General features: G+C 63.3%; 57 protein-coding genes and 1 riboswitch (2 of these 58 only partly in view). Of the genes, 39 read left to right on the plus strand and 18 right to left on the minus strand.

What is annotated here, in order from left to right; all coding sequences use genetic code 11:
• Both sppA and ihfB read left to right on the plus strand, forming a co-directional pair.
• Nucleotides 1-13: the end of a signal peptide peptidase SppA gene (gene sppA / locus FMA36_RS11740; protein ID WP_159262453.1), read on the plus strand. Its footprint begins 911 nt before the window's first position; only the last 13 of its 924 coding nucleotides appear in the window; its start codon lies beyond the left edge, outside the window; the stop codon is at nt 11-13.
• Between the two features lie 27 nt (nt 14-40).
• On the plus strand, nt 41-334 hold the full coding sequence (ihfB, locus tag FMA36_RS11745; protein WP_110569229.1) for an integration host factor subunit beta: 294 nt from the start codon (nt 41-43) through the stop codon (nt 332-334).
• Between the two features lie 219 nt (nt 335-553).
• Here ihfB and FMA36_RS11750 read toward each other — a convergent pair whose 3' ends face one another.
• Both FMA36_RS11750 and trxB read right to left on the minus strand, forming a co-directional pair.
• Complete coding sequence (locus FMA36_RS11750; protein ID WP_014104779.1) at nt 554-1,438, minus strand: LysR family transcriptional regulator; 885 nt, start codon at nt 1,436-1,438, stop codon at nt 554-556.
• A 104-nt stretch (nt 1,439-1,542) separates the two neighbouring features.
• The gene (trxB, locus tag FMA36_RS11755; RefSeq protein WP_159262454.1) at nt 1,543-2,499 is read right to left on the minus strand and encodes a thioredoxin-disulfide reductase; all 957 of its coding nucleotides are present in this window, start codon (nt 2,497-2,499) and stop codon (nt 1,543-1,545) included.
• A 144-nt stretch (nt 2,500-2,643) separates the two neighbouring features.
• Here trxB and FMA36_RS11760 point away from each other — a divergent pair, with 144 nt between their 5' ends.
• Together FMA36_RS11760 and FMA36_RS11765 are read left to right on the plus strand one after the other, a co-directional pair.
• The gene (locus tag FMA36_RS11760; protein WP_061275817.1) at nt 2,644-3,114 is read left to right on the plus strand and encodes an Lrp/AsnC family transcriptional regulator; all 471 of its coding nucleotides are present in this window, start codon (nt 2,644-2,646) and stop codon (nt 3,112-3,114) included.
• 16 nt (nt 3,115-3,130) lie between these two features.
• A complete protein-coding gene (locus FMA36_RS11765; protein WP_159262457.1) occupies nt 3,131-4,591 on the plus strand; it encodes an ArnT family glycosyltransferase in 1,461 nt (486 codons plus the stop codon).
• A gap of 360 nt (nt 4,592-4,951) precedes the next feature.
• Here the strand turns inward: FMA36_RS11765 and FMA36_RS11770 are convergent, their stop codons facing one another.
• From FMA36_RS11770 to FMA36_RS11780, 3 genes are all read right to left on the minus strand, one after another.
• Complete coding sequence (locus tag FMA36_RS11770; protein ID WP_159262459.1) at nt 4,952-5,302, minus strand: response regulator; 351 nt, start codon at nt 5,300-5,302, stop codon at nt 4,952-4,954.
• Nucleotides 5,299-5,808, minus strand: a complete 510-nt coding sequence (locus tag FMA36_RS11775; RefSeq protein WP_159262460.1) for an NUDIX hydrolase — start codon at nt 5,806-5,808, stop codon at nt 5,299-5,301. Before FMA36_RS11775 ends, FMA36_RS11770 begins: the two co-directional genes overlap by 4 nt.
• 99 nt (nt 5,809-5,907) lie before the next feature.
• Entirely contained in the window at nt 5,908-6,303 is a 396-nt protein-coding gene (locus FMA36_RS11780; protein ID WP_240906340.1) for a hypothetical protein, read from the minus strand.
• 168 nt (nt 6,304-6,471) lie between these two features.
• Here FMA36_RS11780 and guaA point away from each other — a divergent pair, with 168 nt between their 5' ends.
• Nucleotides 6,472-8,073, plus strand: a complete 1,602-nt coding sequence (gene guaA, locus FMA36_RS11785) for a glutamine-hydrolyzing GMP synthase (protein ID WP_167518058.1) — start codon at nt 6,472-6,474, stop codon at nt 8,071-8,073.
• Between the two features lie 350 nt (nt 8,074-8,423).
• On the opposite strand, the gene FMA36_RS11790 is transcribed toward guaA, so the two are convergent.
• Nucleotides 8,424-8,888 carry a hypothetical protein gene (locus FMA36_RS11790; RefSeq protein ID WP_159262464.1) on the minus strand — a complete coding sequence of 155 codons (465 nt, stop codon included), beginning with the start codon at nt 8,886-8,888 and terminating at the stop codon, nt 8,424-8,426.
• A gap of 472 nt (nt 8,889-9,360) precedes the next feature.
• On the opposite strand from FMA36_RS11790, the gene FMA36_RS11795 reads away from it, so the two are divergent.
• The 4 genes from FMA36_RS11795 (at nt 9,361) to shc (ending at nt 14,661) form a co-directional block, all read left to right on the plus strand.
• Nucleotides 9,361-10,425, plus strand: a complete 1,065-nt coding sequence (locus FMA36_RS11795; protein ID WP_159262465.1) for a hypothetical protein — start codon at nt 9,361-9,363, stop codon at nt 10,423-10,425.
• Nucleotides 10,426-10,763: 338 nt separating this feature from the next.
• Nucleotides 10,764-11,822, plus strand: a complete 1,059-nt coding sequence (locus FMA36_RS11800; protein ID WP_159262466.1) for an NAD(P)-dependent alcohol dehydrogenase — start codon at nt 10,764-10,766, stop codon at nt 11,820-11,822.
• Nucleotides 11,823-11,956: 134 nt separating this feature from the next.
• Nucleotides 11,957-12,514, plus strand: coding sequence for a TetR/AcrR family transcriptional regulator (locus tag FMA36_RS11805; RefSeq protein WP_159262467.1), 558 nt, complete (start codon nt 11,957-11,959; stop codon nt 12,512-12,514).
• Nucleotides 12,515-12,555: 41 nt separating this feature from the next.
• Nucleotides 12,556-14,661 carry a squalene--hopene cyclase gene (gene shc, locus FMA36_RS11810; RefSeq protein WP_159262470.1) on the plus strand — a complete coding sequence of 702 codons (2,106 nt, stop codon included), beginning with the start codon at nt 12,556-12,558 and terminating at the stop codon, nt 14,659-14,661.
• Between the two features lie 124 nt (nt 14,662-14,785).
• On the opposite strand, the gene FMA36_RS11815 is transcribed toward shc, so the two are convergent.
• On the minus strand, nt 14,786-15,352 hold the full coding sequence (locus FMA36_RS11815; protein WP_159262471.1) for a hypothetical protein: 567 nt from the start codon (nt 15,350-15,352) through the stop codon (nt 14,786-14,788).
• 154 nt (nt 15,353-15,506) lie between these two features.
• Here FMA36_RS11815 and FMA36_RS11820 point away from each other — a divergent pair, with 154 nt between their 5' ends.
• Entirely contained in the window at nt 15,507-15,857 is a 351-nt protein-coding gene (locus FMA36_RS11820; RefSeq protein WP_159262473.1) for a hypothetical protein, read from the plus strand.
• 76 nt (nt 15,858-15,933) lie between these two features.
• Here the strand turns inward: FMA36_RS11820 and FMA36_RS11825 are convergent, their stop codons facing one another.
• Together FMA36_RS11825 and FMA36_RS11830 are read right to left on the minus strand one after the other, a co-directional pair.
• A complete protein-coding gene (locus tag FMA36_RS11825) occupies nt 15,934-17,541 on the minus strand; it encodes a tannase/feruloyl esterase family alpha/beta hydrolase (RefSeq protein ID WP_240906341.1) in 1,608 nt (535 codons plus the stop codon).
• Nucleotides 17,542-17,693: 152 nt separating this feature from the next.
• A complete protein-coding gene (locus FMA36_RS11830; RefSeq protein WP_206065317.1) occupies nt 17,694-19,142 on the minus strand; it encodes a phosphomannomutase in 1,449 nt (482 codons plus the stop codon).
• Between the two features lie 517 nt (nt 19,143-19,659).
• Here FMA36_RS11830 and FMA36_RS11835 point away from each other — a divergent pair.
• From FMA36_RS11835 to FMA36_RS11850, 4 genes are all read left to right on the plus strand, one after another.
• Nucleotides 19,660-21,795 carry a putative bifunctional diguanylate cyclase/phosphodiesterase gene (locus FMA36_RS11835; RefSeq protein WP_240906342.1) on the plus strand — a complete coding sequence of 712 codons (2,136 nt, stop codon included), beginning with the start codon at nt 19,660-19,662 and terminating at the stop codon, nt 21,793-21,795.
• 100 nt (nt 21,796-21,895) lie between these two features.
• A riboswitch (SAM-I-IV-variant riboswitch) is annotated at nt 21,896-22,003 on the plus strand.
• Between the two features lie 45 nt (nt 22,004-22,048).
• The gene (locus tag FMA36_RS11840) at nt 22,049-22,996 is read left to right on the plus strand and encodes a homoserine O-succinyltransferase (protein ID WP_159262479.1); all 948 of its coding nucleotides are present in this window, start codon (nt 22,049-22,051) and stop codon (nt 22,994-22,996) included.
• A 167-nt stretch (nt 22,997-23,163) separates the two neighbouring features.
• Nucleotides 23,164-24,339, plus strand: a complete 1,176-nt coding sequence (locus tag FMA36_RS11845) for a hypothetical protein (RefSeq protein WP_159262480.1) — start codon at nt 23,164-23,166, stop codon at nt 24,337-24,339.
• 43 nt (nt 24,340-24,382) lie between these two features.
• Nucleotides 24,383-25,462 (plus strand): glycosyltransferase family 4 protein, encoded by a 1,080-nt coding sequence (locus FMA36_RS11850; protein ID WP_159262482.1) that lies wholly within the window; start codon nt 24,383-24,385, stop codon nt 25,460-25,462.
• 89 nt (nt 25,463-25,551) lie between these two features.
• On the opposite strand, the gene kdsA is transcribed toward FMA36_RS11850, so the two are convergent.
• The 4 genes from kdsA to tpiA form a co-directional block, all read right to left on the minus strand.
• Entirely contained in the window at nt 25,552-26,400 is an 849-nt protein-coding gene (kdsA, locus tag FMA36_RS11855; RefSeq protein ID WP_159262483.1) for a 3-deoxy-8-phosphooctulonate synthase, read from the minus strand.
• The gene (locus FMA36_RS11860; RefSeq protein WP_078524314.1) at nt 26,397-28,031 is read right to left on the minus strand and encodes a CTP synthase; all 1,635 of its coding nucleotides are present in this window, start codon (nt 28,029-28,031) and stop codon (nt 26,397-26,399) included. Before FMA36_RS11860 ends, kdsA begins: the two co-directional genes overlap by 4 nt.
• Nucleotides 28,032-28,160: 129 nt before the next feature.
• Nucleotides 28,161-28,454: a preprotein translocase subunit SecG gene (secG, locus tag FMA36_RS11865; protein ID WP_159262485.1), complete on the minus strand. Its 294-nt coding sequence runs from the start codon at nt 28,452-28,454 to the stop codon at nt 28,161-28,163.
• Between the two features lie 37 nt (nt 28,455-28,491).
• On the minus strand, nt 28,492-29,235 hold the full coding sequence (gene tpiA / locus FMA36_RS11870; protein WP_159262487.1) for a triose-phosphate isomerase: 744 nt from the start codon (nt 29,233-29,235) through the stop codon (nt 28,492-28,494).
• Here tpiA and FMA36_RS11875 point away from each other — a divergent pair.
• The 14 genes from FMA36_RS11875 to FMA36_RS11940 all read left to right on the plus strand — a co-directional run bounded on the left by FMA36_RS11875 (nt 29,234) and on the right by FMA36_RS11940 (nt 43,514).
• Entirely contained in the window at nt 29,234-29,374 is a 141-nt protein-coding gene (locus FMA36_RS11875) for a hypothetical protein (protein ID WP_159262488.1), read from the plus strand. The genes tpiA and FMA36_RS11875 overlap by 2 nt on opposite strands.
• Before the next feature lie 124 nt (nt 29,375-29,498).
• Nucleotides 29,499-31,433, plus strand: a complete 1,935-nt coding sequence (locus tag FMA36_RS11880; RefSeq protein ID WP_159262490.1) for a peptidylprolyl isomerase — start codon at nt 29,499-29,501, stop codon at nt 31,431-31,433.
• Nucleotides 31,430-32,995, plus strand: coding sequence for an anthranilate synthase component I (gene trpE / locus FMA36_RS11885; RefSeq protein WP_159262491.1), 1,566 nt, complete (start codon nt 31,430-31,432; stop codon nt 32,993-32,995). The genes FMA36_RS11880 and trpE overlap by 4 nt, the downstream gene beginning before the upstream one ends.
• Before the next feature lie 101 nt (nt 32,996-33,096).
• Entirely contained in the window at nt 33,097-33,693 is a 597-nt protein-coding gene (locus tag FMA36_RS11890; RefSeq protein ID WP_159263897.1) for an anthranilate synthase component II, read from the plus strand.
• A gap of 6 nt (nt 33,694-33,699) precedes the next feature.
• A complete protein-coding gene (trpD, locus tag FMA36_RS11895; RefSeq protein ID WP_159262492.1) occupies nt 33,700-35,034 on the plus strand; it encodes an anthranilate phosphoribosyltransferase in 1,335 nt (444 codons plus the stop codon).
• 18 nt (nt 35,035-35,052) lie between these two features.
• Nucleotides 35,053-35,952, plus strand: a complete 900-nt coding sequence (gene trpC, locus FMA36_RS11900; RefSeq protein WP_159263899.1) for an indole-3-glycerol phosphate synthase TrpC — start codon at nt 35,053-35,055, stop codon at nt 35,950-35,952.
• Nucleotides 35,949-36,443, plus strand: a complete 495-nt coding sequence (gene moaC, locus FMA36_RS11905) for a cyclic pyranopterin monophosphate synthase MoaC (RefSeq protein WP_159262494.1) — start codon at nt 35,949-35,951, stop codon at nt 36,441-36,443. The genes trpC and moaC overlap by 4 nt, the downstream gene beginning before the upstream one ends.
• A gap of 135 nt (nt 36,444-36,578) precedes the next feature.
• Nucleotides 36,579-37,538: a pyruvate dehydrogenase (acetyl-transferring) E1 component subunit alpha gene (gene pdhA / locus FMA36_RS11910; RefSeq protein ID WP_240906578.1), complete on the plus strand. Its 960-nt coding sequence runs from the start codon at nt 36,579-36,581 to the stop codon at nt 37,536-37,538.
• 7 nt (nt 37,539-37,545) lie between these two features.
• Nucleotides 37,546-38,901: a pyruvate dehydrogenase complex E1 component subunit beta gene (locus tag FMA36_RS11915; protein ID WP_159262498.1), complete on the plus strand. Its 1,356-nt coding sequence runs from the start codon at nt 37,546-37,548 to the stop codon at nt 38,899-38,901.
• Nucleotides 38,902-38,913: 12 nt separating this feature from the next.
• On the plus strand, nt 38,914-40,152 hold the full coding sequence (locus tag FMA36_RS11920; protein WP_159262500.1) for a pyruvate dehydrogenase complex dihydrolipoamide acetyltransferase: 1,239 nt from the start codon (nt 38,914-38,916) through the stop codon (nt 40,150-40,152).
• Nucleotides 40,153-40,165: 13 nt separating this feature from the next.
• The gene (gene lpdA, locus FMA36_RS11925; RefSeq protein WP_159262502.1) at nt 40,166-41,575 is read left to right on the plus strand and encodes a dihydrolipoyl dehydrogenase; all 1,410 of its coding nucleotides are present in this window, start codon (nt 40,166-40,168) and stop codon (nt 41,573-41,575) included.
• Nucleotides 41,576-41,726: 151 nt separating this feature from the next.
• Entirely contained in the window at nt 41,727-42,719 is a 993-nt protein-coding gene (lipA, locus tag FMA36_RS11930; RefSeq protein ID WP_159262504.1) for a lipoyl synthase, read from the plus strand.
• Nucleotides 42,720-43,202 carry a type II toxin-antitoxin system RatA family toxin gene (locus FMA36_RS11935; RefSeq protein ID WP_159262506.1) on the plus strand — a complete coding sequence of 161 codons (483 nt, stop codon included), beginning with the start codon at nt 42,720-42,722 and terminating at the stop codon, nt 43,200-43,202.
• 30 nt (nt 43,203-43,232) lie between these two features.
• Complete coding sequence (locus FMA36_RS11940; RefSeq protein WP_159262508.1) at nt 43,233-43,514, plus strand: hypothetical protein; 282 nt, start codon at nt 43,233-43,235, stop codon at nt 43,512-43,514.
• Between the two features lie 126 nt (nt 43,515-43,640).
• Here the strand turns inward: FMA36_RS11940 and FMA36_RS11945 are convergent, their stop codons facing one another.
• Genes FMA36_RS11945 through FMA36_RS11960 form a run of 4 tightly spaced genes read right to left on the minus strand, consistent with a single transcriptional unit; the run spans nt 43,641 to nt 47,240 of the window.
• Entirely contained in the window at nt 43,641-44,144 is a 504-nt protein-coding gene (locus FMA36_RS11945; protein WP_159262510.1) for a CinA family protein, read from the minus strand.
• A 35-nt stretch (nt 44,145-44,179) separates the two neighbouring features.
• Entirely contained in the window at nt 44,180-44,644 is a 465-nt protein-coding gene (locus tag FMA36_RS11950; protein WP_159262513.1) for a phosphatidylglycerophosphatase A family protein, read from the minus strand.
• A complete protein-coding gene (locus tag FMA36_RS11955) occupies nt 44,644-46,638 on the minus strand; it encodes a lytic transglycosylase domain-containing protein (RefSeq protein WP_159262515.1) in 1,995 nt (664 codons plus the stop codon). Before FMA36_RS11955 ends, FMA36_RS11950 begins: the two co-directional genes overlap by 1 nt.
• On the minus strand, nt 46,638-47,240 hold the full coding sequence (locus FMA36_RS11960; RefSeq protein WP_061274195.1) for a YjbE family putative metal transport protein: 603 nt from the start codon (nt 47,238-47,240) through the stop codon (nt 46,638-46,640). The genes FMA36_RS11955 and FMA36_RS11960 overlap by 1 nt, the downstream gene beginning before the upstream one ends.
• A 226-nt stretch (nt 47,241-47,466) precedes the next feature.
• Between FMA36_RS11960 and purB the strand changes: the two genes are divergently transcribed.
• The 10 genes from purB (at nt 47,467) to FMA36_RS12010 (ending at nt 55,138) form a co-directional block, all read left to right on the plus strand.
• Nucleotides 47,467-48,819 (plus strand): adenylosuccinate lyase, encoded by a 1,353-nt coding sequence (gene purB / locus FMA36_RS11965; RefSeq protein ID WP_159262517.1) that lies wholly within the window; start codon nt 47,467-47,469, stop codon nt 48,817-48,819.
• Nucleotides 48,820-48,861: 42 nt separating this feature from the next.
• Nucleotides 48,862-49,602 carry an NRDE family protein gene (locus tag FMA36_RS11970; protein WP_159262520.1) on the plus strand — a complete coding sequence of 247 codons (741 nt, stop codon included), beginning with the start codon at nt 48,862-48,864 and terminating at the stop codon, nt 49,600-49,602.
• A 136-nt stretch (nt 49,603-49,738) separates the two neighbouring features.
• On the plus strand, nt 49,739-50,503 hold the full coding sequence (purC, locus tag FMA36_RS11975; RefSeq protein ID WP_061274201.1) for a phosphoribosylaminoimidazolesuccinocarboxamide synthase: 765 nt from the start codon (nt 49,739-49,741) through the stop codon (nt 50,501-50,503).
• Nucleotides 50,500-50,742: a phosphoribosylformylglycinamidine synthase subunit PurS gene (gene purS / locus FMA36_RS11980; protein ID WP_061274203.1), complete on the plus strand. Its 243-nt coding sequence runs from the start codon at nt 50,500-50,502 to the stop codon at nt 50,740-50,742. The genes purC and purS overlap by 4 nt, the downstream gene beginning before the upstream one ends.
• Entirely contained in the window at nt 50,739-51,122 is a 384-nt protein-coding gene (locus tag FMA36_RS11985) for a Rap1a/Tai family immunity protein (RefSeq protein WP_159262522.1), read from the plus strand. Before purS ends, FMA36_RS11985 begins: the two co-directional genes overlap by 4 nt.
• Nucleotides 51,119-51,823: a phosphoribosylformylglycinamidine synthase subunit PurQ gene (purQ, locus tag FMA36_RS11990; RefSeq protein ID WP_159262525.1), complete on the plus strand. Its 705-nt coding sequence runs from the start codon at nt 51,119-51,121 to the stop codon at nt 51,821-51,823. Before FMA36_RS11985 ends, purQ begins: the two co-directional genes overlap by 4 nt.
• Nucleotides 51,820-54,030 (plus strand): phosphoribosylformylglycinamidine synthase subunit PurL, encoded by a 2,211-nt coding sequence (purL, locus tag FMA36_RS11995; protein ID WP_159262527.1) that lies wholly within the window; start codon nt 51,820-51,822, stop codon nt 54,028-54,030. The genes purQ and purL overlap by 4 nt, the downstream gene beginning before the upstream one ends.
• Before the next feature lie 19 nt (nt 54,031-54,049).
• Nucleotides 54,050-54,283 carry a BolA family protein gene (locus FMA36_RS12000; RefSeq protein WP_159262528.1) on the plus strand — a complete coding sequence of 78 codons (234 nt, stop codon included), beginning with the start codon at nt 54,050-54,052 and terminating at the stop codon, nt 54,281-54,283.
• A gap of 43 nt (nt 54,284-54,326) precedes the next feature.
• The gene (gene grxD / locus FMA36_RS12005; protein ID WP_159262530.1) at nt 54,327-54,662 is read left to right on the plus strand and encodes a Grx4 family monothiol glutaredoxin; all 336 of its coding nucleotides are present in this window, start codon (nt 54,327-54,329) and stop codon (nt 54,660-54,662) included.
• A gap of 143 nt (nt 54,663-54,805) precedes the next feature.
• Nucleotides 54,806-55,138 (plus strand): hypothetical protein, encoded by a 333-nt coding sequence (locus FMA36_RS12010; protein WP_206065091.1) that lies wholly within the window; start codon nt 54,806-54,808, stop codon nt 55,136-55,138.
• Nucleotides 55,139-55,240: 102 nt separating this feature from the next.
• On the opposite strand, the gene FMA36_RS12015 is transcribed toward FMA36_RS12010, so the two are convergent.
• Complete coding sequence (locus FMA36_RS12015) at nt 55,241-55,630, minus strand: YraN family protein (RefSeq protein WP_206065093.1); 390 nt, start codon at nt 55,628-55,630, stop codon at nt 55,241-55,243.
• Nucleotides 55,631-55,860: 230 nt separating this feature from the next.
• On the opposite strand from FMA36_RS12015, the gene cls reads away from it, so the two are divergent.
• Nucleotides 55,861-56,114 carry the 5' portion of a cardiolipin synthase gene (cls, locus tag FMA36_RS12020; RefSeq protein ID WP_159262532.1) on the plus strand. Its footprint extends 1,165 nt past the window's final position, so only the first 254 of its 1,419 coding nucleotides appear in the window; it begins with the start codon at nt 55,861-55,863; its stop codon lies beyond the right edge, outside the window.

Here is a 56,114-nt window from a genome sequence, read left to right on the forward strand (position 1 = left end):
CTGGAAACTATAATTTCTTGTTTAATTTGAGGGGAACAGGATGACCAGATCGGAATTGATCGCCGAGCTTGCCGCAGCCCGACCCCATATCCCCCTGCGGGATGTGGAACGTATCGTTCAGGTCATCTTTGCTGAAATCAGCAATGCCCTGATGCACGGTGACCGGGTGGAACTGCGTGGCTTTGGCGCATTTACCGTCAAGAAGCGCGATGCCCGCACCGGGCGAAACCCCCGCACGGGGGAGAGCGTATCGGTGGATGAGAAGGTCGTGCCCTTCTTCAAGGCGGGCAAGGAACTGCGCGAACGCGTCAATTCAGCCCCCGCTGCCGATTGAACGGGGCGGCGGGTCTGCCGTTTTTTTAATGCTGTCAGGCAGATAAGAAGAGAGGCTTGCGGGAGCCACCCTTTTTCAAAAAGGCGGCGTTCCTTCAGGTTTTCGGCAAAAGCCGCCCTGAGATGTCCAGCGTGATGGCACGTTATGGTGCCACACAGGATTGGCATGCATTGCGTCACCCCGGCCGGAATGAACCGGCGCGGGGGACGTTGCGCGCGCTTAGTGGCGGGCGTTGATTTCCGCGAGCAGGAAGTCACGGAAAACAGCCACGCGCTTGGAGGTGCGCAGTTCCTCGGGGTAGACGAAGTAGGCATCCACCGTGGGCAGCGGCACCTCGGGCAGGATCTTGACGAGGTTGGGGTACTGCGATGCCGCATAAAGCGGAATCGAGCCAATGCCGATGCCAGCCGCAATGGCGCCCGCCATGGCGGCAAGGCTGTTGACCTCAAGGCGGGCCTGACGGCGCTCATCGGACGGCACGCCGGTCTCGGCCAGCCAGTTGATGTGCGGCACGGGCGGGTGATACCCCCCGAACAGGATCAGCTTGTGGGCGTTGAGCTCTTCCAGCGTGCGCGGCGTGCCGTAGTCATTGAGATAGGACTGCGAGGCATAGATCGGCAGCGGGAAGTCGGCCAGGTGCCGCTGGATCAGGTCCGGCTGGCGGGGCGGGTGCATGCGCACGGCCACGTCGGCCTCGCGCATGCCCAGATCGAGGTCGTTATCTTCCAGGATCAGGGTGATCGAAATATCAGGGTTGGTTTCCATGAACCGGTGCAGCCGCGGCGTGAGCCAGCAGGTGCCAAAGCCGGTTGTTGTCGTAACCCGTAGCCGACCGGCTGCCTTTTCCTTGCTTTCCGTCAGCAGGGACTGGGTCATGGCGAGCTTGGAGAAGACTTCCCGAACCGTCTGGTTCAGCGTCTCGCCCTGCTCGGTCAGGATCAGCCCCCGGGCATGCCGGTGGAAAAGGGGAACCTGCAGCGCTTCTTCCAGGGCTGAAATCTGCCGCGATACCGCAGACTGGCTCAGGTTAAGCACGTCGCCGGCATGGGTGAAGGACCCTGCCTCGGCTACAGCATGAAATATCCGGAGTTTATCCCAGTCCACGCGTTGACTCCGCTTTCTATCTTATAAAGGGCGCGCCAAATGTTATGACACTAGGGGTTGTGGTGAAGGAAATGCTGGAGCAGGTCAAGGACTCATGCAGTCCTTTACTGACCTGTGGCAAGAAAGCGCTCGGCCTCGAGCGCTGCCATGCAGCCGGTGCCCGCAGCAGTTACGGCCTGCCTATATATCTTGTCCTGCACGTCACCTGCGGCAAATATGCCTGGCACCGAGGTGCGTGTGCTACCCGGTGTCGTGGTGATGTAGCCATCCGTATCGATGGCCACGACATCACGAAAAATTGTGGTGTTCGGGGCGTGGCCGATGGCAACGAACACGCCATCCACGTCGATATGAGTGGTTTCACCCGTGACCGTGTCGCGCAGGTCCGCCCCCGTGACCACGGCGGGCGTGCCGCTGCCGGTAATGCGTTCGACCGCCTTGTTCCACAGCACCGATATCTTGGGGTTGGCATGCAGCCGGTCCTGCAGGATCTTTTCCGCCCGCAGGGTGTCGCGGCGGTGGATGAGGGTGACGTGGCTGGCATGATGGGTGAGGTAGAGGGCTTCTTCCACCGCCGTGTTGCCGCCGCCAATCACGGCCACGCGCCTGCCGCGATAGAAAAAGCCATCACACGTGGCGCAGGCCGAAACACCCCCGCCCTGGAATTCCTTCTCGCCCGGCACCCCGAGCCACTTAGCCTGGGCGCCGGTGGCGATGATGACGCTGCGCGCCTCGTACACCGTGCCGGAATCGCCGGTGGCGTAAAAACGGCCACTGCCATCAGCGCGGCTGAAATCGCATGAGACGATGATGTCATCCATCATCCGGGTGCCGACATTGCGGGCCTGCTCGGCCATCTGCTCCATCAGTTCCGGCCCCTGTATGCCTTTGGCAAAACCGGGATAGTTCTCGACATCGGTGGTGATCATGAGCTGGCCGCCGGGCTGTAGCCCCGCCACGAGAACGGGCGAGAGACTGGCGCGCGCAGCATAGATGGCGGCGGTATAACCGGCGGGACCCGCGCCGATGACAAGCAGGTCGGTAGAAACGGTCTGGGGCATGAGATCGGGAAAACCTATCGTATCGTCATAATTTCCTTTGGTATGGTCGTCCACTGGCGTCCGTGCAAGGGTTGGAGTAGAAAGTGCTTCATTATCGTGGCACCCGGTCCGGCGGTTGCCCCTTTGTCGAGAGATGGAATGTGCATGGCGGAACGGATGGCTGATCTGGATGCGATTGATCGTCGGATTGTGGCCGAACTTCAGCTCGACGGACGCATGACGAACGTGGAACTGGCGCGGCGGGTCGGCATTTCCGCACCGCCCTGCCTGCGGCGCATGCGCAGGCTCGAAGAGGACCACGTGATCCGTGGCTATCATGCCGACACTGATGGCGCGCGGCTGGGCTGGTCGATCACGCTTTTTGCCCTGATCGGGCTGGATAGCCAGAAAGAAACCGTGCTCGCCGCCTTTGAGGCACAGGTCTCGGCCTGGCCGGAGGTGCGTGAGTGCCACATGATTCGTGGCGGCGGCGACTTTCTGGTACGGCTCGTAGCGCGTGACGCAACGCATGAAAACCTGCTGACCCGCCAGTTGACCGAAGCCACCCATGTGGTGCGCGTGCAGACACTTCAGACCATCCGCACCAGCCTCAACCGCCCCGGCGTGCCTGTGTGAAGGTATTGGCGTGAGCATGAAGGACAGCCCGCGCCCGTGGCTGTGCCTGCTTGGCCTGATCGCCTGCCTGCGGCTGGTGGTGGCGGCCTTCCTGCCACTTTCGCCTGATGAGGCCTATTACCGCATATGGGCGCTGGCACCTGCGGCAAGCTACCTGGACCACCCGCCCATGGTGGCGATGTGGATCAGGCTGGGCATGGCGCTTGGGGGCGATGATCCATTTGGCGTAAGGCTGGTGGGCGTGCTGGCAGGGGCGGGGGCTTCCTTTTTCCTGTTCCGGGCTGTGCGTGACCTGCTGCCGGATGCTGCGCCCGCGCTGGCCTGGCGGGCCTGTGCGCTGTTGCAGGCCACACTTGCGCTGGCCATTCAGTCCGTTGTCATGACGCCGGACATGCCGGTGCTTTTCTTCCTGTCCGTACTGCTCTGGGTCATGGGGCGCATCGTGGCGGGAGGCGGGGCGCGCTGGTGGCTGGTCGTGGGTCTTGTGGCCGGGCTGGCCTTTGACAGCAAATACACCGCCGTGCTGCCCGTGGCGGGCATTGGCCTGTGGTGGTTGGGCCAGAGCCTGTGGCAGCGCGTGCCAGGGCAGGGCAGGCACTGGGCCGCGATTGCAGGTGGCCTGATGCTGGCCGTGCTGTGCGTCGCACCCGTGCTGTGGTGGAACGCAACGCATGGCTGGGCCAGCTTTGCCCGTCAGGGTGGCCGCACGGCAGACTGGCATCCGGCAAGGGCCTTCCAGTTTTTGACCGAACTGCTGGCCGGGCAGGTGGGGTTGATGACACCGGGTATTGCCGCGTTTTTCGTGTGGGGGCAGGTCCGTGCGTGGCGGCAGGCCTGGCGGGTGCCCGGTGCGGCCCTGCTGGCCTGTCTGGTAGTCGTGCCGGTGTGCGTGTTTGTGCAGCATGGCATAGGCGACCGGGTGCAGGCGAACTGGCCGGTGGTGATCTACCCGGCGCTGGCCGTGGCCACGGGGCTGGTGGGCTGGCGCTGGGGGCGTTGGGCAGTTGGCAGCGGGCTACTGATTGGTGCGCTGGTGTACGGGCAGGCGCTGTTTGCGCCGCTACCCCTGTCTTCCCATACCGATGTGGCGCTGCGGCAGATGGCGGGCTGGCGCGGGCTGGCGGTGGATATTGCAGCCGTGGCCAGACCCGGCGAATTCGTGGCCGCGTGTGATTATGGCACGGCGGCGGAACTGGCCACGGTACTGCCCGGCCGCACCGTGGTGGGCATGGAGCCGCGCTGGGCGCTGTTCAACCTGCCGCATGACGTGACGGGCGGGGGCATTATGGTCTGCAATCCGCGCCGCACGTTCGATACGGATATGTTCGCCTCCGTAGACAGGCTGGGCACGGTGATGCGCGGGCGCAAGGGGCGCGTGGCCGAGCCGGTTGGCCTGTATCGCGTGCAGTTGCGTCCTGACCTGTCAGCCGCCGAGCGCCAGACAATGGTGCGCCTGCCGGTGGCCGGTGGCAGATGAGCATCATGAATTCCTGTTTCGAATAAAATCGGCCGTTTTCTTGTCGTTTCTCTATGCTTCTTTTTACTGATATGGAGGTGCCTTTTGCTTTCCGGATGTAGTCTGGTCGGGCTTCGGAAGCAGGGAAATACCATTTTCTAATAGTGTCCCACTCTTTTGGAGCAGTATTCTGACAGAGAGTAGGCACTTTTTTTGTGCTTCAGGATAATATTTTCCAGTCTCTGCTTTAATTTTAAATATTTCTCAATAAAAAATAATAAAAGTTTTCGGGTGCCGCCTTTTTCCAAAAAGACGGCATTCTTCAAAGTATCTGAAAGAAGCCCTGCCAAAACGACCGGCCTGCGTCGCACGGCATCAGCCTCAGTCAGCCACAGGCAACGCCTGGCGCACCTGTTCGAGCATGGCCTTCATGCGGAAGGGTTTTTCCAGCAGGGGCAGGGGCGCGTAGCCTGCCAGCCGGTCGGGGTCGCCGCTCATCACGATCACATGGCTGCCGCGCGCGCGGGCGGCGGCAATAAAGGCATCGGGCTCGCCATCGGGCAGGGTCAGGTCAACCAGCGCCACGGCGCAGGGGTGCGCTTCAAGCTGGCGCATGGCCTCGGCCACGCTGGGGCATATCGTGGTGGTTATGCCGTCGCTTTCCAGCATGGTGGCGACCAGTTCGGCAATCATGGCCTCGTCTTCAACAATCAGGGCGGTGCGGGCGGTCATGACAGGAGGCTTTCGGCCCGGTGGTGGGGGGCGGTATCGGTCTTGCGGGTTTGCGGGGCCAGTGGCCACGGTGCGATGCCCCGGGCTGACAGGGCCAGGGCGCCGAGTTCGGGCAGGCCGGGGCTGAAGGCGGCCGGGCGGGCATGCACCTGATCAAGATCGAACCAGTCGACGGCATCCGCGTCGTCGCCCGCATGGATGTCGGTCCAGCCATTGTCGTGGCATTTTACGGCCACGATCAGATAGTGAAAGCGGATATGGCCCTGTTCGTCACGATCGATCAGGTCGAAGGCGGTCAGCGTGCCCTCGGCATGGGTGATGAAGCCGGTCTCTTCGCGCAGTTCACGTGCGGCGGCATCAAAACAGGTTTCGCCATGTTCGATCCGCCCGCCGGGAAAGCCCCACAGCCCCTGATCGGGCGGGTTGCGGCGGCGCACGAGCAGCATGCGCCCCTTGCGGACGATGATGGAAAGAACGGCCCCGGCCAGTGTCATGTTATCGGACATGGATGGAATATATCGGATCGTGGCCCCGCATCCATGCCTGTACGGGACCAGGGTGTTCCCGATTGCGTGAACATGTCCGTGCGTGGCGGCATGGCAGGCCTATCGGCTGAGCACGATATGCGCGCGGCAGCGCGGCGTGCCATAGACGCCAACGATGGTCTTTCCTTCAGGATGGGCCTCGAACACCATGGGGAAGGCTGCGCCCGACGGCTGTTGCAGCAGGGCCTCGACATGATAGTGGGCGTATCCATTTTCGGGCTTGCCGCGCAGCGGTACGGAGCCATCGGCGGGGGTGAAAGTGAGCGTTTTCGAGCCCACCTGAAAGGTGGAGGTATCGCGTGTCTCTTCGGTGCAGTTGCCCTTGTCGGCCACGAGTTTGCCGGTCCACAATCCTTTCGGGTCATGCAGCGCATCGGCTGCGGCGGGGTGGGCAAAGGCGATGATGCCGGCCAGGCCAAGGGCCACCACCGCTGGCCGCACGAGGCATGCAATCATGAAAACGGACCTCTGGTTCGGGTTTCGGAACGTGGCAGGCGACATGGGCCTGCCTCATGCCTTATATTGTGCTATCTGCGCCCGAAAGACTATCCCACCCTTGCATCGGGTCGCCCGCTCATGCTGGAAGCCCTGTGTATCGATAATGCCGCGACCGAAAGACACATGATGAACGACACCGTGAATACAGCCCCCCCACCGGCAGGACTTGATGAATCCCTGCATGAAGACCGGATCCTGATCCTGGATTTCGGCAGCCAGGTCACGCAGCTGATTGCCCGCCGCGTGCGCGAGAGCGGGGTGTATTGCGAGATCTGGCCGTATTCCAGCACGGCCGAGCGGATTCGGGCCTTTGCGCCCAAAGGCATCATCCTTTCAGGCAGCCCGGCCAGCGTGCTTGACGAGAATGCGCCGACCATCCCGCCGGTGGTGTTTGAACTGAACGTGCCGGTGCTGGGCATCTGCTACGGGCAGCAGGCCATGTGCCGCATGCTGGGTGGCAGGGTCGAATCATCCGAACACCGTGAATTCGGCCGTGCGCATATCGATATCATCAAGGATTGCGCGCTGTTTCGTGGCACATGGGCGCGCGGTGGGCGCGAGCAGGTGTGGATGAGCCATGGTGACCGCGTGACCGCGCTGCCGCCCGGCTTCCAGGCCGTGGCCGTGAGCGAGGGCGCACCGTTCGCCATCATCGCTGATGAGGGCCGCAGGCTCTATGGCGTGCAGTTCCACCCCGAGGTGGTGCATACCCCGCATGGTGCGGCCCTGCTGCGCAACTTCACGCATGGCGTGGCGGGGTGCCGGGGCACCTGGACCATGGCCGGCTTCCGTGACATGGAGATCGCGCGCATCCGCCAGCAGGTGGGCAAGGGGCGGGTGATCTGCGGGCTTTCGGGCGGCGTTGATTCCTCGGTGGCCGCCGTGCTGATCCATCAGGCCATTGGCGACCAGCTGACCTGCATTTTCGTTGATCCGGGCATCCTGCGTGCTGGCGAGGCAGATGAGGTGATCCGCACCTTCCGCGATCGCTTCAACATTCACCTGATCCACCGTGATGCCTCCGACCTGTTCCTCAACGCGCTCGAAGGGGTGAGCGACCCCGAGATCAAGCGCAAGACCATTGGCCGCCTGTTCATCGAGGTGTTCGAGGAAGAAGCCGCCAAGCTTGGTGGTGCCGAGTTCCTCGCACAGGGCACGCTCTACCCCGACGTGATCGAGAGCGTGAGCTTTACCGGCGGCCCGTCCGTTACCATCAAGTCGCACCACAATGTGGGTGGCCTGCCCGAGCGGATGAAGATGCAGCTTGTCGAGCCGCTACGCGAACTGTTCAAGGATGAAGTGCGCGAACTCGGCCGCGAGATGGATATTCCCGAAGCGATCGTGGGCCGCCACCCGTTCCCTGGCCCCGGGCTTGCCATCCGCATTCCCGGCGCCATCACGCGCGAGAAGCTGGCCCTGCTGCGCCGTGTGGACTCCATTTTCCTTGAGGAAATCCGCGCGGCTGGGCTGTATGACGCCATCTGGCAGGCTTTTGCCGTGCTGCTGCCCGTGCGCACCGTGGGCGTCATGGGTGATGGCCGCACCTATGATTACGCCTGCGCCCTGCGCGCCGTGACCAGCACGGATGGCATGACGGCGGATATCTATCCGTTTGACATGTCTTTCCTCAACCGTGTGGCCGGACGTATTGTCAATGAAGTGCGGGGCGTGAACCGCGTGACGTATGACATCACGTCCAAGCCGCCGGGAACGATCGAGTGGGAATGATTTCCACAAAGGGCTGAAAGCTCCCGCCCTTTCTCGTAAATCCGGGCATGGCGTGCCATGCCCGGGCGTGCCGGTCGGGAGGTGGAGAGAATACCGTCAGAAGCAGAGGGGCTTTTGACGGTATTTCTGGGTCGAAATTATTGTATTTCCTATGGGTGTGCAGTAATTTTTACTTTGAAATATAAGTAAAAACAGGACAGCAGAGTGTCTGTTCTCGTTGCATGAAAAGCGGGATGCGCTCCCGGATCAGGAAGCATAGGGTCCGGCATGTTCGAATGGACATGCATTATGCGATGGCGCCTTTGGCACAGGCAGGGGCGGTAACAGGATGGACGCCACCCGCTGCTGTTTTACTGATCGACTGATCCCGGCTGTTCAATAATGATCCGCATGCCCCATGTCTTGCCGCCATCAGTTGTTGTAAGCACGACCTGATAGGTACCGTTATTGGGAATTATGATGTGGTCGAGAGGCGTATCTGTTGAGGGCCAGGTAATATTCTTGTCATCATAATGTTTTAACGACACCGTCATTGGCGCAACCGGTGCCGCCGTAATGCCGCTGATGATGGCTGCTTTCTGGATGTCTTTGGGCAGCAGGGTTTCGATTGCCCTGATGTCGATATCACCACCACGGTTGGAGGCCAGGCTGAGGATGGCGGAAATGCAGCTTTCGTATTCCTTGTAGCTCTCGCTTGTGCAGGGTGTCTGAACGGTCGCGCTTGCCGGGGTTCCATCGGGCAGCTTTACGTCCGTTGCATGCGCGTGGCCCGTCAGCAGGAGCGCCGGAACAAGGGCAAAAAAGCTTTTACGCATAATATCAAAACACCTTACGGGAGATTTGGATAACGCTCACAATCCTGATCATTACTCCAGATTGTTCCTTCTGCACAGGATATGATGCGACCGTATCAGCGGGTTGATACACTATTTCATAATAACGCATACCTCTTGAAAAATGCCTTCAGGCACAGGGCAGGCGGCCTGAAACAGACATTACGACGGGACCATGCCCGTGAGGGCAGTATAATTTACATGATTTTAATAATATCATACAGTCTGCCTGCCAGCACATCATGCCGGGAATGGACCTATATTATTGAAAAATATCCATGAAATGATTGTAGCATGTTTTTTTCATTCCTGGATAAAAATAGATAGAGTTACAATTCAAGAAAACAACATGTTATCATGACACAATGCAGTACGGTCGGGTGCCTTAGCAGCATTAAAAAATAATTAAAGTCCGTATAATATATCGTATTGAAAGATGCAGAGTTCTGTTGCCATGAAAAAAATTATTCTTGTGCCGCTTGTTTTATTACTGGGTGGATGTTATGGCGTTGGCTCACAGAGACTGGATCGCGATCAGCTTGACTATTCACAGGCACTGATTGGTTCTTCCAAACAGCAGACACTCCTTAACGTCGTCCGTTTGCGGTATGCCGACACGCCTGGCTTTCTCGATACGACCCAACTGATTTCCGGCTACCAGTTACAGCGCAATATTTCCATCGGGGTCGGCTCGGATTCCAACCCGATCAGACCCGCAGGGACAATCGGGGCGCAGATACAGGAAAGCCCGACGTTTACATTCCAGCCCGTTACGGGCGATGCCTATGCGCAGAGTTTCCTGCGCCCGCTTCCCCCCGGCAGCCTGCTGCCTCTCGCCATGGGGGGGTTGCCCATCGATATCCTGTTCCGCCTGTCGGTCCAGTCGGTCAATCTCATCAATAATGCGGGTGCCATAGGGGGTGACCTCGGACGGGGCTCGCCTGAATTCTTTGAACTGCTCTATGACCTGCGCCGGCTGCAGATCGCGGGCCTTCTTGGCATACAGCTTGAACATAGTGAGGAAATACCAGGAAAGACCCCGGCGTTTGATCGGGTGTTCCTGACGGTATCCTCAACGACAGACCCGATCCTGTCTGAAGTCGTGAAGGCAACGCGGCGGTTTTTTGCAATGGGCCCCAATGACGAGCGCGTGGAAGTCATCTATGGGGCAGGCAAGCCGCAACGTGGTCAGGTCAGGCTGCTCACGCGCACAATGCTCGGTGTTATGGGGCAGATTGCCTACCAGATCGACGTTCCGCAGGAAGATATTGATTCAGGACGCACCCTGCCCAAAATCATTTTGGTCGGGCGAAATACAAAGCCAACGGTTTTTGTTCATGTCAGCAATGAACGGCCGCGATCTTCTTTTGTATCAACAAAGTACAATAATAAGTTCTACTATATATCGGATACCGATTTTCCCAGCAAACTCGGGTTCACCATGCTGCAGATCCTGATGGAACTGTCCAAAACCACCAAAAATCCAGGCGCCGTGCTGACAATACCCGTAAATGGATGAAGCACATGGCACGCTCTCCCATCCATCCGCCTGTCGCGCCCATGCCTGACGTGGCGGCGGTAGCTGTGCACCGTGCTTATGCAGGGATAAACCGGAATGTCATTTCCACAAGACCTGCCGCAGGGGGGCGTACCGCCTGCCTTGCAGGCCTGAACCATCAGTGCAAGACTGCGTTCTTGCAAACTCCGGTGTGGCAGGGCTTCAAGGCTCCCTCAGCCTGAGGCGGGAAAGTCTGTTTCCGCCGCCATGTCTGGCGGATGATCTTCATGCCACCGAGCGGGCGAGAAAGGGCTTTGTGCCCGTGCCGTAGAGCAATAGTCTGAACAGGGTGGAACAACATGAAAACCATTGGTTATGCCGCGCGTGATGCAAAAACACCGCTGGCGCCCTATGCCTTCGAGCGCCGTGACCTGCGTGATAATGATGTGGCCCTCGAAATCCTGTACTGTGGCGTGTGTCATTCCGACCTGCACCAGAGCCGTGATGACTGGAAGGAGTGGGGGCCAACGCTCTACCCCTGCGTGCCGGGGCATGAAATCATTGGTCAGGTCGTGGCTGTCGGCCCCAGGGTGACACGCCACAAGGTGGGTGATGCCGTGGCCGTGGGCACCATTGTCGATAGCTGCCAGCAATGCGACCAGTGCCGCCGGGGCGAGCAGCAGATGTGTCGCGAAGTCCCGACCCTAACCTATAACGGCCGCGACCGGCTCACCTGCGAAACCACGCATGGTGGCTACTCCAAGCACATCGTGGTGCGCGATGAATTCGTGCTGCGCCTGCCTGCGGGGCTTGATCCCGCCCGCGCGGGGCCGCTGCTGTGCGCGGGCATTACCGTCTATTCCCCGCTGCGCACATGGAATGTGGGGCCGGGCAGCCGCGTGGGCGTAGTGGGCATTGGCGGGCTGGGGCATCTGGCCGTGCGGCTTGCCGCAGGGCTGGGCGCCACGGTCACGGTCATTACCCGTAGTGCCGCCAAGGCGGCGGAAGCGAAGGCGCTGGGGGCGGATCATGTCATCGTTTCCACCTCCGATGAGGCGATGAAGGCCGGGGCCTCCTCGCTCGATGTCATTATCGATACCGTGCCCGTTGCGCATGATGTCTCGCCCTATGTTGCCCTGCTTGATGTGGAAGGGGTGCTGGTGATTGTGGGCAATCTTGGCCCGGTGCCCGCGTTCAGTTCGCTACCGCTGGTGCTGGGGCGGCGGCGCATTACCGGCTCGCCCGTGGGTGGCCTGCCACAGACACAGGAACTGCTCGACTTCTGCGCGCGCAAGAACATCCTGCCCGATTGCGAGATCGTGCCCATGCAGCAGATTAACGAGGCCTTCGAGCGCATGGACCGGGGCGATGTACATTATCGCTTTGTGATCGACATGGCCTCGCTCACCGCGGCCTGATACCAAGACACGTTTGCGGGTGCCGCCTGTTTTCAAAGGCGGCATTTGGCTGGGCGCACGGCAATGACTTGCGGGGTGCGGACCGCCATGGTTTAATTCCATCCAGATGGAATGAAACTGCGGAGGCCCCGCGCATGGCGCGCCCGAGAACCATTGACCGCGACAGGGTGCTTGATTGCGTCGAACACCTTGTGCAGCGCGAAGGTGCTGCCGCGCTGACGCTCGATGCCGTGGCGCGCGAGGCTGGCATTACCAAAGGCGGCCTGCAATACTGCTTTGGCAGCAAGGATGACCTGATTACCGCGCTGATCGACCGCTGGATCGCGGTTTTTGATGCACAGGTGAGCCAGAACATGCCTGCCCGCCCCGATGCCACCGATCGGGCACACGCCTATGTGGTGGTGGCCAGCCAGATTGATGAGGCCACACAGACCCGTATGGCAGGCATGCTTGTCACCCTCATGCAGTCACCCAAACACCTGCACCGGCTGCGGGCGTGGTATGCACGCTGGTTCAAAGTGTGTAATCCGGCCTCTGCCGTGGCGCGTCGGGCCCGCACGGCGCTTTTTGCCGCCGAGGGGGCATTTTTTCTGCGCAGCACAGGGTTTATTGAAATGGATCAGGCGGAGTGGGAAACTGTCTTCGCTGATTTTGAGCAACTGGTCGCATCCCCGCAGGCCAGCACGGATTGACAAGGCCCCTGACTATTATATCGCCCACAGGTATGGATGAAATGAACAGCGAAAGTCGTCTTTCACGCAAGCAGGCCGGCACTCCCGGCCCCGACAAGACCGAATCCCGCCCCGATTCCGCTCCGGCGGCGGCTTTCAGGGGCATTGACAACAGCCTGACGCACACCATTTCCGCCGCCTGCAAATGGCTGATGGAACAGCAAAAGCCCGATGGCCACTGGGTCGGGTCGGTCGCGTCAAACGCCTCGATGGAGGCCGAATGGTGCCTGGCCCTGTGGTTCCTTGGCCTTGAGGACCACTCCCTGCGCCCCCGCCTGGGCAAGGCCCTGCTGGAAATGCAGCGCGAGGATGGCTCATGGGGCATCTATTACGGCGCGGGCAATGGCGATATCAACGCCACTGTCGAATCCTATGCTGCCCTGCGCTCGCTGGGTTATGCCGCCGATGACCCCGCCCTGAGCCGGGCGGCTACATGGATCGCGAGCAAGGGCGGCCTGCGCAACGTGCGCGTGTTCACCCGTTACTGGCTGGCCCTGATTGGGGAATGGCCGTGGGAAAAAACGCCCAACCTGCCGCCTGAAATTATCTGGTTTCCCAACAAATTCGTTTTCTCAATCTACAATTTCGCGCAGTGGGCGCGCGCGACACTGGTGCCGCTGGCCATCCTGTCCGCGCGGCGCTCCTCACGCCCCCTGCGCCCGCAGGACCGGCTTGATGCGCTGTTTCCCGCAGGGCGCGAGAATTTCGATTACGAACTGCCTCCGCGTGATGGGCAGGATCTGTGGGCCACCTTCTTCCGCAAGACCGATCGCGCGCTGCACTGGCTGCAGACGAAATTCCTCAAACGCAACACCATGCGCGAGGCCGCGATCCGGCACATGCTGGAATGGATCATCCGCCACCAGGATGCCGATGGCGGCTGGGGCGGCATCCAGCCGCCATGGGTCTATGGCCTGATGGCGCTGCATGGCGAGGACTACCAGTTCCATCACCCCGTCATGGCCAAGGGACTGGCTGCGCTGGATGATCCCGGCTGGCGCTATGACCGGGGCGATGCAAGCTGGGTGCAGGCCACCAACAGCCCGGTATGGGACACCATGCTTGCGCTGATGGCCCTGCATGATGCTGATGCCGAGACCAATTTCTCCCCCGAGATGGACAAGGCACTGGGCTGGCTGCTTGAGCGGCAGGTGCGGGTGAAGGGCGACTGGTCCGTCAAGCTGCCGGATCTGGAACCCGGTGGCTGGGCGTTTGAATACGCCAATGACCGTTACCCCGATACCGATGATACCGCCGTGGCCCTGATTGCACTGGCCGCCTGCCGCGACCGGGAGGAATGGAAGGGCAGGGGCGTCGAGGCCGCCATTACCCGCGGTGTGAACTGGCTTGTGGGCATGCAGAGCACCTGCGGCGGCTGGGGCGCGTTTGACAAGGATAACAACCGCGCCCTGCTGTCCAAGATCCCGTTCTGTGATTTTGGCGAGGCACTCGACCCGCCTTCCGTCGATGTAACGGCGCATGTGCTCGAGGCCTTTGGCGTGCTGGGCCTGCCGCGCGACATGCCTGCGCTCCAGCGCGGGCTGGCCTATATCCGCGCCGAGCAGGAAGCCGATGGCCCGTGGTTTGGCCGCTGGGGCGTCAATTACCTGTATGGCACGGGCGCGGTGCTGCCCGCCCTTGCCGCCATTGGCGAGGACATGACCCAGCCTTACATTGCCAAGGCGTGTGACTGGCTTGTGGCCCACCAGCAGGAAAATGGCGGCTGGGGCGAAAGCTGCGCATCCTACATGGAGATTGCCTCTATCGGGCGCGGGCCGACCACGCCATCACAGACTGCCTGGGCGCTGATGGGGCTGATCGCGGCCAACCGCAAGCAGGACCATGAGGCCATCGTGCGTGGCTGCCGCTACCTGATCGACCTGCAACAGCCTGATGGCCGCTGGGATGAAAAGGAGTTCACCGGCACCGGCTTCCCCGGTTACGGGGTGGGGCAGACCATCAAGCTCGATGACCCGGCCCTGACAAGCCGCCTGCAGCAGGGCGCGGAACTCTCGCGCGCGTTCATGCTGCGCTATGACCTGTACCGGCAGTTTTTCCCCATCATGGCGCTGAGCCGGGCGTCACGCCTGCTTAAAAGCAGCACCTGAAACACAGGCAGGCGCATTTAAAATGCGCCTGCCCATCTGACTTTTAAAAAACTGAAAGAAGTTTTTGGTGAAGCTGTTTTCAAAAAGCTTCAAAACAGCGCTGCCTTAAATAAAGCAGCGCTGTTTATTTTTCCGTCCCGTCTTTCCTTGTTGTGGCGGGGCTGGCTTCAATCCCGTTCGGCCGGGCTTTCATGGCATCAGCGGCGGGCACGCCATGCAGGCGCATGGCTACGATCCTGCGCAGGATCGGCTCCTTGGCGCGCGATAATGCTGCTATCAGCAGCCTGTCCATGCCGGTCTTGCGCAACACAAGCTGTACATGTGGCGGCAGGTGCGCAATGACCAGATTGGCAAATCGGGCAATGATCAGTTCATCGGCCAGAATATTGAACACACTGGAAGAGGCGACCTGCCGGATGGTCTGCTCGATCAGCGGGCCATATTTTTCCAGAAGTTCGGAATCCCTGATGGACAGGGTCCTGTTGCGCAGCCACTGGATTTTCTCCTGCGAGGCGTCGCTTCTGTAATAGTCTTTTACTCCTTTCCTGACCCGGCCCGTTCTTTCGCCTACCGCAGCGATCCTTGATTTCAGCCATCCCTTTTTGCCACCATTTTCAGGGGGCAGGGGGGTATCATCGCCTTCCGGGCTGCCCTGCGCGGCTTCGGTGTGTTCGTGGTCTGCTGTCATCATGTTCTCCGGCCGGGCGTGGCTAATGGGGGCATGGGTGTTGATAAAGGATGGCCAATGCCTGTCGGTTAATCAGGCATAAAGCCTAGTTTATTGACATCTATGGGTACCTTTATCATAAGCACGGCCTCAATTCCTGCCCGTGAAAGAACTCACCATGCGTTTTTCAGTTAAATCCCTGCGTTCCGGCCTGGTGCTGCTTCCCGTGCTGGCGCTGACGGCCTGTGGCGGCCCCTCGACGAGCGACATACAGACGGCGCTGGACAAGAGCATGAAGCAGGAGCTTGACCAGGCAAACCACCTCAGCATGGAGTTGATCGGGCGGCCCAACCCGCTCGTGTCACAGAACCCGCAGGTCAAGGTTGTTGATAGCGACTGCCACACGAAGGAAGGCGAGGACTCCATCTACACCTGCAAGATCACGCTGAAAAACGCGCAAGGCGACGTGCGCGAGGCTACCGTGCCGGTAAAAAAGGTCGAGGGTGAATGGGTTATTCTGAAAAACTGAAAAGGTTTTTGGAGAATAACTGAAGTTTTGGAATGCCGCCTTTTTTTAAGACGGCATTCCCTGTAGTTTTTAAAAATTATTTCGTGCCTGGCGTAACGCAGGCAAAGCTTCGGGCATCATCCATGTCGCCCTGCCCATCATAGCGCGCAACAGCGGGCCAGGCGCAGAGCGGGCGGGTGCGGACAATCCTGCCCTCGTCAACGCGGGCCGCAACGATCATGTCAGGCGCCTGCCCGTGGCTGACCCAGTTATCGATTGCACCGAGCTTGCTGAAGGTGTCACACCCGGCACCACCGTGGCAGTGCTCCATGCCGGGAATGGTGATGAGCCTGACCCCGTCATGCCCGGCAGCCCCCGCGTGGCGCTGCACGGCCTGATAGTAGGTGGCAAGCTGCTGGGGATTATGGCCGTCATTCCAGCCGATATAGAGCAGCAGCCTGCCCCCGCGGGCGAGGAAGGGCGCAAGGTTGTCATCCACATGCAGGAGCGGGCCGACCTTGCGGGTGGCTTCCTGCACGTCGGTATCCCATTTCAGGGTGGTCCAGTCCCAGTCCGGGTTCTGGAAGGCTGCGTATCTGAACAGGTCGAGCGCTACGGGGAAGGCCTTGCCATCCGCTGAAAAACCATCCTCGCTGCCCTTGGCCGGGCCGGGGAAGATGACCGTGTGCGTCAGCGGGTCAACGGGGCCCTGATAGATGTTGCGCGCGGCACGTACTTCGTCGGCGGTCAGGCAATTGGTCGTGTTGCTGCCCGTTGCGCACAGAAGCTGTTCGGGCCTGAAGGCGCAGCGGTCCGGTTCATCCACAAAGCCCTGTTTTTTGCCTACCGGTCCCGCGCAGGCATTCATGACCGCCGTATTGAGCAGCCGGAACTTGTCGCGTGATACGCGCAGCGCCGGATCATGATAGCTCATCCACCCCGCCCAGAGCTGTTCGGCATTGAAGTTGACAATCGGGTTGGGCGGCGCGCCCGCTACAATGCCGTCATAATCCTCAGGGTAGCGTTTTGCTTCGATCAGCCCTTCCAGACCGCCGAGCGAGCAGCCGATCCAGTAGGCATGCGTGGCCTCGTGGCCATAGAATGTCCTGACCAGCGCCTTGGCCGCGACCGTCATCAGGTGGTCGGCGCGGTAGGCGTAGTCGATCATTTTCTCGGGGTGGCCCAGCGTAAAGCGCCCGCCCTGGCCCTCCGGGGTGGCGCTGTCATGCCCGGTATCGGTGCTGGCTACCGCATAGCCTTCGCTCAGGCCGGTGGCCATGCCATCATACATGAGCGAGCCTGCCCAGCCAAAATTGCCCACCCCCAGCAACCTGCCGTTCCACCCCTTGAGCGGCAGCCAGATTTCGGTGCGGATATGGGAATCCGCCGTTGGGTGGAGCGTGATGGCCACGCGGCAGAAGGCGGGGTTCGCGGCCTCGGTCGGGTGCCCGGCCAGGTTCATGCCCGGTGTGGACATGATGTGGCTGAGCTGGTCCTGCGGTGCGTGCCAGCTTCCGGCTTTTACGGTTTCAACGGTGGTAAAGGTGGCATCAGGCAGGGCGTGGCGGGCAAGGTCGCTACACCCTGTAGCCCGTGCCGTGCAGACCCCGGCCATCATGAACGGGGCGGCAAGCAGGGCACCTGCCACGGCGCGCCGGTAAGCACGCCATGAAGGGCGCGCGGGCAGGGGATCGGGGTGAGGCATGCGAAGGTCCTGGCGGCTCATTGCAGGGAAAACAGGTGTCATGCGCCGGATCGGGTCATGACGGCTGCCCCCATTGTGGTCCCGAATGCCCAAGGGTGGAAGCCCCCGGGCCACGGGCAGGCGGGGGCCTCAGTCCAGCGCGGGCCGCAGCCTCAGCGCCATGCGCTCACGGCCTCCAGTCCCGTCTGCAACAGTTGCGCCGCCCGTTCGGGGCTTTCGGCCTCCACATACACGCGCAGTTCCGGCGCGTTGCCTGAAGGGCGGAGGTGAATGACCTCGCTGCCCGCAAAGGTCATGCGCAGGCCATCGGTTTCATCCACATAGGCCAGCGTGCCGCAGGCATCGGTCAGGCCCAGCGCGTCCGCCCCCTGTGCCGGGTTGCTACGCAGGGCGGCGATATGGGCGGTGCTCTGGTCGGTGGGCATGTCTTTGAGCCGGTCGCTCAGCGTAAAGCGGCGGGGCAGCGTGGCGACAAGTCCGGCAAGGTCGGTGCCGGCCTCGCGCGCGGCCACGAGCGCGCAGATCATGGGCAGAACGGAATCCCGCGTAGGCAGTGCTGCCAGCACGCGCCCGCCGCGCGTGACCGGACTTGCCAGCAGAAAACCGCCATTGGCTTCATACCCGACCGAGGGTTCATGCCCGTCAACCGCCGCCTGCGTCATGGCCGCGACCACGTAGGGCGAGCCGATGCGCGTGCGCTGCACCTTATGGGCAAAGCCTGCCTGCTCCAGCGCCGTGTTGCTGCTGACCGGGGTTGCCACGGCGCGGGCGGCCAGGAAACGGGCGGCCAGAATGCCCAGCACGTCGCCGCGCAGCCATGCGCCATGGCGGTCGGCCAGCAGCGGGCGGTCGGAATCGCCATCGGTGGTCAGGATGGCATCAAGCGTGCCATCGGCGGCCCATTCGCGGGCGAGGGCGGCATCCTCGGGGCGGACGGCTTCGGTATCAACGGGGATGAAACTGTCCATGCGGCCCAGTGGTACGGCAGTGGCGCCAAGGGCCTCGACAATCTGCACCAGCACGTCGCGCCCCACGGCGGAATGCTGGTAGATGCCCAGTTTCAGTCCCGCCAGCGCATCGGCACCAAAAAAGTCACGGTACCGGGCCACAAAGCCGGGCACCACATCGGTTACGGGCGGCAGGTCGGGTGGTGCCGTCAGCGTGCCTTCGGCATCGAACCAGCCTTCGGGCAGGTTGACGTCAAGCCCGCGCATCGCGGCTTCATCGGGTTTGAGGAACTCGCCGCGCGCGCGGTTGAACTTGATGCCGTTGCGATCGGCCGGAATATGGCTGCCCGTGACCATGAGCGAGGGCATGCCATGCGCAAACGCATGCAGGCACAAAGCGGGCGTTGGCACATAACCGCAAAAGACCGGCACGCCGCGCATGTAACGGATCGCGGCCGCACAGGCGCGCAGGATGCGGGGCGTGCTCGGGCGCAGATCCCCCGCCACGGCCACTGATGCGCCGGGCGCGAACTCGCCAAGGCTGGCCAGGTGCCGCAGGTAGCCCACGGTGTAGGCGAAGCAGACCGAATCCTTCATCGCGCTGACAAGGCCGCGCGCGCCGCTCGTTCCAAACGCGACACCGGAATGCTGCATCCACTGGGCTATCTTCATGGGTTCTTTCTCGCTCCTGACCAATCCTGCGCGGGCTTTCGCGCCTGCCTGCACACAACGCAGGCGCGCGGGCAGGCGTTTATACAAACAATCGTGCCCGGTTGTTGCGACACGGGTCGTGCTTCCTGCCGCCTGCCCCCGCCGCGCGGGCCAGCGTGGGGCAGGGGCATGGCGCAAATAAGGCGGGCGGGAAGGGGGCGAAGAGTGCGATATTGTATGAATGGCTGATCTATACTGTGTTTTTGGTTTTTGTTCATAAAAACATAATAAAAATGTATCGAAAACATAACACATGCGGGCAGGCGCGGCGGCTAGATGAAGAGGCCGTGGTTAAGGAATGATGAATATGGCCTGCCGGTTCGTTGCGACATCATGATGTGCCCGTACGTCGATTGCGCACGGCCCCGTTCTTCGGGCCGGTAGGGCAGGCAGTCATGCGCTTTTTGAACGCAGGCGCAGGCATGGCGCCCTCCGATTTGAAATGGTTGTGGAACATTGCATGATGAACGATATCGCCGCCCCGCCAGCCCGGCAGGCCTTCACGACCATGGGCGATATCGCCTGCCAGGGGCCGGTCATCGGGCCGGATGCGCTGGGCGAGCGGCTGTTCGAACTGTTTCACAATGACCCCGCCCTGATGCTGGTGGCGGTGGTGGATGAACACGGCACACCAGTGGGCCTGGTGGAACGGCAGGCCTTCTTTCTCAAGGTATCGGGCCGGTTTGGCCATGCGCTGTTCAACCGCCGCCCCGTGGCGCTGCTGATGGATGATGCCCCGGTCATGATCGATGCCGACATTCCCTCCGCCGAGTTTACGGCACGCGCGCTCATGACCCAGCCCTCCGACCTCATGCGCGGCTATATCGTGACAAAGGCGGGGCGCTATCATGGTACGGGCTCGGCGCTGGACCTGATCAATGCCTCGCATTCCCACGCCGTGGCCTCTGCCTCGGGGCTGAAGGCGGCGGCGGAAGACCTGCGGCGGGCCAATAAACGCATCCTGCGTGACAAGCTGTTCATCGACACCATTGTCGAGAACATTCCCTCCGCCCTGATCGTGCGTTCCATGCGTGATGACCATCCCGTGCTGGTCAACCGCGCAGCAGAAGAAATGATGGGCTGCACGCGCGACCTTCTGCTCGAGCGCAATGTCGATGCCGTATTCGATGCCGACGAGATCGGCCACCTGCTGCTCAGCCGCGCGGCAGGGCGCGCACAGGCGGCGGAGCAGGTTCTGTGCGACCACCATGGCACGGCGCGCGCCATCGCCACCCGTCATGTCACCATTACCGATGAGCGTGGCGGCGCGCGGTGGGAAATGTGCGTGGCCGATGACGTGACCGAGCAGCGTAACGCCCAGCACCGCGTCGAGCAGCTTGCCCATTACGACCCGCTGACCGGGCTTGCCAACCGCGCCCTGTTCTCCGCCCGGCTCGAGGCCAGTTGCGCCCCCGGCCTGAGTGCGACGCTGCTGTGCATCGACCTTGATTACTTCAAGACCGTCAATGACGTGTATGGTCACGCGGCGGGTGATACGCTGCTGCGGCTGGTCTCCGCCCGGCTGCTGGCCTGCAGCCGGCCCGAAGACCTTGTGGCACGGCTGGGTGGCGACGAGTTTGCCATCATCTGGCCCGATGTGCCCGACCCCGCCGAACTGACCGGCCGCGCGCGCGAGATTGTCGAGACCGTAAGCAGGCCCTACATCATCGACGGGCACCATATCGTCATTGGCGCCAGCATTGGTGCGGCACTGTACCCGCAGGATGGCGACAGCGCCGAAATCCTTCTGCAACATGCCGATATTGCGCTGTACCGCGCCAAGTCGCTCGGGCGCAACGGCTTCCAGTTCTTTGATGCCGACCTGCGCGATGAAATCCAGACCCGCGCGCGCCTTGGCAACGACCTGCGCGCGGCCATTGCGGGCAATGCGCTGACGCTGCATTTCCAGCCGCTCTATTCCATGCCGGGCAACCGCATCAGCGCGTGCGAGGCGCTGGTGCGCTGGCACCACCCCGAGCGCGGCATGATCCCGCCTGACCAGTTCGTGGGCTTGGCCGAGGAGAACGGCCTGATCCACGACCTCGGGGAATGGGTGCTGCGCGCCGCCTGCATTGAGGCGGCGGGCTGGCCCGAGCAGGTGCGCATTGCGGTCAATGTCTCGCCCATCCAGCTGCGCAACCCGCGCTTCCTGAGCATTGTGGAAGGGGCTCTGGCAGCCTCCGGCCTTGCCCCCGCGCGGCTCGAGGTCGAGATCACCGAGAACATCTTCGTGCAGAACAGCGCCACCAACCGCGACATCCTGCACAGGCTGGGCCAGATCGGGTGCAGCATCGTGCTTGATGATTTCGGCACCGGCTATTCCTCGCTGGGCTACCTGCGCTCGTTTCGCTTCCAGAAGATCAAGATCGACCGCTCCTTCGTGCAGGAACTGCCCGAGCGCGGGGCAGCAGGCATCATCCGCGCCATCATCAGCCTGGCGCAGAGCATGGACATTCCCATCACGGCGGAAGGCGTGGAAACACACGACCAGTGGACGCATCTCAACGCGCTTGGCTGCAACCAGGTGCAGGGTTTCCTGCTTGGCCGCCCGCAGCCATCGGAGATGATCCGCCAGAGCATCCTCACCCACGCCTGAACGCAGGCGCCCCAGTGTGACTGACGAATATGTGTGCCTGCCCGCATGGCGCCTGTGCGCGCATGGTCTTGCCATCGTAACAGAAAACACTTAAAAGCGCGGCCAGCATCAGGAGTTGGGGCGACGCCCAACGCCAACCTGCCGTTCCGGGCAAGGTGGCGCTCCCGCAAGGGAGGATGTGGCCAGGCCGGCAACAAAACGGATCATGCCACGTAGCGCGTCATGCCCCTCACAATTGAGGACGGACGCGGCAATGCCCATAAGAATACCCGATGATCTGCCCGCACGCGGCACGCTTGAAGCCGAGGGCGTGATGGTGATGGGCGAGACCGACGCCATACGGCAGGATATCCGCCCGCTGCGCATCGGCCTGCTCAACCTCATGCCCAACAAGATCCGCACCGAGACCCAGATCGCCCGCCTCATCGGGGCGACACCGCTGCAGGTCGAACTCACGCTGGTGCGCATGAGCGGCCATGTGCCGCGCAATGCTTCCGCCAGTCACATGACCTCGTTCTACCGGGCGTGGGAGGATGTGCGCGGCGCGCGCTTCGATGGCTTCATCATCACCGGAGCCCCCGTCGAGCGCCTGCCATTTGCCGAGGTGACATACTGGGATGAACTGCGCCGCGTGTTCGACTGGACCCGGACCAACGTGCACCGATGTTTCAACATCTGCTGGGCCGCGCAGGCCGCGGTGCACCACTTTCATGGCGTGCCCAAGCACATGCTCGCCCGCAAGGCGTTCGGGGTATATGACCACCGCATTATGGCACCCACCTCGCCCTACCTGCAGGGCTTTGCCGATGATCTGTCCATTCCCGTCTCGCGCTGGACGGAGGTGCGGCGCGCGGACCTGCCGCGCGGCACTGACATGACCGTTCTGGCCGAGAGCCCCGAGACCGGCCTGTGCCTGCTTGATGACCCGCGCCACCATGCACTGCACATGTTCAACCATCTTGAATATGATTCCACCTCGCTGGCCGATGAATATTTCCGCGACCGCGAGAAGGGCCTCGATATTGCGGTGCCGTACAACTATTTCCCGCATGATGACCCGACCCTGCGCCCCATCAACCGCTGGCGTGCGCATGCGCACCTGCTGGCGGGCAACTGGATCAACCAGATCTACCAGACCACGCCGTTCGATATGGCGCGGATCGGGCATGAAAGCCGCAGCCCGGCCCTGGCCTGCGCCTGAGGGCACACAGATATGTGAAAGGACCATGGCTGTTCGCGCAAACGTCAGGCAATAAAAAGAACGGGGCGGGAATGGGGTATTCTCCCCCGTTGGCGGAGATGCTAGAAGTGATCAAGGCCATGATCCGCGGCTATTTATTGCGGTAAAAAACCGACATAGTTACAGGCATGACATTGCATGGCATGAAGATCGGCTTTCTATTCAATCACGACTGCATCCACCAGGTTTCGCATACGGCACCCATCATCTGCCAGCTTGTCGCGTTGGGGCAGGATGTTACGGTCATTACCTCATCGGTGGAGCAGGAGGCGCATGTACGCCGCACGGTAGCCGCCTGCGCACAGAACGTGACCTTCGTGCGCATCGACATCAGCCTTCTTGCGCGTGCCGTCAACGTGGTGGCCCGTTCCTTCCTGCCATTCCGCCGCATTGCCAACCTGCGCGAGAATATACGCCTGTTCGCCCGCTTTGACGCGCTGGTGGTGCCCGAGACCACATCCGCCCTGCTCAAAAGCCATTTCCAGCTCGACATCAAGCTGATCTACTTCCCCCACGGCGCGGGCGACCGCTCCATCGGGTTTCGGGACGTGACGCGGTTTTTCGACCTGGTGCTGCTGCCCGGTGAGAAGACGCGCGAGCGCATGCAGGCCAAGGATCTCATCCGCCCTGATGCGTATTCCGTTGTCGGCTACCCCAAATTCGATATCGTTGACCTGTCCAGACGCCGCCGGTTCTTTGATAACGACCGCCCGACCGTGCTGTACAACCCGCATTTCGATCCCGTCCTGTCCTCATGGTGGGATATGGGGCTTGAAGTGCTGGACTGGTTTGCGCGGCAGGATGACTACAACCTGATCTTCGCGCCCCATGTCATGCTGTTCCGGCGCAACCTGCATACATCGGTCGAGCACCGCAGGCTGCGCCTGCGCCGGATGATACCGCAGAAAATCCGCAACCTGTCGCATATCCTGATCGATACCGGCAGCGCCAACTCGGTCGACATGTCCTATGTACGCGGGGCTGATATTTACCTCGGTGATGTCAGCAGTCAGATCTACGAATGGATCTACCAGCCGCGGCCGTGCATCTTCCTCAATTCGCACAGGGCGCAGTGGCGCGACAATCCAAGCTATGCCCACTGGAACATGGGGCAGGTGATCGACCGGGTGGATGAACTTCCCCATGCGCTTGCCGTGGCGCAGGCGCAGCAGGCCCTCTATGGGCCACGCCAGCAGGAGGCCTTTGCCGCCACCTTCCACACCGTGCCCAATGAGAGTGCAGCCAGCCGCGCCGCCCGGGACATTGTGTATTTCCTCTCGCATGGTAAAACAGCCGCCGCCTGAAAGCTGAGAGAACCCATGACCATCGGTGTGGGAGGAGAGGGTCATGCGGATCGCCTATATCATCAACACGTTCGAGGGTGGTGGCGCTGCCCTGCCCATACCCGATATCGTGGAGGTATGCCGTGCTAACGGGCACAGTGTTGATGTTGCGGCTCTCTCCCCACGCAATGGCCGCGCCATGCCTGCCCTGCGTAATGCCGGGCTGACGCCGGTCGTACTGGCCGAGGATACATCATCTCCCGCGCTGATGCTGCACAGGCTGGATGCCTGGGTGCGGCAGGTGCAGCCCACCCATATCTGGACATCGCTCACCCGCGCGACCCTGCTCGGGCAGCTTGTGGGTTTGCGCCATGGTATTCCGGTGGTGAGCTGGCAGCACAACGCCTTTCTCAAGCCAGCCAATCTGGCGCTGCTACGGCTGATGAGAAACCGCAGCCGGTTATGGGTGGGCGATTCAGGCTACGTGACCGAACTGACCCGCCAGCGCCTTGGTCTGCCGGCAGATTGGGTGATGTCATGGCCCATCTTCCGCATTGATCCTGATCTGACGCCCGCCGTGCCGTGGCAGCCGGGCGAGGTGGTGCGGATCGGCTCGCTGGGACGGCTTGATCCATCCAAGGGGTATGACATCCTGTTCCGCGCGCTGCTGGCCCTGCGTGATGTGCCGGGCCTGCCGCCCTACAGCATCACCATAGGCGGGGAGGGGGCTGAGCATGCGCGGCTGCAAGGCTTCTGCCAGCGCCACGGGCTGGATCAGGTGCATTTCGCGGGTTATGTCGAGGATACGGCGGCCTTCCTGCGGGGGTGCCACCTCTATGTTCAGCCATCGCGGCAGGAAGGCTTCTGCATTGCCGCCCATGAGGCCATGAACATGGGCCTGCCGGTGCTGGGCAGCACCGTGGGCGAGATGACGCATTCCATTACCGAAGGGGTCAGCGGCTGGCACGTTCGCCCCCGCCGCCCGCATGAACTGGCTGGTAAGCTTGAACTGGCCCTGCGCCAGCCCGAACGGCTTGCCTCCATGGGGCAGGCGGCACGGGCTTATGTGGCGCAGCATTTCAGCCCGGCGGCCTTCATGCAGGCAGGCAGCGCGGTGTTGCAGCGCATGGCGGCGCTGGCGTAGCGCCACCATCTATTCCGACGTTAAAGAGTAAAAGTTTCCGGGTGCCGCCTTTTTTCAAAAAGGCGGCATTCTTCTGACGCTTTTTGTGGTCAGAGGATCTCGTCCGGCGGGGTCTGCTTGGTCAGCTGGTCATAGCGCAGCAGGGTGCCCAGCAGATCTTCCATGGCCGAGAGCGGCAGCATGGTCGCGCCATCGCTCGGGGCCGTGTCGGGGTCGGGATGGGTCTCGATAAACAGGCCCGCCACGCCAATGGCAAGGGCCGCACGCGCCAGAATGGGCGCAAACACGCGCTGCCCGCCCGAGGCCGAACCCAGGCCGCCGGGCTGCTGCACCGAATGCGTGGCATCATAGATGACGGGATAGCCCGTGCCTGCCATGATGGGCAGGGCGCGCATGTCATTGACCAGCGTGTTGTAGCCAAACGACGTGCCACGCTCGCACAGCATGATGCGCGCGTTACCGGTCGAGGCGACCTTGGCCGCCACGTTCGCCATGTCCCACGGGGCAAGGAACTGCCCCTTTTTGATGTTGATGGCCGCCCCCGTCTGGCCTGCTGCCAGCAACAGGTCGGTCTGGCGGCACAGGAAGGCCGGGATCTGGAGCACATCGGCCACTTCCGCCACCGGCGCGCACTGGTCTGGCTGGTGCACATCGGTCAGCACCGGCATGCCAAAACGCGCACGCACCTGCGAGAGGATATCAAGCCCCTGCGCCATGCCCACGCCCCGCGCCCCGTTGATGGAGGTGCGGTTGGCCTTGTCGAACGAGCTTTTATAGATCAGCCCGATGCCAAGGCGTTTCGCCATGCCCTGCAGGGCATCGGCCACCTCGGTTGCATGCTGGGCGGACTCGATCTGGCATGGCCCCGCAATCAGTACGAACGGGTGTTCGTTGCCAACCGTAAGCGAGCCGATATCGATCGTGGCATGCGCCGTCATCGCTTGCTCGCCGCGTGTGCTACCGCCGCCTTGATGAAGCCGGAGAACAGCGGATGCGGATCAAACGGCTTGGACAGCAGTTCGGGGTGGTACTGTACAGCGATGAACCACGGGTGGTCGGGGTATTCCACCACCTCGGGCAGGATATCGTCAGGTGACATGCCCGAAAAGCGCAGGCCGGTCTTTTCCAGCTGCTCGCGGTAATGCACGTTGACCTCGTAGCGGTGGCGATGGCGCTCGCGGATGTCGGTGCGGCCATAGGTCTCGGCAGCACGTGAGCCTTCGGCCAGTTTGGCGGGGTAGGCGCCAAGGCGCATGGTGCCACCCATCTCGCCGCCTTCGCGCCGGCGCAGCAGTTCGTTGCCGCGTGCCCATTCGGTCATCAGGCCCACCACCGGCTGGTCGGTCGGCCCGAATTCGGTCGAGGATGCATCTGGAATGCCCGCAAGGTTGCGCGCACATTCCACTACCGCCATCTGCATGCCAAAGCATATGCCCATGAAGGGAATGTTGTTCTCACGCGCATAGCGCACGGCGCGGATCTTACCTTCCGAGCCGCGCTCGCCAAACCCGCCGGGCACCAGAATGGCGTCGCTGCGGGCCAGCATGTTCACCGCATCATCCGATTTCTCGAAGCTTTCGGCCTCGACCCAGTTCAGCCGCACGCGGGCACGGTTGGCAATGCCGCCATGCTGCAGCGCCTCGATCAGCGATTTGTAGCTGTCAAGCAGGGCGGTGTATTTGCCCACCACCGTCACCACCACCTCGCGGTCGGGGTGGCGCACGGCATCGACGATCTTCTCCCACCGCGACAGGTCGGGGGCCGTATCGGTCGGCAGGCCGAAATGGTGCAGCACCTCGGTGTCCATGCCCTCGGCATGGTACGAGATGGGGCAGGCATAGATCGTGTCCACATCGCGCGCGGCGATGACCGCCTGCGGGCGCACGTTACAGAAATTGGCGATCTTGCGGCGCTCGTTTTCAGGTATTTCCCGGTCCGAGCGGCAGACGAGCATCTGCGGCTGGATGCCCACATTCTGCAGTTCCTTGACGGAATGCTGCGTGGGCTTGGTTTTCAGTTCACCCGCAGCCGCGATCCAGGGCAGCAGGGTGAGGTGGATGAACATCGTCTGGTCAGGGGCAAGGTCATTGCGCAACTGCCGGATGGATTCGAGGAAGGGAAGGCTCTCGATATCGCCCACCGTGCCGCCGATCTCGACCAGCACGAAATCGAGGTCCTCGGTATCCGCCACGATCGTTTCCTTGATCGAGTCGGTAATGTGGGGAATGACCTGCACGGTGGCGCCAAGATAGTCGCCACGCCGCTCGCGTGCGATCACGCCGGAATAGATCTGCCCCGTGGTGGCATTGTCCGCCTTGGTGGCGGGCACGCCGGTAAAGCGCTCATAATGCCCGAGGTCGAGATCCGTCTCGGCACCGTCGTCGGTCACGAAGACCTCGCCGTGCTGGTAGGGACTCATCGTCCCCGGATCGACATTCAGGTAGGGGTCAAGCTTGCGCAAACGGACCCGATAGCCACGGGTCTGGAGCAGGGCAGCAAGGGCAGCCGAAGCGATGCCTTTGCCAAGGGAGGACACCACGCCGCCGGTGATGAATACAAACCGCGTCATGGATGGCCTTCCTACACTGCTTGCAGCCCGCGCGCAAAGCCTACCTGCGGGCTGAGTGAAAAAATAAAAAGGCCCCCGCCCCACACATGCGGGGCGGGGGCCGCAACCCTTGCCCGAAAGGGGCCGGGCTTACTTGCCTGCGGGGGCCGAGGGAGCAGAGGGCTGGGCCAGGATATCGTGGCCGACCCCGCTCGAGGCGCCGCGGTTCATGACCGCGAGCGTGAGCGACAGCACCATGAACGCCGTGCCGAGCACCGCGGTCGAGCGGGTGAGCAGCGTTGCCGTGCCGCGGCCGGACATGAAGGAGCCCATGCCCTGCGAGCCGCCGATTCCAAGCCCGCCACCCTCGCTGCGCTGGATCAGGATGGTGCCGATCAGCGCGATGGTGACGAACAGGTGCAGTAGAAGAAGAACTGTAATCATGCGTCTTTCCAGTAGATCCCCGCAGGCCGCGCGGCAATCACGAGGCGCGGGCGGCGCGGACAAGCGGCACGAAGGACTCGGCCTTCAGGCTGGCATTGCCCACCAGCGCCCCGTCAACGTGTTCGACAGGCAGGATATCGGTGACATTGCGTGCGTTAACGGACCCACCATAAAGGATTCGGATCGTTTTGCCAGCTTCACCGAACTGCCGCACCAGTTCGGCGCGGATAAAGGCGGACATATCGGCAATATCCTGCTGTGATGCAGCCTGCCCCGTGCCAATGGCCCAGATCGGCTCATACGCCACGATGCCGGTAAAGCCCTGCGGCAGCGAACCTTCGAGCTGCCAGCCCACGGTTGCCTGCGAATCCCCCGATGAGCGCTGGTCGTCGTTCTCGCCCACGCACACGATGGGCGTGAGGCCAGCCGCCATGGCGGCAACCGTCTTCTCGCGCACCGTCTCGTCAAGTTCATGGTGCTCGGCGCGGCGCTCGGAATGACCAAGAATGACATACTGCACCCCGAGGTCGACCAGCATGGGGGCGGAAATATCGCCGGTATGGGCGCCGGAGGCATCCTTGTGGCAGTCCTGCGCGCCAAGGGCGATGCCTGCCGCCCTGAGCTTGGGCGCAAGGCGGGCAAGCTGCGTAAAGGGCGGGCAGACCACCACGTCGGCGCGGGTGGGCAGGGCGGCCAGTTCCGTGGCCAGGCTCTCTACCAGCGCATCCGCATCCGCGCTCAGGCCGTTCATCTTCCAGTTGCCAACAATGATCTGTTTCATGTTTCCCCTCCTGACCATGGCCCGGTCGTGCAGCCTGCGGGCGGCACGGGGCATGGCGATGATGGCGGCAAGCCTACACCACGGCTATCGCGGCGTTGCAACCCGCGCGTACCGCGCAACCGGCCCGCATGCATGCTAGCGCTGGTCAAACCGCCCCCGTGACCGTATGGTGCCCGACCGGAAAACAGGGCCGCCCGCACGGCGTACGGGGTGCGCGGGTCTGATCCGTCCGCCTTTATCTTGGTCCTGGTGCAGGGTTTTTCATGCTATCTTTTCTGTATCGCGTGTTTGTCGATTCATGGGTGGGGCGTATCGTCGCCGGGCTGTTCTTCCTGGCCTTCATCGGTTTTGGCGTGGGCGACGTGCTGCTCAATATCGGCACCGAGCGCGCCGACGTGGCCGCCCGCGTGGGCAACCGCCCTATACTGGTGCAGACCTACCAGAACGCGCTGCAGACCGAGATGCCGCAGGTGGCGCAGTCCATGCACCTTGCCGACCCCTCGCAAATTCCCCCCGCCACGCGTGAGCAGGTGGCCCAGCAGGTGCTCGGTCGCCTCATGCTGCAGGCCGAGATTGCCGAGGCAGCGGACCGCCACGGCCTGATCGTGCCCGATTCCGTGGTGCGCGACGAGATATTCTCCATTCCTGCCTTCAAGGGGCGCGACGGCCAGTTCGACCGCGACCTGTTCAATGACCGCCTGCGCCGCACCGGCATGACCGAAGGGCGCCTGATCGAACTGGTGCAGCAGGAACAGGCGTCGCGCGTGCTGCTTCAGCCGATTCGCGATGGCGTGGCAGCACCCGACGTGATGGTGCGCCGCGTGTTCGACTTCGAGGCCCAGACCCGCACCATCGACCTCGTGCGCGTGCCGTTTGCCGAGCAGAACGTGACCGCCACCCCCACCGCAGCTCAGCTGGCCCGCTATCAGGCCAACCACCCGTGGGAATTTACCGTGCCGGAATACCGCCATGCCCGCATTGTGGTGCTGTCGGCCGATACGATTGGCCAGCGGCTTGATATTACCGATGCCGACCTGCACCAGGCCTATGAGGCGCAGGCCCAGACCTTCAATCAGCCCGAGCGGCGGAACGTGCAGATCGTGACCGTGCCGACCGAGGACCGCGCCAGGGCGCTTGCCGCGCAGTGGACGGATGCCGGCGCATGGGTCAGCGTGCAGAAAAACGCGGGCAAGGACGCGGCCGCGGTGGAACTGCCGGGCATCAAGGTGGGCGACGTGCCCTCGGCCGATCTGGGCAAGCAGATCTTTGCAGCACCCGCCAATGCAACGCAGGGCCCGCTCAGGAGCGAGGGTGGCTGGGTGGTCTTTCGCGTAACCAGCATCAGCGCCGCTCACACTACGCCATTTGATGAAGTAAAGCAGGCCCTGCACGACAAGCTGGCGCATGACCGCGCCCAGGCGTTGCTGGCCGACCGGGTGCAGAAGCTGCAGGATGCGCTTGCAGGCGGCGGACTTGATGCCATTCCCGCTGATCTGGGTGCCACCGCCGTTTCGGGTGATGTGGATGCGCAGGGCCTGACGCATGAGGGCACGCCCGCCCCCATTCCCGGTAGCGACGCCGCCCGGCAGGCGATCATTGCGCGCGTGTTCTCGCAGGCCAAAGGGGCAAACCCCGAACTGGTGCAGGGGCCTGATGGCGTGTGGTACGGCGTGGCGGTTGATGGCGTAACGCCGGGCCATGTGCAGACCCCGGCCGAGGCCGGGCCAAAAGTTGCCGGCGCGTGGCAGGCGGCGGCCCGTCGCCACATGGCTGACGAGCAGGCCACCGCCTATTACACGCAGGCCGCAGCCCAGGGCGGGCTTGGTCATGTCAGCCCCGCCATCGCCGGTCTTGAGCACAGCCAGCCGATTTCGCCCATGCAGCCTGCGCCCGAAATTCCGCGTGAGGTGGCGGCTCTGGTCTTCCGCCTGTCGCAGCCGGGGCAGAGTGTCATGATACAGGCAGGCGACGCCTATGTCGTTGCCACGCTGACCGCCATCAACCACCCCGACCCCGCCACCCAGAAAAACCTGTATGACCAGGTACGTGCCGGGCTGGGCCAGTCGATGGGCGATGATATTGAAATGAGCTATGGCGCGGCCCTTGAGGGCATCGTCAAGCCCAAGCCCAATAATGGTGCCATTCAGGCGGTCATGGCGGAAGTGACCGGCCAGCAGAATGCGGGAGCAGCACAGTGAGCGCACAGGCGGCAGGCTCTGGTTCCTCTCTCCATCAGGTAGCGCGCGACGCGGCGCTGGCCAGCCTGCGGGCGGGGCAGGCCTGTGTGGCGTGGCGCGTCGAACCTGCCGATCTGCTGACGCCGGTTGCGGCCTTCCTGCGGCTGGCAAAACTGGCGCGTAGTCATGGCGGCGGCAATGGCGGGCACAACGCCTTCCTGTTTGAAAGTGTTGAAGGCGGCACCTCGCGCGGGCGCTACTCGGTCATTGGCCTGCTGCCGGACCTGATCTGGCGCTGCCATGATGGCCGGGCCAGCGTATGCCATGACCCCGCAGCCCCCACGCATGTCTTCACGCCCGAGGCCGAGGCCCCGCTGGTCTCCCTGCGGCGCGTCCTGCATGCAAGCCGCATCGACCTGCCCGAGGGGCTGCCACCCATGACCGGCGGCGTGTTTGGTTATCTGGGCTATGACATGGTGCGCCAGGTCGAGCACCTGCCTGACATGCCTGTCGATGACCTGAACCTGCCCGAAGGCATCCTGATCCGCCCCGGCCTGTTCGCCATATTCGATACCGTGCGCGATGAACTGCTGCTGGCAAGCCCGCTGCGCCCCCGGCCGGGCGTTGCGCCCGAAACCATATGGGAGGAAGGGCAGGACCGCCTGCAGCAGGCCCGCGCGGCACTCTCCACCCCCGTGGAACTGCCTGATGCGCCAGCAGGCGCGATCGAGGCGCCGGTGCCGCAATCCACCCTGTCGCGTGAGGCATTCTGCGATATCGTGCGCCGGTTGCAAGAATACATCGCGGCGGGCGATGCTTTCCAGATCGTGCCGAGCCAGCGCTTCAGCGCGGCCTTTACCCTGCCGCCATTTGCGCTGTACCGTGCGCTGCGGCGCATCAATCCCGCGCCTTTCCTGTTCTATCTTGATCTTGACGGGTTCAGTCTTGTCGGCTCCTCGCCTGAAATTCTGGTGCGCCTGCGCGAGGGCACCATGACCGTGCGCCCGCTCGCCGGGACCCGCCCGCGTGGTCACACCACGGCGGAGGACCTGGCGTTGGAGGAAGAGCTCCTCGCCGACCCCAAGGAGCGCGCCGAGCACCTGATGCTGATCGACCTTGGCCGCAACGATGTGGGCCGGGTGTGCGAACTCGGTTCGGTCAGGGTGACCGAGCAGTTCGTGATCGAGCGCTTCAGCCATGTCATGCACATCTCGTCCAACGTGGAGGGTACGCTGCGGCCGGGGCTCGAGGCGCTCGATGCGCTGATGGCGGGCTTCCCCGCAGGTACGCTGACCGGTGCCCCCAAGATCCGTGCCATGCAGATCATTGACGAGGTGGAGCCGACCCGCCGGGCAACCTATGCCGGGTGCATCGGGTACTTTGGTCCCGATGGCGACATGGATACCTGCATCGGCCTGCGCATGGCGGTGGTCAAGGATGGGCGGATGTACGTGCAGGCGGGCTGCGGCGTGGTGGCTGACAGCGTGCCCGAGGCGGAATACGAGGAAACCCGCCAGAAAGCCCGTGCCCTGTTCCGCGCGGCGGAGGAGGCGGTGCGTTTTGCGACTGATGACGGTGCATAAGGCAATTTGATAGCAGGGGCGTACATGATAGGATGCACCCAGACATGCCGGGGCAGGCCGTACGGTTTGACCCGGCCCAGCGGAAAAGCCATGATACGCCCATGATCCTCCTGATCGACAACTATGACAGTTTCACGTTCAATCTCGTCCATTACCTCGGTGATCTGGGCGAGACATGTGATGTCTACCGTAACGATGCCATCAGCGTGGAAGAGGCGCTTGCGCTCAGGCCCGAGGCCATTGTCATCTCGCCCGGCCCCTGTTCGCCCAATGAAGCCGGGATCTGCTGCGACCTGATTGCCGCCGCCGCAGGCAGGGTGCCGGTCTTTGGTGTCTGTCTTGGCCATCAGGCCATTGGTCAGGTCTTTGGCGGCAAGGTGGTGCGGGCACCCACGCCCATGCATGGCAAGGTCTCGCCGGTCTATCATGACGGCACCGATATTTTTGCCGGTCTGCCCGATCCGTTTAACGCCACCCGCTACCATAGCCTGACGGTCGACCCCGACAGCCTGCCCGATACGCTGGTTGCCACCGCCCATACATCCGATGGCGTGATCATGGGCCTGCGCCATGCCAGCCTGCCGGTCTTTGGCGTGCAGTTCCACCCTGAGAGCATTGCCTCGGAATATGGCCATGAAATCATGGCCAATTTCCTGTCCATTGCGCGTGGCAGGAACACACCGCGCAAGGCCGCCTGAGCCGACATGAGCGGCACAATGAACAACGCCCCCGATCCGCAGGCCGCGTTCAGGGATATTCTGGTCCGTGTGGTGGGGCAGGGGGAAGTGCCGCCCGAACTGGCACAGGCCGGGCTGGCGCAGCTTCGCACCGATGAGGTGGCGGAAATTCCGGCGGTGGCCTTCCTCACTGGCCTGCGCCTGCGTGGCATGCTGCACGCTGACCCGGTGGAGCTTGAAGGTGTGCTGACCGGGCGGGCGGCGGATCCTTCTGCGGTGTCCGCCACGTTTCGGGCTATTCTGGATGTGGTGCTTGAAGGCCGGGAACTGCCGCCCGAAATGGCGGATGAAGCCTTCGGGCTGATCATGGATGGCGCGGTGAGCGAGGGCATGCTGTCTGCCTTCCTGACCGCGCTGCACATGCGTGGCGAGAGCGTTGTTGAGCTTGAGGCGGCGGTAAAGGCCATGCGCGCGCGCATGTTGGCCGTGCCCGGCATGCCCGATGCCGCCCTTGATGTCTGTGGCACCGGGGGCGACGGGCTGGGCACGCTCAATGTCTCGACCGCCGTGGCCTTTGTGCTCGCAGCGCTTGGCGTGCCGGTGGTCAAGCATGGCAACCGCGCCCTGTCATCACGCTCGGGTGCCACCGACGTGCTGTTGGAACTCGGCGTGCCGATGCCCGTTGAGGCAGAGCCGATCGGGCAGATGGTGGCGGCGCATGGCGTGACGTTCCTGGCGGCAACCAGCCACCATCCTGCCATGCGGCATGTGGGTGCGGTACGCCGGGCGCTGGGGTTCCGCACAATTTTCAACCTTGTCGGCCCGCTTTCCAACCCTGCCGGGGTCAGGCGGCAGCTCGTGGGCGTGTTCACGCCGCAGTGGCTTGATGTGATGGTGCGCACGCTCCGTGCGCTGGGCTCCGAGCGGGTCTGGGCAGTGAGCGGGGATTGCGGGCAGGGACGCTTTATTGATGAACTGACCCTCGCAGGCCCCACGCAGGCCTGCGTGCTTGAAAACGGCCAGGTTCATACCCTGACCATCGAGCCCGAAAAAACCGGCCTGCAACCCGCCCCCATCGCGGCCATTGCAGGCGGCGCGCCCGCCCATAACGCCGCCGCCCTGCGCGCACTTGCCGCAGGCGGGCGGGGTGCCTACCGCGATACCGTGCTGCTCAATGCAGCCGTGGCATTGCATGTGGCGGGGCGAGGGGACAATATCATGCACGGTGGCGTGATTGACTATGCCGCCCTGCAGGAGAACATCCGCCTAGCTGCGGGTGTGCTCGACAATGGTGCGGTAGCAGCCGTGCTGGAGGCTGTCCGGCAGTTCCGGGCAGACGGGCCAAACAGAGTAACAGGGTAAAACATGAACGACACGCCAATGACCTCCCCCCAGACAGGCAGTGTCCAGCCCGTGGATGTGGACAGCATCCCCGATGTTCTGGAACGTATCTGTGCACGGACCCGGGTGGACGTGGCGCAGCGTGCCAAGGTCATGCCGCTCAAGGAGATCACCGCCCGCGCGCGTGAGGTGAACACCCCGCCGCGCGGCTTTGGCCAGGCGCTGAAGCAGAAGACCGCCGACCACCAGATCGGCCTGATCGCGGAAATCAAGAAGGCCTCGCCTTCCGCCGGTATCCTGCGCCCCGACTATGAGCCCACCGTCATTGCCGAAGCCTACGAGGCGGCGGGGGCGGCGTGCATTTCCGTCCTGACCGAGGGGTCATGCTTCCATGGCAGCGCCGAGGACCTGACCCGCGTGCGCGAGGCGTGCAAGCTGCCCATCCTGCGCAAGGACTTCATCATCGATCCGTGGCAGGTGCATGAAAGCCGCCTGATGGGCGCGGACTGCATCCTGCTCATCATGGCCATCCTGACCGATGCCGAAGCCGCCGAACTGCTCGACATCGCCCGTGGCCTCGACATGGATGTGCTGGTGGAGGTGCATGATGAAGGCGAACTCAACCGCGCACTGGCCCTCGATACCTCGCTGATCGGCATTAACAACCGCAACCTCAAGACGCTGCAGACCGATATCGAAACCACCTGCCGCCTCGCCCCGCTGGTGCCGCCTGACCGGATCATCGTATCCGAAAGCGGCATCCGCACGCATGCGGATGTGATGAAGCTCAACGCCGTGGGCGCATCGGGCTTTCTGGTCGGCGAGAGCCTGCTGCGGCATGAAGATGTCGGAGCCGCCGTGCATGCCCTGCTCGGCACCACCGCCCCGGCCAGTCCTGAGGCGGGTGAGGCCGCTCCACCGGCCGAGAGCACGCCATGACCGCACCCCGCCTGTCACACCTCGATGCGGCGGGGCACGCGGTCATGGTCGATGTCTCGGCCAAGCCTGACACGCGGCGCGAGGCCGTGGCGCATGGCCATATAAAAATGCGCGCCGAAACGCTGGGCCTGATCCTGGCGGGTGCCATGCCCAAGGGCGACGTGCTGGCCACGGCGCGCATCGCGGGTATCATGGCCGCCAAGAAAACGGCGGAGCTGATCCCGCTATGCCACCCGCTGGCCATTTCCTCCGTCAAGGTGGAACTCGCGCCGGACGGGGCTGGCGAGGGGATTGACATTACCGCGCGCGTGCGCACCACGGGGCCGACCGGCGTGGAGATGGAGGCGCTGACGGCGGCCTCCGTCGCGGCGCTGACGCTGTATGACATGTGCAAGGCCGTGGAGCGCGACATGGAAATCGGTCAGATCCACGTGATCCATAAATCCGGCGGCGCGTCTGGCACTTATGATCGTGCATCATCAGGTTCCTGATGGCACCGGCAACACACTGTAATCGCAACGGCTGCCCTACCCTGCGCGGGTGGCGGCACGGGCACCATGAACCAAGGACGTTCGATGAGTAACGAGACCGATCCCGGCTTGGGGGGCGGGCATAACAGCCGCGCCATGACCGAAGCCGACCTGAAGCATGCCTATTACCAGATGGTGCTGATCCGCCGCTTCGAGGAGCGTTCGGGCCAGCTTTACGGCATGGGGCTGATTGGCGGGTTCTGCCACCTGTATATCGGGCAGGAAGCCGTCGTGGTCGGGATCCAGATGGAGCTCAAGCAGGGTGACAAGATCATCACCTCCTACCGCGACCATGGCCAGATGCTGGCCGCAGGCATGGACCCGCGCGGGGTAATGGCCGAACTGACCGGGCGCGAGGGAGGCTACTCCCACGGCAAGGGCGGGTCGATGCACATGTTCTCGAGCGAGAAGCACTTCTATGGCGGCCACGGCATCGTGGGTGCGCAGGTCTCGCTGGGCATCGGGCTGGCATTCGCCAACAAGTATCGCGGCACGGACGAGGTTTCGGTTACGTATTACGGCGAAGGCGCTTCCAACCAGGGCCAGGTTTACGAGAGCTTCAACCTCGCCGCCCTGCACAAGCTGCCCTGCCTGTTCGTGCTCGAGAACAACCGCTACGGCATGGGCACCAGCGTGGAGCGGGCCTCGGCCTCGAAGGCGCTGTGGCGCAATGGCGAGCCGTGGGGCATTCCGGGCATGTATGTCGATGGCATGGACGTACAGGCCGTGCGCGCGGCGGCAGCCGAGGCCGTGGCTCATTGCCGCGCGGGCAAGGGGCCGGTGCTGCTCGAGGTCGATACCTACCGCTACCGTGGTCACTCCATGTCCGACCCGGCAAAATACCGCCAGCGCTCGGAAGTGGATGAAATCCGCAAGACCCAGGACCCCATCGACCGCGTGCGCCGCGAACTGCTGGCCATGGGTGTTGAAGAAAACGAACTGAAAGCCATGGACGAACAGGTCAAGGCGGTCCTGACCGATGCGGCGGCGTTTGCCCAGACCAGTCCCGAGCCCGACCCTTCGGAGCTGTGGACTGACATACTGGTGGAAAGCTGATCTAGAGATGGCAACAGAAATACTCATGCCCGCCCTTTCTCCGACCATGAAGGAGGGGAAGGTGGCCCGCTGGCTGCGCAAGCCGGGTGACGCGATTGCCGCAGGCGACGTGATTGCCGAGATTGAGACCGACAAGGCCACGATGGAAGTCGAGGCCGTGGATGAAGGCACTCTGGGCCAGATCCTGGTGCCTGAAGGCACCGAGAATGTAGCGGTCAACACCCCCATCGCCGTTCTGCTGGCGGAAGGCGAGGACGCATCCGCCATGCCTGCGGCAGCACCGGCCGCGGCAGCAGAGCCTGCGGTGGCCCAGCCCTCCTGCGCGCCGTCCGTGGCCCCGCCGAGTGCCGCCCCCGTTGCGCCGCAGCCTGAGAAGGACTGGGGCGAGACCACCGAGATTACCGTGCGCGAGGCGCTGCGTGATGCCATGGCCGCCGAACTCGCGCGTGATGAGGACGTGTTCCTGATCGGTGAGGAAGTGGCCCAGTACCAGGGGGCCTACAAGGTCTCGCAGGGGCTGCTCGACCAGTTTGGCGAGAAGCGGGTGATCGACACCCCCATTACCGAGCAGGGTTTTACCGGCATGGCCATTGGCGCGGCCCTGACCGGGCTCAAGCCGATTGTCGAGTTCATGACCATGAACTTCGCCATGCAGGCCATTGACCAGATCATCAATTCGGCAGCCAAGACGCGCTACATGTCGGGCGGGCAGATGTCGTGCCCCATCGTGTTCCGTGGCCCCAATGGGGCGGCGGCGCGCGTGGGGGCCCAGCACTCGCAGTGCTATGCCAGCTGGTACGGCCATGTGCCGGGGCTGAAGGTGGTCGCACCGTGGTCGGCAGCCGATGCCAAGGGCCTGCTGCGCGCGGCCATCCGCGACCCCAACCCGGTCGTGTTCCTTGAAAACGAGATCCTGTACGGCCAGCGCTTTCCCTGCCCGGTGGATGAGGATTTCATCCTGCCCATAGGCAAGGCCAAGGTGGAGCGCGAGGGGCGTGACGTGACCATCGTCACCTTCTCGATCATGGTGGGTGTGGCGCTTGAAGCGGCAGCAAAACTGGCCGAGCAGGGCATCGAGGCGGAGGTGATCAACCTGCGCACCATTCGCCCTCTCGATACCCAGACCGTGGTGGACAGCGTGAAGAAGACCAGCCGCCTCGTTACGGTGGAAGAAGGCTGGCCGTTTGCGGGTATTGGCGCGGAAGTGGCCATGCAGGTGATCGAGCACGCGTTCGACTACCTCGACGCGCCGCCGGTGCGCGTGGCGGGGGCTGACGTGCCCATGCCGTTCGCCGCCAACCTTGAAAAGCTGGCCCTGCCCAATACGGACTGGATCATCAATGCCGTCCGGCAGGTTGTGTGAGGGGAACGCGCGATGTCCATCAACATCCTGATGCCAGCCCTTTCTCCCACCATGAAAGAAGGCACGCTGGCCCGCTGGCTCAAGGCGGAGGGCGACACGATTGCTGCAGGCGACGTGATTGCCGAGATCGAGACTGACAAGGCCACGATGGAAGTCGAGGCCGTGGATGAAGGCATTCTGGGCCGCATCCTGATCGAGGGCGGCACGCACGGCATTGCCGTCAACACGCCCATCGCCATTCTGGTGGCGCAGGGGGAAAGCGTGCCAGAGGCTCCGGCTTCACCTGCACCTGCTGCGGCGGCATCTGCTCCGGCTGCGGTCGTGGCCACGCCCGCTGTGGCGGCTCAGCCTGTTCCGGCAGCAGCAGACAAGGGCAAGGGCAGGCGTGTGTTTGCCTCGCCCCTGGCGCGGCGTATTGCAGCGCAGAAGGGCATTGACCTTGCCAGCCTCAAGGGCAGCGGCCCCAACGGGCGTATTGTGCGCCGTGATGTGGAGCAGGCGGCAGTGGCCCCGGCACCCAAGGCCGCAGCACCTGTCGCAACGGTGGAGGAAGCGGGTTTCGAGAGCATTCCGCACACCACCATGCGCAAGGTCATTGCGCGCAGGCTGACGGAATCCAAGTCCACCGTGCCGCATTTCTATGTGGAAATGGACGTGGAACTTGATGCGCTGCTTGCGCTGCGCAGCCAGATGAACGCGGCCTCGCCCGATGAAGGGCCGGGGGCGTACAAGATTTCCGTCAACGACATGCTCATCAAGGCCGCGGCGGTGACGCTGCGCCGGGTGCCGCAGGTCAATGTTTCCTTCACTGAGGAGGCCATGCGGATCTATGAGGACGTGGACATCTCGGTTGCTGTCTCCATCCCCGACGGGCTGATCACGCCCATCGTGCGCAAGGCCGATACCAAGAGCCTGCGCCAGATCAGCCTCGAGACGCGCGACCTCGTGGCGCGTGCGCGGGCTGGCAAGCTGAAGCCGGAGGAATTCCAGGGGGGTACCTTCTCCATCTCCAATATGGGGATGTATGGGGTCAAGGCGTTCTCGGCCATTCTCAATCCGCCGCAGGCGGCCATCCTCGCCATTGCAGCGGGCGAGCGCAGGCCGGTGGTCAAGGGCAACGAGATCACCATTGCCACGGTCATGACCGTAACGCTTTCGGTCGATCACCGTGTGGTGGATGGTGCGCTGGCGGCGCAGTGGGTCTCGGCCTTCCGCAAGGTGGTCGAAAACCCCATGAGCCTTGTGGTCTGAGGGAGCGCGTTCAATGAGCACCACACAGTTTGATGTGATCGTGATTGGTGGCGGCCCTGGCGGCTATGTTGCGGCCATCCGCGCGGCCCAGCTCAAGCTGAAGGTCGCGGTGGTGGAGGCTTCCCAGCTTGGTGGCATCTGCCTCAACTGGGGCTGCATTCCCACCAAGGCGCTGCTGCGCGCCTCCGAGATCAACCACCTGCTGCACAACCTTGGCGAGTTCGGCTTTGCAGCCGATAACGTGCGCTTTGACTTCGACAGGGTGGTCAAGCGCTCGCGTGCGGTTTCAGCACAGCTTTCGGCTGGCGTGGCCCATCTGCTTAAAAAGCACAAGGTCACGGTCATCAGCGGTTTTGGCAGGCTGGCAGGCACGGCGGGCGCCAACCGCAAGGTCTCGGTCAGCGTGGACGGTAAGGAGACCACCGTGCTGACCGCGCCGAACGTGATCGTGGCCACGGGTGCGCGCGCCCGCGTGCTGCCGGGGCTCGAGCCTGACGGCAAGCTGGTCTGGTCCTATCGCGAGGCCATGGTGCCCAAGGCCATGCCGCGCAGCCTGCTGGTGATCGGCTCGGGCGCGATTGGCGTGGAGTTCGCCTCCTTTTACCGCAACATGGGCGCGGAGGTGACCATTGTGGAAGTGGCTGACCGCATCCTGCCGGTGGAAGATGCCGAGATCAGCGGCTTTGCGCGCAAGGCGCTGGAAAAGCAGGGCATGAAGATCCTGACCGGGGCGAAGCTGGGCAAGATCACCAAGGGCGAGAATTCGGTCACGATCGAGGTGAGCGCGGGTGGCAGGACCACGCCCATCACGGTCGAGCGCGTGATCTCGGCCGTGGGCATTGTCGGCAATGTCGAGAATATCGGCCTTGAGGGCACAGCCATCAAGGTGGATCGCACCCATATTACGGTCGATCCCTACTGCCGCACGGGCGAGAAGGGCGTGTTCGCCATTGGTGACATCGCGGCCGCGCCCTGGCTTGCCCACAAGGCCAGCCATGAAGGCGTGATGGTGGCGGAACTGATCGCGGGGCGCGAAGTGCACCCGATCAGCCCCATGAACATTCCCGGCTGCACCTACTGTCGCCCGCAGGTGGCCTCCGTTGGCCTGAGCGAGGAAAAGGCCAGGGCGGCGGGTTACAGCATCCGCGTCGGTCGCTTCCCGTTCATCGGCAATGGCAAGGCGATTGCGATGGGCGAGCCCGAAGGCATGGTCAAGACCATCTTTGATGATGCCACCGGCGAACTGCTTGGCGCGCACATGGTTGGCGCGGAAGTGACCGAGATGATCCAGGGCTACGTGATCGCCCGCACGGGTGAACTGACCGACGGGGAACTGAAGGAAACGGTCTTCCCGCACCCCACCATCTCGGAGACCATGCACGAGGCCGTGCTGGCCGCGTATGACGGGGCGCTGCATATCTGACCGCCGGCTTGAGGCCGGGGGCAGGGGCCATACCGCACCCTGATCGTGCGGTTGTGATCCAGCACCCGGCCCAGGGCGCCAAGAATGCTTGACGTCGTGCTGCAGGCGTTTCACTTCTGGTTATCTGCCTGTTTACGGGATTTTTTGCATCATGTCCGTGCGTTTGATGATCGACCACCGCAAGAAGGGTGAAGCCACGCTGCGCCATCCAGAAAAGGCGCACAGGCCCGATAACCCCATCGCCCGCAAGCCAGAGTGGATCCGCGTGCGGGCACCCAACCACCCCACCTATCACGAGACGCGCAGGCTCATGCGCGACAACAATCTCGTGACCGTGTGTGAGGAGGCTGCCTGCCCCAATATTGGCGAATGCTGGTCGCAGCGCCACGCCACCATGATGATCATGGGTGAGATCTGCACCCGGGCCTGCGCGTTCTGCAATGTCACCACCGGGCTGCCCAACGCGCTTGATGCGGATGAGCCCGAACGTGTGGCCGATGCGGTGGCGAAGCTTGGCCTGCGGCACGTGGTCATTACATCGGTGGACCGTGACGACCTGCCCGATGGCGGCGCGCATCACTTCGCCCGCGTGATCGGCGCGATCCGGGCCAGCGCGCCCGACACCACCATCGAGATCCTGACGCCCGACTTCCTGCGCAAGCCCGGCGCGCTTGAGGTTGTGGTCCGCGCCCGGCCTGATGTGTTCAACCACAACCTCGAGACCGTGCCCCGGCTGTACACCACCATCCGCCCCGGCGCGCGGTATTACCAGTCGATGCGCCTGCTTGATGACGTGAAGCGGATGGACCCGTCCATCTTCACAAAATCGGGATTGATGCTGGGTCTGGGCGAAGAACGGCCCGAAATCCTGCAGGTCATGGATGACCTGCGCATTGCAGACGTTGATTTCATCACCCTGGGGCAATATCTCCAGCCTACGGTCAAGCATGCGGCGGTTGCCCGGTTTGTAACGCCTGAGGAATTTGCTGATTATGCGGGCATGGCCCGGGTGAAGGGCTTTCTGCAGGTCAGTTCCTCGCCCCTGACAAGGTCGTCGTACCATGCGGATTCAGATTTTGCGCAGTTACGCGCCGCACGTGAGCAACGCCTGCGGGCAGAGCGTGGCGCAATGGAGATCAAGTAGATGCCCACCCATGCCGAACGTCGGCTTATTGCCTATTCGCCCAGCCAGCTTTTTGACCTGGTGGCCGACGTCGGGAAATACCCCCAGTTCCTGCCGTGGTGCACCAGTGCCCGCGTACGCACGCGCACCGCAACCGAACTGGTGGCTGACCTGACTATCGGGTTCGGCCCTTTTCGCGAGACATTCACCAGCCGTGTCCTGCTTGAAGCGCCCACGACCATTCGTGTCAGCTACGAGAAGGGGCCGTTCCGTTATCTGAACAATGTCTGGACCTTCACGCCCGAGCCGCGTGGCTGTCTGGTCGATTTCTTTGTGGATTTCGAGTTCAAGTCCCGCCTGTTGCAGGCCGCGATCGGGGTGGTGTTCAACGAGGCCGTGCGCCTCATGGTCTCGGCCTTCATCCGCCGTGCGCGTGACATCTATGGCCCGCCGCCCGCCGCCGAGCCCGCGCAGGTGAGCGCCGCCAAGGCAGGCAACGCCTGATCTCCCGTATCGACGACAGGGAAATACTTCATGAACAGAATCCTCCCCGCCATCATGGGTGCGGCACTTGTGTGCGCTGCCCCGCTGGCTCATGCAGCCTCGCCCGCGCCGCACAAGGTGGAAGCACCCGCGCCCGGCAGCGATGCCGAGACCGCTGACCTGAACGAGCAGAGCCTGCAGAAGGCCCGTGCAGCACTTCAGGCATCCGCGCCGGTTGCATCCACAGGTCACCCCGTGCAGGCACAGGGCACGGGCCAGACTTCAAGCCCCATTCACGTGCCCGAAACTGGCAGCACGGTAGCCGGGTACTAGGCCGCGCCAGCATATCGTTGAAACAGAAGAAAGTTTTTGGTTAAGCTTTTTACAAAAAGCTTAGAAAAAAGCCGCCTTTTTTTAAAAAAAAGGCGGCGCCCAGAACTTTTATTATTGTGTCGCCCTTCATTCCGCGGCCAGTCGACCCGCGTGGTCAAGCAGCAGGCCAAGGGCCGCGCGCACGGCCTGGGTGCGGATATCCCACCGTTCCCCCGCAAAATTATGCGAGACCGTATGCACGGTGCCGCTACCCGCCACGGCAAACCAGACCAGCCCCACCGGCTTGCCCGGCGTGCTCCCGCCGGGGCCTGCAATGCCGGTAATGGCGACCGACAGGTTGGCATCGGGCGCATGGCCGAGCGCACCCTGCGCCATGGCGGCGGCGACCTCGCGGCTGACCGCGCCGTATTCTTCCAGCAGTTTCAGCGGCACGCCCAGCGCATGGTGTTTCATGCTGTTGGAGTAGGTGACAAAACCGCCGCATACGACATCGGACGCGCCAGCGGCTTCGGTCAGGGCGGCAGCCAGCAGGCCGCCGGTGCAGCTTTCCGCCGTGACAACACGCTGGCCTGCTGCGCGCAGGCGGGCCAGGGCATCGGGCATGTGGCTCAGGAAGGTGTCAGGTAACATCCGCGGCGTTCTCCTCTTTCAGGGGTGTCAACGCATCAGGCAAGGCAACGGATGCCTGTCAGGATTGCAGCCGCCATAAGTCCGGCCACCACGTCATCACCCATGATGCCCAGCGCATCATGCCTGCGGTCGAACCAGCCCACGGGGCCGGGCTTGGTAATGTCAAACAGGCGGAACAGGGCGAAGGCCAGCGCCAGCCACAGCCCATCGGCCCAGCGCAGGCCAGCAAGCGGCAGCGGGGCGAGGGGGAACATGGCAATCCACATGCCCGCTACCTCATCAATCACGATCCAGCCGTGATCTTCCCCGCCAGAGGCAAGCTGTGTTGCGCGGTAGCCGACAAAGGTCACCACCAGCACCGCCAGCGCCATCCATATCCACTGCCCCAGCAGCGGCACGCCCACGATCAGCGCGGCGAGCGAGCCCACCGTGCCCGGCGCGCGTGGGGCAAAGCCGGTGCCACAGAAACTTGCAATGAAGCGGGCGGCAGAAAGCGCCATCAGCCTGCTCCCAGTGCCGGGTCGGTGGCCTGATAGATGGCCATGTTCTCCTCCACCCGTTCCACGTAGTTGCGTGTCTCGCCAAAGGGAATGCTCTCGATCCAGTCCAGCATGGCATCGGGCACCGGGGTGTCGCGCGCCGGGTTGCCCAGAGTGAGCAGCCAGCCATCGGTGCGGTGGGGGCCTGCGTTATAGGCGGCCGCCACGTAGGGCACGGCACCGCCCACGCGCCGGGCAATATCGGCCAGGTAGGCTGCGCCAAGCTGCATGTTCAGGTCCGGGTTGGTCAGGCTGGCGGCGCTGACATTCACGTTAAGGCCCGCCTTGCGCGCCACTTCACGCGCGGTGGGCACGAGCAACTGCATTAGGCCCACTGCATGGGCGGGGCTGACCACGCCTGCGTCAAACCCGCTTTCCTGCCGGGTTATGGCCAGTTCCACATCGGGCGGCAGGGTGCTTGTGGGGGGCGCGCAGGCGCGCGGCCAGCCTTCATGCACCAGTGTCAGCCCATCCTTGCCCGCCAGCCGGGCCACCATCACGGCGGCATCGGGCATGCCAAGGCGGGTGGCCATGCGGGCGGCGAGCACGTGGGTGGTGGGGCTGGTACCTTGGGCATCAAGCGCAAGGACGAAGTCACGCGCATGGTGGCGGTCGTTCCACGCCACAAGAATCTCGGCGGCACGGGCGAGGTCGGTGGTGTCGAACCGCACGGAATCGGCCACGCCGGGGGTGGGTTCGCTCTCGCGCAGTAGCCGCGCGCGGATCTGGCGGCCTGCCTGCTCGGGCGTGATGAGCTGATTGGCGCGGTTGCCCGCCAGCCATTCAATGGCCATCTGGCCATAAAAGGTGTTGGCAAGGCTTGCCGCCTGCGTCCATTGCGCGCGGGCCGGGCCGTGGCGCCCGCGCGCCCAGAGCGCACGCCCTACCCAGAACAGCCCCCGGCTGCGGGTAATGACCGGCACCGCCTGCGCCAGCGGGGCGAAATCGGCCTGTGCATGTTCGGCATCATGCAGGTATTCCAGCCGGATCCAGCCTGCAAGGAACAGGGCATCATAATGGTTGGCCGAGCCGATATCCGCCGTGTCACTGGCCAGGAACAGCGCGTCATCCACCCGGTGGGCCAGCAGCAGGTCGCGCGCCAGCCCGTCACGCTCGCGCCAGAACACGGTGGCAATGGCGGGGGTCTGCTGCTTTTCGGTGTCCACGCCACGGGCGCGCCATAGGGCCAGCGCCTCATCGAGGCGTTGCGCGTGGTGCAGCCAGCGCAACTGGTCAAGCACCAGCGCGCCATCAGCCTGCTGCTCGGGCGGCAGGGTGCTCAGGGTCTCTTCCGCCTGCGGGTCGTTGCGGCGAAAAGCCAGACGCGCGCGGGCCACGGGCTGCTGCGTGGCTTCAAGCAGCGCCACCTGCCGGGTCGCGGCATCCATCTTGCCCGCGCGTTCCTGCCGGTCAAAGCGCTGCCAGTGGTCCTGTGGCGTAAACTGTGGCCCGAAGCCTGCCAGCAGGGCCTGTGCATCCGTGGGGCTGTCGGCGCGGTTGATCCATGCATCACGTGCCCAGGCCGCCAGTTTTGCGGGGGCGGGGCTGGCATGGGCGCAGCGTAGCAGGGCGTACACGTCAGTCAGCGGCAGGCGGGGGCACAGCGCGCCTGCCACCGCATCATCCGCTTCGCCCGCCAGGGCCTGCTGGTAGTGGGCGAGCAGGAGGCCGCGCTGGGGCCAGGCGGGGTTTTCGTTCAGGAAGGTGGCGTATTCCTCCGCCGTGCCGCCATTGCCCGAGAGCAGGCGCAGATAGACCAGCAGCTTGGCCGCGATGGGGTCATCATCGGCATTGCCCGTGGCGGCCTGTCGCGGCGTGGGCCAGTCGCTTTCCGCCGGTGCGGTGGCTGCAGGCGCAGGGGTGGCCAGCCCCGCCATGACGGTGGCAAGGCAGGCTGCCCGACCCCATTGGCGCAGGCATCCGGGGCGCAGAAGGAGGGGCGTGAGGCGCGGCATCAGCCATGCCCCACATGCGTCCAGACCTCGCCACCGCCCTTGACGATCAGTTCAATGGCCACCGCCAGCACCACCAGCAGCCCCACCCACGAAATCCATTTGTACCGCTCCAGCAGCCTGGCAATGAGCGAGGCCGCAACCGCCATCAGCACCACTGATATGACCAGCCCGCTCACCAGCACGCCCATATGCTCGCCCGCGGCCCCGGCCACGGCCAGCACATTGTCCAGGCTCATGGACAGGTCGGCCACGATAATGCGGATGATGGCGTTACGCAGGGAACCGGGGGCAGGGGTATCCGTTTCGGCATGGCCATCACCGCGCATCTCGCGGAACATGCGCCAGCACACCCACATCAGCAGGAGGCCGCCCGCCAGTGTCAGCCCGATGATGGCCAGCAGCCTGACCGCCACCAGCGCCAGCCCGATGCGGATGACGGCAGCCCCCAGCACGCCGCACAATATGGCGATTCGGCGTGACTGCTGCGGCAGGTTGCGCACCGCCATGCCCACCACAATGGCGTTATCACCCGCCAGGGTCACGTCAATCAGGATAACCTGGGCCAGTGCGTATAGGGAAGACGGGGAAAAAATGGCTGACATGGGCAGAGAAGTTCCTGAGGGAAAGGTCGTGCCGCCGTTCGGCAGGCGTGGCAGGTGCTTTATGCCGCCGTGCGCGTACAACATGCAATCATGCCTGTCATGACAGATTGTATGCCATGCGCGGAATGCGGCGTGAATATAAGGGAGACGCACGCGCCAGAATTGGCTAGGAAGGCGGCCTGAACCTGATTGTGTCGCCTTTTTTGAGCCAAGGAAGCCCGAGAACATGGTACCGCGCTATACCCGCCCCGTCATGGCCGCCATCTGGTCCCCCGAGAACCGCTACCGCATCTGGTTCGAGATCGAGGCCCTCGCTTGCGAGGCCATGGCGGAATACGGTGCGATCCCGGCCGAGGCCGCCAGGACCATCCGCGAGAAGGGCGATGCCGCCATGGCCGCCTTCTCGCAGGTCGATCTTGACCGCATTGACGAGATCGAGGCCGAAACACGCCACGATGTCATCGCCTTCCTGACCTGGCTGGCCGAGAAGGTCGGCCCCGATAGCCGCTTCGTGCATCTGGGCATGACCTCGTCGGACGTGCTCGACACCTGCCTGTCGGTGCAGATGGTGCAGGCGACCGACCTGCTCCTGCAGGATGTCGATGCCGTGCTGGCAGCGCTGAAGCGTCGCGCGTTCGAGCACAAATACACGCTCACCATCGGCCGCAGCCACGCCATCCACGCCGAGCCGACCTCATTCGGGCTGAAGATCGCGGGCCATTATGCCGAGTTCGCCCGCAACCGTGAGCGCCTTGTCCGCGCGCGTGAGGAAATTGCCGTCTGCGCCATTTCGGGCGCCGTGGGCACCTACGCCCATATCGACCCCCGCGTTGAGGACTATGTGGCCAAAAAGCTGGGCCTGAAGCCCGAGGACGTGTCCACCCAGGTCATTCCGCGTGACCGGCATGCAGCCTATTTCTGCGCGCTTGCGGTCATTGCCAGCGGCATCGAGCGGCTGGCCACCGAAGTGCGTCACCTTCAGCGCTCGGAAGTGCGCGAGGCGGAAGAGTTCTTCCACAAGGGGCAGAAGGGCTCCTCGGCCATGCCGCACAAGCGCAACCCCGTGCTGTCGGAAAACCTGACCGGGCTTGCCCGCCTCGTGCGCTCGCATGTCATTCCCGCACTCGAGAACGTGGCGCTGTGGCATGAGCGTGACATCAGCCACTCCTCCGTCGAGCGCAATATCTGCCCCGATGGCACGATCGGCCTCGATTTCGCGCTCATGCGCCTTGCGGGCATGATGGAAAAGCTGGTGGTCTATCCCGACCAGATGCAGGCCAATATCGAGAGCCTTGGCGGTGTTGTGCATTCGGGCGAAGTGCTGCTGGCCCTTGCGCGCGCGGGCATCCTGCGTGAGGATGCGTACCGCATCGTGCAGCGCAACGCCATGGAAACATGGACGAAGCTGGGCCACAAGGATGGCAGGACCTTCCGCGAGAACCTGGCTGCCGACCCTGAAGTGGCGGGCCGGGTGCCGGCGGAAGTGCTCGATGCGGCGATGGACAGCAATGCCCATCTGGGCAAGATCGACCATACCTTCACCCGCGTGTTTGGTGAGGCAGGCCCCGCACGGAGCTGATGCCCCGTGCCCTGACGGAAAACAGCAGCAGGATATCGAGGCGTGTGCACAGTCGTCATTTCCCACGATCCGGATCAGGACTGGCCGCTGCTCATGGCGGCCAACCGTGACGAACGCCTCGACCGGCCCTGGCTGCCACCGGGGCGGCACTGGGCCGACCAGCCCAATGTCACTGGCGGGCAGGACCAGGTAGCCGGTGGCTCGTGGCTCACGCTCAATGATGCGGGCGTGGTCGCAGGCATCATGAACCGCGTGGGCAGCCTTGGCCCCATGCCGGGCAAGAACTCGCGCGGGGCGCTGCCGCTGCTGGCAGGGCGGTTTGATACGGCGCGGGCGGCGGTGGAACACATCGCCACCATTGATGCAGGGGCATGGCGCTCGTTCAACATGATCGTGGCGGACGGGGCTGATGCGTTCTTCATCCGCGGCCCGGGCTACGGCCAGCCGCAGGTGGAAAAGCTCGCACCCGGCGTGCACATGGTCGCCACCACCGACCCCGATGACATGGGCATGCCGCGCATTGCCCGCCACCTGCCGCGCTTTCGGGCAGCAATCCGGCCCGTGCCGCCGGGATGGACCGCCTGGACCGCGCTGCTCGCCGACCGTTCGCTGCCTGCGGGCAGCGAACTCAACATCCCGCCGCGCTCGGGCTTTGGCACGTGCAGTTCATCGGCCATCGGGGTGGCAAAAGATGACCGCCGGTCGTGGTTCTTTGCCGCAGGTGCGCCCGACCGCGTGGGCTACCGGCCCATCGATCTCGGTGCGCCACAGCCACGGGCTTAAGGTAAATATGGTATCTTCCCGCCCGGAACGCTGCTATGGCATGCGGACCATTGGGGATCATGCCGCAAACAGATCCTGCAGATCAGGGGAGGGGCCGCTCCCGGCCCGTCCCCACAGCGTTATGTGAAGGACGAGTATGGGCCGCCGCCGCCAGCTTTACGAAGGAAAAGCCAAGATCCTTTTCGAGGGGCCCGAGCCGGGCACGCTCGTGCAGTATTTCAAGGATGATGCCAGCGCTGGTAACGGCGCGAAAAAGGGCATCATTACCGGCAAGGGAGTGCTGAACAACCGTATCAGCGAACACCTGATGCTGCGCCTGCACGATATCGGGATTCCCACCCATTTCATCCGCCGCCTCAACATGCGCGAGCAGCTGATCCGCGAAGTCGAGATCATTCCGCTTGAGGTCGTGGTGCGCAATGTGGCGGCGGGCTCGCTGTCCAAGCGGCTGGGCATTCAGGAAGGCACGCGCCTGCCGCGCCCCATCATCGAGTTCTATTACAAGAACGATGCCCTGAACGACCCGATGGTGAGCGAGGAGCACATCACCGCGTTTGGCTGGGCCTGTCCGCACGACATGGAAGACATCGTGGCGCTGAGCATGCGCGTGAACGACTTCCTGTGTGGCCTGTTCATGGGCATCGGCATCATTCTTGTCGATTTCAAGCTGGAATTCGGCCGCCTGTTCGAGGGCGACAACATGCGCATCGTTCTGGCGGATGAAATATCGCCCGATAACTGCCGCCTGTGGGATGCCAAGACCAGCGAGAAGCTGGACAAGGACCGTTTCCGCAAGGACATGGGCAAGGTTGAAGAAGCTTATCAGGAAGTTGCGATGCGCCTGGGTATCCTGCCCGAGGCCACGAATTCCGACATGAAGGGACCGGAGGTAATGCAATGAAGGTGCGCGTGACCGTCATGCTGAAGGAAGGCGTGCTCGACCCGCAGGGCAAGGCCGTGGAACATGCGCTGCATGTGCTCGATTTTGGCAATGTGGGCGAGGTGCGCATTGGCCGCGTGATCGAGCTTGAGGTTGACGAGACCGACCGCGAGCGCGCCCGCGCGCAGGCCGATGCCATGGCGCGCGCCCTGCTGGCCAATCTCGTGATCGAGGATTTCACAACGGAGGTCGTTGGATGAAGATCGCCCGCCTTCTTGCCCTTGGCTGCGTCCTGGCCGTAGGCCTGCCCGCAGCCCATGCATCCGCCCAGCGTGTCTCGCGCCTTGATGGCGCGCGGCTTGGCTCGCTGTGCACCAAGCCCGCAGGCACCGGCATCTGTGATGCCTATATCTCCGGCGTTGCGGATTCGGTAACGCTTGCGCATCTGTTCGAGCGCAATGCGGAAAAGGACAGCAAGGACGTGCCAGCCTTCTGCATTGCATCTGCCACGCCTACGGCAGACATGCGCGGCAAGGTCGTGAACTGGATGAAGAGCCACCGCGACGACCTGAGCCGCCCGGCGGGCGAGGTCGTGTTCACGGCGCTGCATGAATCCTATCCCTGCGGCGGCGGCAAATGAAGGCGGCGATTGTAGTTTTTCCCGGCACCAACCGGGAGCGTGACATGGCCATCGCGCTGCGCAGCGTGACCGGGCAGGCCCCGGCCATGGTCTGGCACCGTGATACGGCCCTGCCTGCGGGGCTGGACCTTGTGGTGCTGCCCGGCGGCTTCAGCTATGGCGATTACCTGCGCTGTGGCGCCATGGCGGCACATGCGCCGATCATGGCGGCCATTCGCGAGTTCGCGGCCAAAGGCGGGCATATCCTGGGCGTGTGCAACGGCTTCCAGATCCTGACCGAAGCGCAGCTCCTGCCCGGCGCGCTCCTGCGCAACGCGGCGCTGCGCTTCCTGTCGCAGGATTGCTGGCTGCGCGTGGAGCGCAACGACACGCCGTTCACCCGCCACTGGGCTAAGGGCGATGTATATCGTACCCCCATGGCGCATGGCGATGGCAATTACATTGCCGAGGCCGAGACCGTCCGCATGCTGGAGGATTCCGGCCGCGTGGCCTTTCGTTACGTGGCGGAGAATGGCCGGCTGGACGCAGGCGACCCGCAGCTCAACCCCAATGGCTCGATGAACGCCATTGCCGGCGTGTTCAGCGAGAACCTGCGCATCTGCGGCATGATGCCCCACCCGGAGGATCTGGTTGATCCGCTGATGGGCGGCGAGGATGGCAAACCCCTGTTTACGGGACTTGTGGAGGCTCTGGTCGGATGAGTGCAAAGGCACAACGCACCGTTGATGAGGCACTGGCGCGCGAATTCGGCCTGACGGCGGAAGAATACGGCAATGTCCTGTCCATCATGGGCCGCACGCCCACGTTCACGGAACTGGGCATCTTCTCGGTGATGTGGTCCGAGCACTGCTCGTACAAATCATCACGCGCCTATCTCAGGACCCTGCCCACCACGGCGCCGTGGGTCATCCATGGCCCCGGCGAGAACGCGGGCGTGGTTGATATCGGGCAGGGGCTGGCCGCCATCTTCAAGATGGAGAGCCATAACCACCCATCCTTCATCGAGCCCTATCAGGGCGCTGCCACCGGCGTGGGCGGCATCCTGCGTGATGTGTTTACCATGGGCGCGCGCCCCGTGGCCAACCTCAACGCCCTGCGCTTTGGCGACCCCAACAACCCGCAGACCCGCCGCATTGTTGATGGCGTGGTGCGCGGCGTGGGCGGTTATGGCAACTGTGTGGGCGTGCCGACCGTAGGCGGCGAGATCAACTTCCACCCCGCCTATGATGGCAACCCGCTGGTCAATGCCATGACCGTAGGTGTTGCCCGGCAGGACCGCATCTTCCTCTCGGCTGCGGCAGGTGTGGGCAACCCGGTGATCTATGTCGGCTCCAAGACGGGGCGCGACGGCATCCATGGGGCCACCATGTCATCCTCCGAGTTTGACGAGGATGCGCTGGCCAAGCGTCCGACCGTGCAGGTGGGCGACCCGTTTGTTGAAAAGCTGCTGATCGAGGCCTGCCTCGAACTGATGGCGACCGATGCCATCGTGGCCATTCAGGACATGGGGGCGGCTGGCCTGACCTCTTCCGCCGTGGAAATGGCGGGCAAGGGCGGCGTTGGTATCGACCTTGACCTCGACCACGTGCCCCAGCGCGAGCGTGGCATGACGGCGTATGAGATGATGCTGTCCGAGAGCCAGGAGCGCATGCTGATCGTGCTGCGCCCCGACCGCACAGAGCAGGCCCGCGCCATCTTTGACAAGTGGGAGCTCGATTTTGCCGTCATCGGCCACCTGACCGATACCGGCAATATCGTCATCCGCCACAAGGGCGACGTCGAGGCCGAGATTCCGCTCGCACCCCTGGCCGATCAGGCCCCGGTCTATCATCGCCCCACGGCGCCTGCGCAAAAGCCGCAGCCGATGGAGCCGATCATCGACCCCGTGGGTGTGGAGCAGGCGCTGATCCGTCTGATCGGCTGCCCGGACCTCGCCTCGCGCGCGTGGGTTTACAACCAGTATGACAGCACGGTGGGCGGCCAGACGGTGCGCAGGCCGGGGGCTGCCGATGCCGCGATCGTCAAGGTCGAGGATACGGAAATCGGTCTGGCGCTGACCACCGACTGCACGCCGCGCTACTGCCGCGCCAATGCGAAGCTTGGCGGCGCGCAGGCGGTGGCCGAAGCCTGGCGCAACATCACGGCCACGGGTGCCCGCCCGCTGGCGGTGACCGACAACCTCAACTTCGGCTCGCCTGAAAAGCCGGAGGTGATGGGCCAGTTCGTCGATGCCATCGCCGGCATGGGCGAGGCATGCCGCGCGCTCGACTTTCCGGTCGTGAGCGGCAATGTCTCGCTGTATAACGAGACGCGCGCGCCCGATGGCACGTCGCAGTCCATCCTGCCCACGCCTGCCATTGGCGGGCTTGGCGTGCTGGAGAACGTGCGCCAGGCGGTTGGGCTGGAAATGCCCGAGGGCTGCGATGTCATGCTGCTTGGCGAGACGAAGGGTCAGTTGGGCCAGTCGATCTGGCTGCGTGAAATTCTTGGCGCGCAGGATGGCGAGCCGCCCGAACTCGATCTGGCCGCCGAGCGGCGCAATGGCGATTTCGTGCGCGGGCTGATCCTTGATGGTACGATTGCCGCCTGCCACGATGTGGCGGATGGCGGCGTGCTGGTGGCCGTGACCGAGATGGTCATGGCAGGGCAGGCGGGCTGCGTGCTCGACGCCCCGCAATCGGGCATGCGGCCCGAGGCGTTCTGGTTTGGCGAGGACCAGTCGCGCTACGTTGTGGCCGTGCGTGACGGGCAGGCGCTTGCCACCCTTGCGGCACAGGCAGGGGTGCCATGCCGCAGGCTGGGTCGTTCGGGCGGTGAGGGTTTGACATTGCCCAATGGGTCCACAATATCCAAGGCGCGTCTGCTCGCGGTGCATTCCGAATTCTTTCCGCGACTGATGGACCGATAGGGCAGGAGTTTTAAGCCACATGGCAATGACGGCACAGGAAATCGAGACCTACATCCGCGAGGCCCTGCCTGATGCAAAGATCACGATCGATGATCTGGCAGGCGATGGCGACCACTATGCCTGCCGCGTGGTGAGCGAGGCCTTTCGCGGGCTGCCCCGCGTGCGCCAGCACCAGATGGTCTATGACGCGTTACAGGGGCACATGGGCGGCAAGCTGCATGCGCTGGCATTGCAGACCCAGACGCCCGACTGACCCCAAAGCGATATCCTTACCCCCAAAGCAGGAAAACAAGATTATGGCCGAAACAATCGCACAGCGCATTCAGGCGCAGATCGATGCCAACCCTGTCATGCTGTACATGAAGGGTGATGCCAACTTCCCGCAGTGCGGCTTCTCCGCGCGCGTGGTGCAGGTGCTCAAGCATCTTGGCGTGCCCTTCAAGACCGAGAACGTGCTGGCTGACCCCGAGCTGCGCCAGGGCATCAAGGACTTCTCGAACTGGCCCACGGTGCCGCAGCTTTACGTCAAGGGCGAGTTCATTGGCGGCTGCGATATCGTGACCGAGATGTACCAGACCGGTGAGCTTGAAAAGCTCCTGACCGAGAAGGGCATTGCCACCGCCGCTGCCTGATCAGGGCGGCCCGAGGGCAGTAAAAACGGCGGGCGGAGCAGAAATGTTCCGCCCGTTCTGTATTTGGGGCATAACATCACTTGCGTCATGCTACCGCTTTCGCCTAGCTTTCCCTTGCATTTGAAAAAAAACAAGGGGGCCTGATGCGCTACACTGACTTGCGTTCTGCTACAATGCTGCTGCTTGGCGCAGGTCTGATTGGAAGCATCGCCACCCCCGCCCATGCCCGCACCCATGCGGTCACCGAGAACGAGGCTGACCGGCTCACGCTGGGCGCGCTGATCGCGCCGCCCCCGCCGGTGCGCCATGTGGCCTATCACCCGGCAGCGGGCAGGGGTCATGCGCCCGTAGTGCTGGCTGCGCATCATGGCTCTATCGCCCATACGCAGCACACGATGGTGCATACCATCGTCTATCACCCGCATGGCAGCGTAACCCACCATATCCACCCGGCGCCTAGCCGCCATCGCACCTGAGCGCCTGTCTGAAAACAGACTTCAGGCAAAATAATAAAAGTTTATGGGTGCCGCCTTTCTTCGAAAAGGCGGCGTTCTTTATTGTAACGAAGCAGGCCGTGCTCAGTACTGCCTGAAGGCGTCCGGTATCCATTCAATGACATTGCCCGGCAGCACCGCGCAGACATCAAGGCGCATGCTGTCATAGGTCCAGTGCGGATTGGCGGCGCAGAGTGCCTCGGCCGCATTCATGATGCGCGTGACCTGCGCGGGCCGGATCGATTCGCCCGCTGCCAGCAGGGAAGGGCGCGCCTTGACCTCGATAAAGGCCAGACAGCCTGCGCGTAGGGCCACGATATCAATTTCCCCCCACCGCGTGCGGGCACGGTGCAGCAGCACCTGCCAGCCCTTTGCCCGCAGGTCGGCCATAGCGGCCTGTTCGGCGGCCAGGCCATCAGCAAAGGCGCGTCTGCCACGGCGCTGGCGGTGAAGGGCAGGCGGGCGTGCGATCATGTCCCGTTTTTTACAGGCTTTCTCGGATGCCAGTCCAGCAGGCATGTGGCTACAGCCATCAAAGCCTGTCGCTTTTTTGACAAAAGGCGACAGACGGAAACATTTGTTATTATTTATCAATAGGTTGTTTGAAAACCATGTTCGCCCCACCGGGTCGTGGCTGTGTAAAACCCGGCGGGTAGGATAAGAGCATGTGGAGACATGACCGGGCTGGAGCAGGATGAGGTGACATGATCTTTTATTCCCTGACCATATGGGATCTGGCTCTGCTTGTGCTGCGGCTGTGCTTTGTGGTGCCGGTCGTGATCCATGTGCTCCTGACCAAGCGTGATGTCGGGGCCTCGATTGGCTGGATTGGCGTGACCGTGCTCATGCCGCTTACGGGCGGCATCCTCTATCTCATGTTCGGCATCAACCGCGTGCACCGGCGTGCCCGGCGCATGGCGGGGCAGCACCCGTGGCGCAGCCGGACCATGTCCTCGCA

Source organism: Komagataeibacter xylinus, from assembly GCF_009834365.1.
Classification (GTDB): Bacteria; Pseudomonadota; Alphaproteobacteria; order Acetobacterales; family Acetobacteraceae; genus Komagataeibacter; species Komagataeibacter xylinus_D.

Coding starts and splice junctions, on each gene's coding strand:
- shc (WP_159262470.1), top strand. CDS start 12,556: ATGAACAGCGAAAGTCGTCTTTCACGCAAGCAGGCCGGCACTCCCGGC.
- tpiA (WP_159262487.1), bottom strand. CDS start 29,235: ATGAAACAGATCATTGTTGGCAACTGGAAGATGAACGGCCTGAGCGCG.
- FMA36_RS11890 (WP_159263897.1), top strand. CDS start 33,097: ATGATCCTCCTGATCGACAACTATGACAGTTTCACGTTCAATCTCGTC.
- grxD (WP_159262530.1), top strand. CDS start 54,327: ATGGCCGAAACAATCGCACAGCGCATTCAGGCGCAGATCGATGCCAAC.
- FMA36_RS11815 (WP_159262471.1), bottom strand. CDS start 15,352: ATGATGACAGCAGACCACGAACACACCGAAGCCGCGCAGGGCAGCCCG.
- FMA36_RS11915 (WP_159262498.1), top strand. CDS start 37,546: ATGGCAACAGAAATACTCATGCCCGCCCTTTCTCCGACCATGAAGGAG.
- FMA36_RS11935 (WP_159262506.1), top strand. CDS start 42,720: ATGCCCACCCATGCCGAACGTCGGCTTATTGCCTATTCGCCCAGCCAG.
- purL (WP_159262527.1), top strand. CDS start 51,820: ATGAGTGCAAAGGCACAACGCACCGTTGATGAGGCACTGGCGCGCGAA.
- purC (WP_061274201.1), top strand. CDS start 49,739: ATGGGCCGCCGCCGCCAGCTTTACGAAGGAAAAGCCAAGATCCTTTTC.
- FMA36_RS12015 (WP_206065093.1), bottom strand. CDS start 55,630: ATGATCGCACGCCCGCCTGCCCTTCACCGCCAGCGCCGTGGCAGACGC.
- lpdA (WP_159262502.1), top strand. CDS start 40,166: ATGAGCACCACACAGTTTGATGTGATCGTGATTGGTGGCGGCCCTGGC.
- FMA36_RS11790 (WP_159262464.1), bottom strand. CDS start 8,888: ATGCGTAAAAGCTTTTTTGCCCTTGTTCCGGCGCTCCTGCTGACGGGC.
- FMA36_RS11780 (WP_240906340.1), bottom strand. CDS start 6,303: ATGATTGCATGCCTCGTGCGGCCAGCGGTGGTGGCCCTTGGCCTGGCC.
- FMA36_RS11850 (WP_159262482.1), top strand. CDS start 24,383: ATGCGGATCGCCTATATCATCAACACGTTCGAGGGTGGTGGCGCTGCC.
- FMA36_RS11805 (WP_159262467.1), top strand. CDS start 11,957: ATGGCGCGCCCGAGAACCATTGACCGCGACAGGGTGCTTGATTGCGTC.
- purS (WP_061274203.1), top strand. CDS start 50,500: ATGAAGGTGCGCGTGACCGTCATGCTGAAGGAAGGCGTGCTCGACCCG.
- FMA36_RS12000 (WP_159262528.1), top strand. CDS start 54,050: ATGGCAATGACGGCACAGGAAATCGAGACCTACATCCGCGAGGCCCTG.
- FMA36_RS11825 (WP_240906341.1), bottom strand. CDS start 17,541: ATGCCTCACCCCGATCCCCTGCCCGCGCGCCCTTCATGGCGTGCTTAC.
- FMA36_RS11835 (WP_240906342.1), top strand. CDS start 19,660: ATGATGAACGATATCGCCGCCCCGCCAGCCCGGCAGGCCTTCACGACC.
- FMA36_RS11880 (WP_159262490.1), top strand. CDS start 29,499: ATGCTATCTTTTCTGTATCGCGTGTTTGTCGATTCATGGGTGGGGCGT.
- trxB (WP_159262454.1), bottom strand. CDS start 2,499: ATGCCCCAGACCGTTTCTACCGACCTGCTTGTCATCGGCGCGGGTCCC.
- FMA36_RS11775 (WP_159262460.1), bottom strand. CDS start 5,808: ATGTCCGATAACATGACACTGGCCGGGGCCGTTCTTTCCATCATCGTC.
- trpC (WP_159263899.1), top strand. CDS start 35,053: ATGACCTCCCCCCAGACAGGCAGTGTCCAGCCCGTGGATGTGGACAGC.
- secG (WP_159262485.1), bottom strand. CDS start 28,454: ATGATTACAGTTCTTCTTCTACTGCACCTGTTCGTCACCATCGCGCTG.
- FMA36_RS11960 (WP_061274195.1), bottom strand. CDS start 47,240: ATGTCAGCCATTTTTTCCCCGTCTTCCCTATACGCACTGGCCCAGGTT.
- FMA36_RS11955 (WP_159262515.1), bottom strand. CDS start 46,638: ATGCCGCGCCTCACGCCCCTCCTTCTGCGCCCCGGATGCCTGCGCCAA.
- kdsA (WP_159262483.1), bottom strand. CDS start 26,400: ATGACGGCGCATGCCACGATCGATATCGGCTCGCTTACGGTTGGCAAC.
- purQ (WP_159262525.1), top strand. CDS start 51,119: ATGAAGGCGGCGATTGTAGTTTTTCCCGGCACCAACCGGGAGCGTGAC.
- purB (WP_159262517.1), top strand. CDS start 47,467: ATGGTACCGCGCTATACCCGCCCCGTCATGGCCGCCATCTGGTCCCCC.
- FMA36_RS11765 (WP_159262457.1), top strand. CDS start 3,131: ATGAAGGACAGCCCGCGCCCGTGGCTGTGCCTGCTTGGCCTGATCGCC.
- FMA36_RS11795 (WP_159262465.1), top strand. CDS start 9,361: ATGAAAAAAATTATTCTTGTGCCGCTTGTTTTATTACTGGGTGGATGT.
- FMA36_RS11770 (WP_159262459.1), bottom strand. CDS start 5,302: ATGACCGCCCGCACCGCCCTGATTGTTGAAGACGAGGCCATGATTGCC.
- FMA36_RS11820 (WP_159262473.1), top strand. CDS start 15,507: ATGCGTTTTTCAGTTAAATCCCTGCGTTCCGGCCTGGTGCTGCTTCCC.
- FMA36_RS11845 (WP_159262480.1), top strand. CDS start 23,164: ATGACATTGCATGGCATGAAGATCGGCTTTCTATTCAATCACGACTGC.
- FMA36_RS11840 (WP_159262479.1), top strand. CDS start 22,049: ATGCCCATAAGAATACCCGATGATCTGCCCGCACGCGGCACGCTTGAA.
- FMA36_RS11830 (WP_206065317.1), bottom strand. CDS start 19,142: ATGCAGCATTCCGGTGTCGCGTTTGGAACGAGCGGCGCGCGCGGCCTT.
- FMA36_RS11920 (WP_159262500.1), top strand. CDS start 38,914: ATGTCCATCAACATCCTGATGCCAGCCCTTTCTCCCACCATGAAAGAA.
- lipA (WP_159262504.1), top strand. CDS start 41,727: ATGTCCGTGCGTTTGATGATCGACCACCGCAAGAAGGGTGAAGCCACG.
- FMA36_RS11940 (WP_159262508.1), top strand. CDS start 43,233: ATGAACAGAATCCTCCCCGCCATCATGGGTGCGGCACTTGTGTGCGCT.
- pdhA (WP_240906578.1), top strand. CDS start 36,579: ATGACCGAAGCCGACCTGAAGCATGCCTATTACCAGATGGTGCTGATC.
- FMA36_RS12010 (WP_206065091.1), top strand. CDS start 54,806: ATGCGCTACACTGACTTGCGTTCTGCTACAATGCTGCTGCTTGGCGCA.
- FMA36_RS11945 (WP_159262510.1), bottom strand. CDS start 44,144: ATGTTACCTGACACCTTCCTGAGCCACATGCCCGATGCCCTGGCCCGC.
- FMA36_RS11760 (WP_061275817.1), top strand. CDS start 2,644: ATGGCGGAACGGATGGCTGATCTGGATGCGATTGATCGTCGGATTGTG.
- FMA36_RS11875 (WP_159262488.1), top strand. CDS start 29,234: ATGTTTCCCCTCCTGACCATGGCCCGGTCGTGCAGCCTGCGGGCGGCA.
- ihfB (WP_110569229.1), top strand. CDS start 41: ATGACCAGATCGGAATTGATCGCCGAGCTTGCCGCAGCCCGACCCCAT.
- FMA36_RS11985 (WP_159262522.1), top strand. CDS start 50,739: ATGAAGATCGCCCGCCTTCTTGCCCTTGGCTGCGTCCTGGCCGTAGGC.
- FMA36_RS11860 (WP_078524314.1), bottom strand. CDS start 28,031: ATGACGCGGTTTGTATTCATCACCGGCGGCGTGGTGTCCTCCCTTGGC.
- trpD (WP_159262492.1), top strand. CDS start 33,700: ATGAGCGGCACAATGAACAACGCCCCCGATCCGCAGGCCGCGTTCAGG.
- FMA36_RS11950 (WP_159262513.1), bottom strand. CDS start 44,644: ATGGCGCTTTCTGCCGCCCGCTTCATTGCAAGTTTCTGTGGCACCGGC.
- FMA36_RS11800 (WP_159262466.1), top strand. CDS start 10,764: ATGAAAACCATTGGTTATGCCGCGCGTGATGCAAAAACACCGCTGGCG.
- guaA (WP_167518058.1), top strand. CDS start 6,472: ATGAACGACACCGTGAATACAGCCCCCCCACCGGCAGGACTTGATGAA.
- moaC (WP_159262494.1), top strand. CDS start 35,949: ATGACCGCACCCCGCCTGTCACACCTCGATGCGGCGGGGCACGCGGTC.